53 protein-coding genes, 1 tRNA gene and 1 pseudogene (2 of these 55 running past the window's edge) are annotated in these 57,671 nt (G+C 59.8%); 26 read left to right on the top strand and 29 right to left on the bottom strand.

The window, feature by feature from the left end; all coding sequences use genetic code 11:
- Positions 1-234: the 3' end of a 2-C-methyl-D-erythritol 4-phosphate cytidylyltransferase gene (ispD, locus tag EXQ56_00755; protein ID MSO18989.1), read on the top strand. Its footprint begins 501 nt before the window's first position; 234 of the gene's 735 nt are visible here — the last part of the coding sequence; its start codon lies beyond the left edge, outside the window; it ends in the stop codon at positions 232-234.
- A complete protein-coding gene (gene ispF, locus EXQ56_00750) occupies positions 231-725 on the top strand; it encodes a 2-C-methyl-D-erythritol 2,4-cyclodiphosphate synthase (GenBank protein MSO18988.1) in 495 nt (164 codons plus the stop codon). Before ispD ends, ispF begins: the two co-directional genes overlap by 4 nt.
- A 142-nt stretch (positions 726-867) precedes the next feature.
- Here the strand turns inward: ispF and EXQ56_00745 are convergent, their stop codons facing one another.
- The 5 genes from EXQ56_00745 to EXQ56_00725 form a co-directional block, all read right to left on the bottom strand.
- Positions 868-1,716: a hypothetical protein gene (locus EXQ56_00745; GenBank protein ID MSO18987.1), complete on the bottom strand. Its 849-nt coding sequence runs from the start codon at positions 1,714-1,716 to the stop codon at positions 868-870.
- Positions 1,717-3,048 carry a hypothetical protein gene (locus EXQ56_00740; GenBank protein MSO18986.1) on the bottom strand — a complete coding sequence of 444 codons (1,332 nt, stop codon included), beginning with the start codon at positions 3,046-3,048 and terminating at the stop codon, positions 1,717-1,719.
- Between the two features lie 296 nt (positions 3,049-3,344).
- On the bottom strand, positions 3,345-5,330 hold the full coding sequence (locus tag EXQ56_00735) for a hypothetical protein (GenBank protein ID MSO18985.1): 1,986 nt from the start codon (positions 5,328-5,330) through the stop codon (positions 3,345-3,347).
- A gap of 257 nt (positions 5,331-5,587) precedes the next feature.
- A complete protein-coding gene (locus EXQ56_00730; protein ID MSO18984.1) occupies positions 5,588-7,504 on the bottom strand; it encodes a thiamine pyrophosphate-binding protein in 1,917 nt (638 codons plus the stop codon).
- A gap of 29 nt (positions 7,505-7,533) precedes the next feature.
- Entirely contained in the window at positions 7,534-8,049 is a 516-nt protein-coding gene (locus tag EXQ56_00725) for a helix-hairpin-helix domain-containing protein (protein ID MSO18983.1), read from the bottom strand.
- Positions 8,050-8,735: 686 nt separating this feature from the next.
- On the opposite strand from EXQ56_00725, the gene EXQ56_00720 reads away from it, so the two are divergent.
- A complete protein-coding gene (locus EXQ56_00720; protein MSO18982.1) occupies positions 8,736-9,932 on the top strand; it encodes a hypothetical protein in 1,197 nt (398 codons plus the stop codon).
- Positions 9,933-9,935: 3 nt separating this feature from the next.
- Positions 9,936-10,685, top strand: coding sequence for a hypothetical protein (locus EXQ56_00715; GenBank protein ID MSO18981.1), 750 nt, complete (start codon positions 9,936-9,938; stop codon positions 10,683-10,685).
- A 583-nt stretch (positions 10,686-11,268) separates the two neighbouring features.
- Here the strand turns inward: EXQ56_00715 and EXQ56_00710 are convergent.
- Both EXQ56_00710 and EXQ56_00705 read right to left on the bottom strand, forming a co-directional pair.
- The gene (locus tag EXQ56_00710) at positions 11,269-14,469 is read right to left on the bottom strand and encodes a TonB-dependent receptor (protein ID MSO18980.1); all 3,201 of its coding nucleotides are present in this window, start codon (positions 14,467-14,469) and stop codon (positions 11,269-11,271) included.
- Between the two features lie 236 nt (positions 14,470-14,705).
- Positions 14,706-15,512, bottom strand: a complete 807-nt coding sequence (locus EXQ56_00705; protein MSO18979.1) for a dienelactone hydrolase family protein — start codon at positions 15,510-15,512, stop codon at positions 14,706-14,708.
- A gap of 408 nt (positions 15,513-15,920) precedes the next feature.
- Between EXQ56_00705 and EXQ56_00700 the strand changes: the two genes are divergently transcribed.
- The 8 genes from EXQ56_00700 to EXQ56_00665 all read left to right on the top strand — a co-directional run bounded on the left by EXQ56_00700 (position 15,921) and on the right by EXQ56_00665 (position 23,589).
- A complete protein-coding gene (locus tag EXQ56_00700) occupies positions 15,921-16,178 on the top strand; it encodes a hypothetical protein (GenBank protein ID MSO18978.1) in 258 nt (85 codons plus the stop codon).
- 308 nt (positions 16,179-16,486) lie between these two features.
- Positions 16,487-17,848 (top strand): 3-deoxy-D-manno-octulosonic acid transferase, encoded by a 1,362-nt coding sequence (locus EXQ56_00695; protein MSO18977.1) that lies wholly within the window; start codon positions 16,487-16,489, stop codon positions 17,846-17,848.
- Positions 17,845-18,951 carry a tetraacyldisaccharide 4'-kinase gene (gene lpxK, locus EXQ56_00690; protein MSO18976.1) on the top strand — a complete coding sequence of 369 codons (1,107 nt, stop codon included), beginning with the start codon at positions 17,845-17,847 and terminating at the stop codon, positions 18,949-18,951. Before EXQ56_00695 ends, lpxK begins: the two co-directional genes overlap by 4 nt.
- A gap of 4 nt (positions 18,952-18,955) precedes the next feature.
- Positions 18,956-20,050 carry a lipopolysaccharide heptosyltransferase II gene (gene waaF / locus EXQ56_00685; protein MSO18975.1) on the top strand — a complete coding sequence of 365 codons (1,095 nt, stop codon included), beginning with the start codon at positions 18,956-18,958 and terminating at the stop codon, positions 20,048-20,050.
- Positions 20,051-20,121: 71 nt separating this feature from the next.
- Positions 20,122-20,736: an HAD family hydrolase gene (locus EXQ56_00680; protein MSO18974.1), complete on the top strand. Its 615-nt coding sequence runs from the start codon at positions 20,122-20,124 to the stop codon at positions 20,734-20,736.
- Complete coding sequence (locus tag EXQ56_00675) at positions 20,715-21,983, top strand: glycosyltransferase family 9 protein (protein MSO18973.1); 1,269 nt, start codon at positions 20,715-20,717, stop codon at positions 21,981-21,983. The genes EXQ56_00680 and EXQ56_00675 overlap by 22 nt, the downstream gene beginning before the upstream one ends.
- The gene (locus tag EXQ56_00670) at positions 21,959-22,735 is read left to right on the top strand and encodes an isoprenylcysteine carboxylmethyltransferase family protein (GenBank protein MSO18972.1); all 777 of its coding nucleotides are present in this window, start codon (positions 21,959-21,961) and stop codon (positions 22,733-22,735) included. Before EXQ56_00675 ends, EXQ56_00670 begins: the two co-directional genes overlap by 25 nt.
- 11 nt (positions 22,736-22,746) lie before the next feature.
- Positions 22,747-23,589, top strand: coding sequence for a DUF3108 domain-containing protein (locus tag EXQ56_00665; protein ID MSO18971.1), 843 nt, complete (start codon positions 22,747-22,749; stop codon positions 23,587-23,589).
- Positions 23,590-23,608: 19 nt separating this feature from the next.
- Here EXQ56_00665 and EXQ56_00660 read toward each other — a convergent pair whose 3' ends face one another.
- From EXQ56_00660 to EXQ56_00650, 3 genes are read right to left on the bottom strand one after another with little or no spacing between them, the layout of a single operon-like run.
- Positions 23,609-24,481, bottom strand: coding sequence for an ABC transporter permease (locus EXQ56_00660; protein MSO18970.1), 873 nt, complete (start codon positions 24,479-24,481; stop codon positions 23,609-23,611).
- Positions 24,482-24,520: 39 nt separating this feature from the next.
- Positions 24,521-25,438: an ABC transporter permease subunit gene (locus tag EXQ56_00655; protein MSO18969.1), complete on the bottom strand. Its 918-nt coding sequence runs from the start codon at positions 25,436-25,438 to the stop codon at positions 24,521-24,523.
- Entirely contained in the window at positions 25,435-27,138 is a 1,704-nt protein-coding gene (locus EXQ56_00650; protein ID MSO18968.1) for a peptide ABC transporter substrate-binding protein, read from the bottom strand. Before EXQ56_00650 ends, EXQ56_00655 begins: the two co-directional genes overlap by 4 nt.
- Before the next feature lie 212 nt (positions 27,139-27,350).
- On the opposite strand from EXQ56_00650, the gene smpB reads away from it, so the two are divergent.
- Both smpB and EXQ56_00640 read left to right on the top strand, forming a co-directional pair.
- On the top strand, positions 27,351-27,875 hold the full coding sequence (gene smpB, locus EXQ56_00645; GenBank protein ID MSO18967.1) for an SsrA-binding protein SmpB: 525 nt from the start codon (positions 27,351-27,353) through the stop codon (positions 27,873-27,875).
- A 61-nt stretch (positions 27,876-27,936) separates the two neighbouring features.
- A complete protein-coding gene (locus EXQ56_00640) occupies positions 27,937-29,082 on the top strand; it encodes a hypothetical protein (protein MSO18966.1) in 1,146 nt (381 codons plus the stop codon).
- A gap of 38 nt (positions 29,083-29,120) precedes the next feature.
- Here the strand turns inward: EXQ56_00640 and EXQ56_00635 are convergent, their stop codons facing one another.
- The 11 genes from EXQ56_00635 to EXQ56_00585 form a co-directional block, all read right to left on the bottom strand.
- On the bottom strand, positions 29,121-30,464 hold the full coding sequence (locus EXQ56_00635) for a hypothetical protein (GenBank protein ID MSO18965.1): 1,344 nt from the start codon (positions 30,462-30,464) through the stop codon (positions 29,121-29,123).
- Between the two features lie 142 nt (positions 30,465-30,606).
- Positions 30,607-30,918, bottom strand: coding sequence for a tetratricopeptide repeat protein (locus tag EXQ56_00630; GenBank protein ID MSO18964.1), 312 nt, complete (start codon positions 30,916-30,918; stop codon positions 30,607-30,609).
- Positions 30,919-31,061: 143 nt separating this feature from the next.
- Entirely contained in the window at positions 31,062-31,457 is a 396-nt protein-coding gene (locus EXQ56_00625; GenBank protein ID MSO18963.1) for a DUF488 family protein, read from the bottom strand.
- A gap of 194 nt (positions 31,458-31,651) precedes the next feature.
- Entirely contained in the window at positions 31,652-32,737 is a 1,086-nt protein-coding gene (locus EXQ56_00620; protein ID MSO18962.1) for a MoxR family ATPase, read from the bottom strand.
- 108 nt (positions 32,738-32,845) lie between these two features.
- Positions 32,846-32,921 (bottom strand) — tRNA-Val (locus EXQ56_00615).
- A 529-nt stretch (positions 32,922-33,450) separates the two neighbouring features.
- Positions 33,451-33,900: a 50S ribosomal protein L9 gene (locus EXQ56_00610; protein ID MSO18961.1), complete on the bottom strand. Its 450-nt coding sequence runs from the start codon at positions 33,898-33,900 to the stop codon at positions 33,451-33,453.
- Between the two features lie 241 nt (positions 33,901-34,141).
- A complete protein-coding gene (gene rpsR / locus EXQ56_00605) occupies positions 34,142-34,498 on the bottom strand; it encodes a 30S ribosomal protein S18 (GenBank protein ID MSO18960.1) in 357 nt (118 codons plus the stop codon).
- A 110-nt stretch (positions 34,499-34,608) separates the two neighbouring features.
- Positions 34,609-35,067: a 30S ribosomal protein S6 gene (gene rpsF / locus EXQ56_00600; protein ID MSO18959.1), complete on the bottom strand. Its 459-nt coding sequence runs from the start codon at positions 35,065-35,067 to the stop codon at positions 34,609-34,611.
- An 84-nt stretch (positions 35,068-35,151) separates the two neighbouring features.
- A complete protein-coding gene (locus EXQ56_00595) occupies positions 35,152-35,739 on the bottom strand; it encodes an aminoacyl-tRNA hydrolase (GenBank protein MSO18958.1) in 588 nt (195 codons plus the stop codon).
- Between the two features lie 108 nt (positions 35,740-35,847).
- Positions 35,848-36,576: a 50S ribosomal protein L25 gene (locus tag EXQ56_00590; GenBank protein MSO18957.1), complete on the bottom strand. Its 729-nt coding sequence runs from the start codon at positions 36,574-36,576 to the stop codon at positions 35,848-35,850.
- Positions 36,577-36,628: 52 nt separating this feature from the next.
- Complete coding sequence (locus EXQ56_00585) at positions 36,629-37,591, bottom strand: ribose-phosphate pyrophosphokinase (protein ID MSO18956.1); 963 nt, start codon at positions 37,589-37,591, stop codon at positions 36,629-36,631.
- 708 nt (positions 37,592-38,299) lie between these two features.
- On the opposite strand from EXQ56_00585, the pseudogene EXQ56_00580 reads away from it, so the two are divergent.
- The 6 genes and pseudogenes from EXQ56_00580 to EXQ56_00555 all read left to right on the top strand — a co-directional run bounded on the left by EXQ56_00580 (position 38,300) and on the right by EXQ56_00555 (position 42,413).
- Positions 38,300-38,587: pseudogene (locus EXQ56_00580) on the top strand (BrnT family toxin).
- Positions 38,532-38,900: a hypothetical protein gene (locus EXQ56_00575; protein ID MSO18955.1), complete on the top strand. Its 369-nt coding sequence runs from the start codon at positions 38,532-38,534 to the stop codon at positions 38,898-38,900. The pseudogene EXQ56_00580 and the gene EXQ56_00575 overlap by 56 nt, the downstream one beginning before the upstream one ends.
- A 163-nt stretch (positions 38,901-39,063) precedes the next feature.
- Positions 39,064-39,945: a tetratricopeptide repeat protein gene (locus EXQ56_00570; protein ID MSO18954.1), complete on the top strand. Its 882-nt coding sequence runs from the start codon at positions 39,064-39,066 to the stop codon at positions 39,943-39,945.
- A 14-nt stretch (positions 39,946-39,959) separates the two neighbouring features.
- Positions 39,960-40,511, top strand: a complete 552-nt coding sequence (locus EXQ56_00565; GenBank protein MSO18953.1) for a hypothetical protein — start codon at positions 39,960-39,962, stop codon at positions 40,509-40,511.
- A 779-nt stretch (positions 40,512-41,290) separates the two neighbouring features.
- Positions 41,291-41,665 carry a hypothetical protein gene (locus EXQ56_00560; GenBank protein MSO18952.1) on the top strand — a complete coding sequence of 125 codons (375 nt, stop codon included), beginning with the start codon at positions 41,291-41,293 and terminating at the stop codon, positions 41,663-41,665.
- Positions 41,666-41,717: 52 nt separating this feature from the next.
- The gene (locus EXQ56_00555; GenBank protein ID MSO18951.1) at positions 41,718-42,413 is read left to right on the top strand and encodes a hypothetical protein; all 696 of its coding nucleotides are present in this window, start codon (positions 41,718-41,720) and stop codon (positions 42,411-42,413) included.
- Positions 42,414-42,443: 30 nt separating this feature from the next.
- Here the strand turns inward: EXQ56_00555 and polA are convergent, their stop codons facing one another.
- On the bottom strand, positions 42,444-45,206 hold the full coding sequence (polA, locus tag EXQ56_00550) for a DNA polymerase I (GenBank protein ID MSO18950.1): 2,763 nt from the start codon (positions 45,204-45,206) through the stop codon (positions 42,444-42,446).
- A 150-nt stretch (positions 45,207-45,356) separates the two neighbouring features.
- Here polA and EXQ56_00545 point away from each other — a divergent pair, with 150 nt between their 5' ends.
- Positions 45,357-47,246: a hypothetical protein gene (locus EXQ56_00545; protein ID MSO18949.1), complete on the top strand. Its 1,890-nt coding sequence runs from the start codon at positions 45,357-45,359 to the stop codon at positions 47,244-47,246.
- An 87-nt stretch (positions 47,247-47,333) separates the two neighbouring features.
- Entirely contained in the window at positions 47,334-48,671 is a 1,338-nt protein-coding gene (locus EXQ56_00540) for an MFS transporter (GenBank protein MSO18948.1), read from the top strand.
- A gap of 100 nt (positions 48,672-48,771) precedes the next feature.
- Here the strand turns inward: EXQ56_00540 and EXQ56_00535 are convergent, their stop codons facing one another.
- Positions 48,772-49,989 (bottom strand): CoA transferase, encoded by a 1,218-nt coding sequence (locus EXQ56_00535; GenBank protein MSO18947.1) that lies wholly within the window; start codon positions 49,987-49,989, stop codon positions 48,772-48,774.
- 2 nt (positions 49,990-49,991) lie between these two features.
- A complete protein-coding gene (locus EXQ56_00530) occupies positions 49,992-50,492 on the bottom strand; it encodes a MaoC family dehydratase (GenBank protein MSO18946.1) in 501 nt (166 codons plus the stop codon).
- Positions 50,493-50,635: 143 nt separating this feature from the next.
- Between EXQ56_00530 and EXQ56_00525 the strand changes: the two genes are divergently transcribed.
- From EXQ56_00525 to EXQ56_00510, 4 genes are all read left to right on the top strand, one after another.
- The gene (locus tag EXQ56_00525; GenBank protein MSO18945.1) at positions 50,636-51,796 is read left to right on the top strand and encodes an acyl-CoA dehydrogenase; all 1,161 of its coding nucleotides are present in this window, start codon (positions 50,636-50,638) and stop codon (positions 51,794-51,796) included.
- A complete protein-coding gene (locus EXQ56_00520) occupies positions 51,681-52,760 on the top strand; it encodes a CoA ester lyase (GenBank protein MSO18944.1) in 1,080 nt (359 codons plus the stop codon). Before EXQ56_00525 ends, EXQ56_00520 begins: the two co-directional genes overlap by 116 nt.
- Positions 52,761-52,824: 64 nt before the next feature.
- Entirely contained in the window at positions 52,825-53,031 is a 207-nt protein-coding gene (locus EXQ56_00515; protein MSO18943.1) for a type II toxin-antitoxin system VapB family antitoxin, read from the top strand.
- Positions 53,028-53,447 carry a PIN domain nuclease gene (locus tag EXQ56_00510; GenBank protein MSO18942.1) on the top strand — a complete coding sequence of 140 codons (420 nt, stop codon included), beginning with the start codon at positions 53,028-53,030 and terminating at the stop codon, positions 53,445-53,447. The genes EXQ56_00515 and EXQ56_00510 overlap by 4 nt, the downstream gene beginning before the upstream one ends.
- Here the strand turns inward: EXQ56_00510 and EXQ56_00505 are convergent.
- The 5 genes from EXQ56_00505 to EXQ56_00485 form a co-directional block, all read right to left on the bottom strand.
- On the bottom strand, positions 53,444-54,529 hold the full coding sequence (locus tag EXQ56_00505; protein MSO18941.1) for a hypothetical protein: 1,086 nt from the start codon (positions 54,527-54,529) through the stop codon (positions 53,444-53,446). The genes EXQ56_00510 and EXQ56_00505 overlap by 4 nt on opposite strands.
- A gap of 48 nt (positions 54,530-54,577) precedes the next feature.
- Positions 54,578-55,585 carry an LLM class flavin-dependent oxidoreductase gene (locus EXQ56_00500; GenBank protein MSO18940.1) on the bottom strand — a complete coding sequence of 336 codons (1,008 nt, stop codon included), beginning with the start codon at positions 55,583-55,585 and terminating at the stop codon, positions 54,578-54,580.
- Between the two features lie 62 nt (positions 55,586-55,647).
- Positions 55,648-56,421 carry a hypothetical protein gene (locus EXQ56_00495; GenBank protein ID MSO18939.1) on the bottom strand — a complete coding sequence of 258 codons (774 nt, stop codon included), beginning with the start codon at positions 56,419-56,421 and terminating at the stop codon, positions 55,648-55,650.
- Positions 56,422-56,457: 36 nt separating this feature from the next.
- Positions 56,458-57,375, bottom strand: coding sequence for a CoA transferase subunit A (locus tag EXQ56_00490; GenBank protein ID MSO18938.1), 918 nt, complete (start codon positions 57,373-57,375; stop codon positions 56,458-56,460).
- A gap of 88 nt (positions 57,376-57,463) precedes the next feature.
- Positions 57,464-57,671 carry the 3' end of a (d)CMP kinase gene (locus EXQ56_00485; GenBank protein MSO18937.1) on the bottom strand. It continues 473 nt past the right edge of the window, so the window shows 208 of its 681 coding nt (coding positions 474-681); the start codon falls outside the window, past its right edge; it ends in the stop codon at positions 57,464-57,466.

The raw sequence follows: 57,671 nt of genomic DNA, 5'->3' as shown, positions 1-57,671 counted from the left end.
TTCCACTACCGACTGTTAATGGAAGCCTTCGATAGCGCCCGCTCGGACCAGTACACAGGTACCGATGAGGCCAGCCTGGTGGAGCGACTGGGGGCCGAAGTCACCGTGGTAGTCGGCTCGCCACGCAACATCAAGATCACCGCGCCGCCTGATCTGGAACTGGCGCGCTTCTACCTCGATCAAGAGAGAGCGGCGGCGAAAGAAAGCGACGAAAAGGGCGCCTGGAAATCATGAACAACCCAACTACTCACACGCGTTGCGGGATCGGATATGACACTCATCGGCTAGCCGAGGGCTTGCCGCTGGTTCTGGCCGGTTGCGCGCTGCCTGCGCCGCGTGGGCCCATCGCACACTCCGATGGCGATGTGCTCTGCCATGCCATCGTCGATGCACTGCTGGGTGCCGTCGCGCTCGGGGATATTGGCCGACACTTTCCAGACAACGATCCGCAATGGAAGAACACGCCGGGCCTGACATTTCTGGAACACACGCGGCGACTGATCACCAACGCCGGCTGGAGTATTGGCAATATCGACTCAGTGGTGGTGCTGGACGAACCAAAGCTCGCGCCGCACATGGAAGAAATCATCCGGCGGATCGCTTTCGCGCTGGGCATTGATCCCGCCCGGGTCAGTGTGAAGGCCAAGACCAGTGAGGGCGTAACACCGAATCTTGCTTCCGCGCACGCCGTCGCGCTGGTGGAGCGAGCCAGCGATCTGCGATGATCTGATCGAGCCGCGACGGGAAGGGAGAGGTCGCGCGAACATCACGAGCTACCGGGGCCATCGCTCCCCTCCGGTCGCGGCTCTGATAAAACACAAAGGCCCGCGGAATCATCCGCGGGCCTTTAATGTTTATCGAATCAGGTTAGAAAAGTTCAGGAACCGAGTAGGTGAGGATGGCGTTCAAGCGCATGTCCGCCACCAGCAGCTCTTTATGTTTGACGTTGATGGCCACGCCGCGAGGCTTTAACATTACGCCCTTGGCTGTGCCGCCGATCTTGAAGCGGGGAGCGACATCGCCTTTGTCCTTGATGTGCCAGACGCCGATGAATACGCCTTCCGGCTTCTGAACATCAATGAATCCAGGCTGCGCTGCAATAATCCAGCCCTTCGGCGGATGCATCTGCAACTGATTGATGCGGATGATCTCCGTTTTTGGACCGGCGATTTCACCGAGCGGCTTGGTGTTGCCCGCCGCCATACGGGCAAAGGTGAGGATGTGGGCCATCTTCGTGGCGCCGGCCAGGACCGTATCCTGCGCGACGGCAAAGATGTTGTTGATTGGATCAATGGCCAATGTGCCTTCATCGTCCAGCAGCGTATCAGGGCCTTCGAGCACGCGGATGGGCGCGACGTTGCCGGTCGCCCGGCGATCATAAACCAATACGCGCGAGCCGTCAGGAACGTAGATTTCGTTGTGAACAGGATTAACCTCGACGCGATCGGGACCGCCGGCGTAACGCTTGGGATCGCCGAGCATGGTGTTGGAGCCCTGAATGATGCGCACGGGAGCTTCCTCGCCATCGGCTCCGCCGCGGAAAACCAGAATCGCGCGGGCAAACGGATTGGTAACCAGCATCTCGTCATTGACGGGATCGTAGCGTACGTCATGCATGGTGCGGCTCAGATAAGTCTTCTGGCCTGCCAGCAAACGGGTGGTTGGGGAGTTTTCTTTCGCCAGCCTGGCGAAAACCGCAATTTGCGGGTGAGCCACTCAGTTGGGCACGAGAATTTCTTCGCGCTTGCTGTCATAACCCACGGCGCCGGGATTGCCGATGGCTTGCGCGATCTTCTCGGTCGGGGCGCTGCGGATCACGCGCTTGGGCTCGGCATCGCCGTTGGCCGTGCGCGCGTAAACCGTGGCGCGGTGGTTGCCCATGTTGGAGACCCACAGCTCATCGTTCTTCAAATCGACGAAGACGCCCATGGGATTGCGGATCTGCGTCTTGGGTCCGCGAATCATGCGGCGCGGTGCCACGTCGCCATCATCGTCCATGCCGAACACCAGGATGGAATGATCGGCGTCGTTGGCCACGTAAAACTCCTCGCGCGCCTCATCAATCCAGATGTGCGCGGGCCAGTTCAAGCGCGTCTTGGGACCGGCAATGGTCCTGACCGGCGCGATGTTGCCGACGCCGTCCATCGGATAGAACGTGATGGAGGGCGGGAGGAATTTTCCGTAGGTGGGCGCGGTTCCCTCGAGCGTGTTGCCGTGGTTGGTAACCAGCATCAAGTTCTTTTTGGTGTGCAGCGAAATGCCGTGCGGATCGGCCAGCTTGGTGTTCAGGCCGCGAATTTCGCGCAGGAACTTGTCGGTTCCCTTGGCGGCTTTGGGATAGGCGACGATCGAGTTGGTGTGCTCCACCGTCATGTACATCTCGCCCTTTTCCTCATCGACGGCGATGCCGTAGGTGCCGTGCGGTGTCTTCAACTCGCGGTTGGGCTTGACATCGCCCTCGGCCTTGGCCTCGAAGATCACCAGCAAATCCGTGGTGTCGTTGTTCACCGAATAGATGTCGCCGGTCTTGGGGTCAATGTACAGACCACAATTGAACTCCAGCTTGGTGTTGTGTCCGCCCAAATAACGCTTGGGCTCGGAGAACGCGGCGTTGGGAGGTGTGTTGGTATTGCGGTCGAACACACGGATGCCGAACAGATTTTCGTCCTGCATGAAGATGTCGCCGGTGCGGGCGTCCTGCGCGATGGCGCTGTAAGTTGGGTAGGTGTCCTTCAATTCGCGAACCGGCGCGCGGTCCAGATGAACGGAAGCGGCGCCGCCAGCCGCCGGAGCGGACTGCAGCATCGCTGCCGACATGGAAGCGCTGGCGCTGGCCGGCATCCATTCACACATTTCTCCACCCGTCGTCTGCATGGGTGTAACGCCCACCAACTGCGTTGAGCCACCGCGGCGCGCGACTTCGGAGTTCTTGGCTAATTCTGAATTTTGTACGGACCCGCCACGAATCACCCAGAACGTAGCGAAAGCCAGTGTGGCGAGAATCGCCGCCGTTACAGCAAGTGGGGCCGTGTGCAATCTAGCTGACATCGTAAGATGCCTCCTTGGATAATATGAACTTTGATTTCATCGCGCTGCCTGCGCAACACGTTAAGACAGCTCGCTGATATCCGTCGCCTTGGGACAGCATCCAGCACCTCACGCCCACGGCGTGAGTAGACCAATTACCCCGTCTTAAACAATATTAACACCAAATGAAATGAACAAAATAACAGAAAGAAAGGGGCTGGCAAGGCGTCTCTATCAGGGAAACGCCACCAGCCCCAGATTGGTGATTACGACAAATCGAGGGTTAACGAATCAGCGTCAAGCTGATATCGAGCCAACTATTCGCCGCTGCCCCCGGGGTTCAGCAAATCGACCGCCTCGGGTTTGTCGTCTATAAAGTCCCACTTGGCCTGAGGGCCAACCGCGGGCTGACCCAGAACCCTGGCGAACTCTTCGCGCAGAACCATGGTCTTGTTGCCCACCACGGTCATCAGCGGATAGATCGTCTGGAACTCGTCGATCGGCACGGTGAGGTAGTCCTTGTTCCAGACCACATAGTCGGCGAACTTGCCCGGCTCGAGCGATCCCAGTTCCTTCTCGCGCAGAACGTATAAGGCGGCCCAGATGGTGCTCATCTTGAGCAGCGTTTCACGATCCACTGCGTCCACCTTGGAGATGGTGTCGCCCCAGCGGTTGATGCGGGTGATGAAAGGTTTGGCGTCGAGATGCATCGGCTCGACGGTGTTTTCGGGCCTGGACATGTCCACACCCAGCTCGGCTTCAAACGTCGCGTAAACGCCGGCCTTGATGGTACTGGCGATGGGTGCCAGGCGGTTCTCGTACTTCATGCCGTAGATTTGCAGGTACGGAGCGCTACGCGTGAGCGCGTTGGTGGTGCAACTGACCATCCATCCGAACTTCGCCATGCGGGGAAGCTGGCTGGGGGTGGGATAGAATCCACAGTGGTCGCTAGTGAAGCGGCGGGACTTGAAGAACTCATTGCTGAAGCTCTCCGGGTTGTCCTTGATCAACTCGTCCATGATGTCGAGAACGTAATCGACACCCTTGTCGCCCCAGGAGTGGTTGACCACATAGCGGTAGCGCGAGCGGATCGCCGCGTAGACGGCCTTCCAATATTCATTGCCAGGCTGAATGATGCACTCTTCCTTGGCCTTGAACTCGGCTGGGGCTTCCATCGTCGTGCAGACAGCCGGCGGGCCGTTATCGATGCCGCCCAGCGTGATGCCAACGTTCCAGAAGTAATTGGTGCGATCACCCAGACCAGCGTAATCACCGGCGCGCAGGAAGCAGCCAGGGATGTCCACTTCGATCTGCTGGCAATAGCGGTTGGAGAATGCGAAGCGCACCGGCATGCGGCCTTCCTGCACCAGTTGGGTATAGGCGGGCATCTTGCGCAGGCCGACGATGTGCGAGCTGAACGTGGTCATGCCCACGACAGTCTGATATTCCAGATAGTCGCGGATGACGTTGGCAAGCTCGCCCATGTGCTTATCGAAGTAGAAGTCCGCCACCAGCGAGCGGCCCATGGTGGTGTCGATGGTGATGGCTTTCTTCTCATTGGCGTCGGTCGGTTCGACCTCATACCAGTCGAGGAACGCATTGCGCGCAGCGGTGTTCCACAAAAACGCCGGGTGCGCGCCGACAAAAACGGGGAGCTTGGGAGCCAGCTTATCCAACTGATCGCGGCTCATCGTCTTCTTCATCAGATAGTCGATGCCAAGACCCGACCCGGACTGCCCAGTCGGCAGATCGATCCAGGCCCATTGGCCGGGGATCGGTCGCGCCATCTGTTCCTTGATGACCAACTCGATGCCCTTGGTGATGTCATCGAAGGTTTTGCCGGTAACGGTGAAATTCTTGCGGATGGCCTCCGTCTTCTCCGGATGGTTGCGCGCCCAGGTGTTGACGGCGGCATCGTGAAGATGGGTGTGGGTGTTGATGATCCCAGGCGAAACGAAGTGGCCCTTGACGTCAATCTTCTTCGTCTGGGGACCAGAGAGACTCATCATCTCAGCGTCGGAGCCGATGGCCAGGACGCGGTCGCCCTTGATAGCCATGGCCTGCACCGTGCGGCCCAGTGAATTTGAGAGCGACATGTCGCTCATGATGACGATCTTGCCATTGTGGATAATTGTGTCCGGATAGGAAACCAACTGAGCAGGCACCCCGTTCAACGTCTGCTGCGCCATCGCGCCGATCCCACCCGAAAGAACTAACACCAGCCCTAGCAACCATCGACCCATTCCATGCTTCATGTGGAGACTACTCCTTTCAAGCAATCGATCTAGTGTAAAAAAACTCATAAGTTTGCAGCGCAGCAAGCAGGACCACCAGCCTTGTCGACAAAGCCAACTGACCCATTGTTTTGGACGATTCAGATCTCAATAGGGCCCTGATTCCGCAAACCGCGATTCTGCACGATGCACGTATGCTACAAAACCCCAGATTGAATTGCAACACGTATTCCAAGCCTAAAAACAGGAACACCGGGTGGGTCTGAACGATTCCCTTGCGGGAGTCGTCCAACCTGCCCGGTGTTCGCTGCCAGCGTCAATTTTAGCTATACGTTTCTGGTGCGCGTGGCGGCCAGGGAGTAATGCGGCGACCACGGGTTTTCCGCTCCCACGCCGAAGGTCTTCAGGTGTACGTCCAGCATATACGGACGTCCGTCCTTCAACGTTTTCAGTGCGCGGGCGATCGCAGGTTTGAGGTCCTCGGAGTTCTCGACCAGTTCGCCCTTGATGCCATAGGCCTCGGCCAGTTTGGTATAGGCCACGACGGGACGAGTTAACTGCGAGATGTAGTCGCGGTTGTTCTTGCCGGCTGGGCCCATGTGGCCCATGATCTGCCAGCGTGTTTCCTCGTAGGTGCGGTTGTCCAGAATCACCGTGAGCACGGGGATGTCGTATTTCGACATCGTCCACAGCGAGTCGGTCTGGCCAAACAAGAATCCACCGTCGCCCTGGAAGGAGACCACCTGACGATCAGGCATCGCCAGCTTCACGCCGACTGAAGCACCCACGCCCCAGCCCAGCGCGCGGCCCTCGGTACGGCCGATCTTGTGCATCCCGCCCTTTTCGGCGTAGTTGAAGTAAGTGAGAACCTTCGCTTCCGTGCCCACTTCGTCCACGATGACCGCATCCTTTTCCAACTGGTCCGCAAACTCAATCATCATGCGCTGCCAGGGAACCGGACTGCCGTTAGCGCGTCGGGCCGCCGCGGCTTGCGAGGCGTGCAGTTTGCCGGTGTAGGCCGTGCAATCCGCGCGACGCTGCGCCGTGCGCTTCTCCAAGTCCTGCTTGGTGGCCATGCTCTTCACCGCCGCGACGAGGTCCTCGGCCACCTTCTTCAGATCGCCCACCAGCGCTCCGCGCAACGGCGTCTGCCGCCCGATGGCCCCTGGATCAACGCTGGCCTGGATCAACGCTGCGCGCCGCGAGAACGCGCCGCCAAAGGGTGAGCGCGCGCCGAAGTTGAACAGCAGGTCAATCTCCTTGGGAAAGCGCATTCGGTTGTTTAATTCGCCGAGGTGCAGCGGGTGGAAGTTCGGAAAATCAGCGTGGAAGCTGCGCGCCTGCGTTACAGGCATCGCCAGCATTTCAGCCAGCTCGATCAGCGGCTGCTCGGCCTTGCACTGCGTGGCCTCCGGGCCCACCAGCAGCATGGGCGAGGTGGACTCGATCAGCATTCTGGCGACGCGCTCCACCTCCGCAGTATCGGGCCGCAGGTTCATGGGGATATTGAAAGCCTTGCCGGAATAGATGGTGCTGGTTACATTTTCCTTATACAGCAGGTCGCGCGGGATGCGCAGAGAGGTGGGACCGCAGGGCATCACCGTAGCCATCTTGTAGGCGTTGCGAATCCACTCCGGGATGCGATCCGGTTGCTCGACGACCCAGCGCAGCTTGGTGTATTGCGCCACAGCCTCGATCCAACTGTCCACATCTTCATGGCTGTCGGTGCCTTCGCGCGCCGTATCGGCGTGGTCGGACAGGATGATCAGCGGGGTGCGATCCTTGTGCGCGTTGTACATGTTGGAAGTGGAGTGCGGCAGACCCACGCGGCTGTGCATGCAGTAGCCCACTTTGCCCGACGCCATCGCATAGCCCGCCGCCTGCGCCACCACTTGGCCTTCGTGCGTAGCCTGGATCGACTGCAACTGCGGGCGGGAGACAAACGCGTCGCACAGCGGCCCGAGGCCCGAGCCGTTGCTGACGAAGATATACTTGGCGCCGGTCTCGACAATCTGATCGGCCATCAGCTCGCCGCCCGTGCCTTTCACCGTGCGCGTAAACTCCTCCGCCGCCTTGGCGCCTGCCTGCAGTGGCGCGATGGACTGCGCCGCGGATTGCGCTGCCGAAGCAGAGTAGCCCGCCGCCAGCATCCCGGCGACAAACCCGCGCCGCGAGATTTTCTCGGTCAACAGTTCTCCAACTAGCCGTCGCATCATATGTTCAAGCCTCCTTGAGCGATCCATCCCCAGCCGAGATTCCCCCGCTCACAAACCTAAAATTCGATTCGATCCCTGGCCGTCTCCACCTTCTTCGCGTCGACTCCGGCTACCTTCTGCACATCCGCCAAGACGGTGAACTTGCCGTTCTTCTCGCGGTGGTTGACAATCGCCTCGGCTTCGAGCGGCGTGAAGGACAGGTTCTTTTGCAGGTCAATCGCCTTGGCCGTGTTGATGTTTATCTTGCCGACGGCCTTGCCGAAGTTGGCCGCGAGGTAATCGATCACCGGCTGAATCTCGTCCTCCATCAGCGGCGCGCCGCGTCCGATCATGTCCGTGACGATATACTCCCAATCGGCCTTGCTCAACCGCGACTCGGTTACAAAGGCCAGGCTATGGCACTGCGTGCAGATGCCGGCTACCGTTTCCTTTCCGGCGCCATCAGGCAGGCCCTGAGCCTGCGCAGGCAACGCCGCAGCGAACATGATCGCCGCGCTCAACATGATAGCCGGGCGCAACTTTATAGCCGTACTCAACCGCGGCTGGCTTACCCACCTCATCAGAGTGCGCATGGAAAACAATTCCTCCTCGGAACGAATGAATCAGGAACCCTGGAACGGCAAAAGAAATTTCCACCGAATGGTGTGAGAATGACCGATTGGAATCCGCGTGTCAAGTCTTGTTTGCGGTCTTGTTTGCGGACAGAGAATTTAGCGTGGGGGACTTCCGCGGTTGCCCGGAGGGCACCACCGTGAGTAGCCGTCCCGGCACGCCGGGACGGTCGGCGCGCCAGGAATCATACCCTCCGCGCTCAAGTCCGCCACCGCATCGGAATCATCGGATAGTGAGTCAGTTTGAATCGCGAGCCATGGGTTCTCCAAACCCTAGCCAACTAAGAAGGATCCATTTTCCAGAACGCCGTTTCGGGATAGTTTCGTATGATGCACTACTCGGGAATTGAAACGGCAGATAGGTAAACGCTGCGCCGTCATTCGCGGGTAATCTTTGAACGCACAACTTTGGTTCACCCTGTGCCGAAACTCCGGTGGAAAACTTTGGCAGGAATCTCTTCCATTTCAATTCGGGCGGAGCCGAGCCTACCCGTGTCAAAACCACATGGTTTCCGAATCATCTTTTCTAACCTTTGCAGGACTGAACCCTGTTTCCCCTGGAAGTGAAAAGGTGGACCCACGCCGCAGTATTTGGTATCTTCGAGACAGCGAAAAGTGCATGTAGACTTGCCATTCAGGAGAACATCATGGAGGCAGGCATCTTTCCCGCAAGATACTTAAAGAAGATTTTTCTGGCAGGTCTGGCTGGAAGCTTGTTGGGCCTTGTTTTGGCCACGCCGGCCAGTGCTCAGACAGCAGGCCCGCTGCAACGGATCGGCACCAGCAGTTTCGATGAGATATTTGAAGTCGCGGCCGACGCCACGGGCGTTTACGTCGCGGGACGCACGAGTGGCCTGCTCGGTCAGACCAGTTCCGGAGGAATTGATGCGTTCGTCCAAAAGTATGGGCCCGGCGGCAGCGGCGCTCCGCTTTGGACGGACCAGTTGGGCGCTGGTTTTGCGTACGGGGTGGCCACGGACGGTACGTCTGTTTACGTCACGGGCGCCGCGGATGCCATCTTTCCTGGTGGTGTTGGCGTGGGAGGCCGCGACATTTTCCTTCGGAAGTATGACCTAAACCTAGTACCGATATGGACCCGCCAATTCGGCACTACAATGGCCGATTACTCCACAGCCGTGGCGCTGGACGGCGCCGGCTGGATCTACATAGCCGGCACCACACAGGGAACCCTGCCAGGTCAAACCGCCGCCGGAGGCGGTGATGCTTTCGTAAGCAAGTTTGACGCCAACGGCGACCTGCTTTGGACCCGCCAATTCGGCTCCCCAGGCATGGATCAGCCGGTATGCGTTGCCGCCAACTCTACGTTTGTCCATGTTTGCGGATCCGTTCGCGGCACCTTGCCGGGGCAGCCGCAAGCCTTCCTTGGAGTGGACGATGCATTCGTTCGTCAGTACGCCGCCAATGGGGATGCCGGCTGGACGAAACAGACTGGCACCGCGGGCGGCGATATCGCCGCAGCCGTTGCCGTCGATGGGACCGACGTATATGTCGTGGGAAACGAAAACATCGGCTTGGTTCGCAAATATGACAGCGGCGGCAACCAACTCTGGACGCAGTCGTTCACGATTTCCGAGACCCTGTCGGCGGCGGTCGCGGATGCAGCGGGCGTCTACGTGGCAGGATCGACATTCGCCACGCTGCCAGGCCAGACACGGGCGGGGCTAAGCGACCCGTTTGTACGCAGGTATTCCGGCAGCGGCAGCGTGATTTGGACGCTGCAATTCGGCTCCACCAACGACGACTTGACGGCCGGTATGGCGTCAAACTCCACGGGGCTGTACGTAGCTGGGCGCAGCGGTTCGCCGACGGGAGATTTCGACTGATTTCTGTCCCAGTTGACGGTGCCGCCGACAGCAGCTCCCGCCGTCTTTCCCGGCGGAGTGGTCAACAACGGCAGCTTTGCTCCCAGTCCCGCGCCGGTTGCGCCGGGATCCATTGCCGCCGTGTTCGGTACGAATCTGAACGACGGGTCCACGGTGCTTTCCTCAAGCTTCGGCCCGAACGGCAGACTGGTAACGACGCTGGGAGGAGCGAGCGTTACTCTCAACGGAATTGCCGCGCCGATGTTCTACTCGACGCCGGGCCAGTTGGGCATCCAGATTCCTTTTGAGATGGCGGGGCAGACGTCCGCGTCTATCGTGGTCGCGGCGGGAGGGCAAAGCAGCGCGCAGCAAGCAGTCCCTATAGATGCATTTGCGCCAGGCGTCTTCACGCTGAATCAGCAGGGCACTGGAACTGCAGCGGTCCTGCACCAGAATTTCATTCCAGTCTCGCCGGGGAACCCTGCTCGCCCCGATGAAGTTCTGGTCTTTTTCGCAACCGGACTGGGCGTGGTAACGCCCCCGCTGGCCACCGGCGCGCCGTCCACCGGAAACCAGACCGCTACGGTCGCAACCGCTACCGTGGATGGCATCCCAGCCGCCGTCACTTTTTCCGGCACCGCACCGGGATTCGTGGGACTGAATCAGATCAACGTGCGGGTTCCTCCCGGCACGCGTACCGCTCCCAACATCGTCGTGGTGTTCAGCATCGGCGGAAAACAGAGCAGTCCGGTCACCATTCCGGTCGCTCCGTAAACCAAAACCGTTGTGAGTGTTCTATCTCTCAGATAATTTCTAACAGCAGTTGCGCCGGAAAGATTTCCTTTCGGTTCAAATGCCCATGTCTGTCGATTGGGATTGTAAGACAAGAGTCTGGCAGGATCAAAAGCGACAAATAACCATTCCGGCACATGCACTCCGAAGCAGTCCTTTGGAGAAATAGATCCTGCCTAGTCGGCTAGTGTAGAGTCATCGCAAGAGAAGCAAAAACTCCCAAGAAGTCCCCTTCTGGGAAGCTGAACGGGATTACCCGTGAGTGACGGGGTAGTGTCTACCAGCCGTGCAGGTAACAATTCGACCTGCGATTCCAACTGACCAACTGCCGGACTTTCCCGCGCCAGCACAAAAAGGCCCGCGTCAGCACAAAAAAGGGACCAAGCCAGCATCGGCTTGGTCCCCGTTCGCATCCCAGACCATTTTAACAATTAGACCATTTTGACTTATGGCGTATCAGAGCCCCGACCGCCAGGGAGGGGGCACATTCAACGGGCTGTTGTATCCGGCAAGCGTGCCCCCTCCCTGGCGGTCGAGGCTCTGATACAGCAACTGTAACAATGCGCTAGAAGATCAGCTTCAGCGCGAGTTGGAAGTTGCGCCCGGACTGATTGATGGTCCGGTCAATACGGCCCGCGGTATCCAGCGGAACTGCGCTGGCAGCCAAGGCATCCGTGGGAGCCGTGGGAGTGGCCGTATAGAGCGAGCGCCCGCCGACGGGGATATTGAAGTTGGAGTGGTTGAGCATGTTGAACATCTCGGCGCGGAACTCCATCTTTCCGGTCTCTCCCAGCCAGCCCATGGCTGCTTCCTTGGTGAGCGACATATCCACGTTCACCTGGTTGGGCCCCTGAAGCTGGTTGCGGCCCGATGAGCCCAGGAATCCAATGGCCGGAATGGTAAACGCCAGAGGATCGAAGTAGCGGTCGGGACCACCCAGAATGATGTCATCCTTGCTCCGGCCTAACACCGCATCCGGGTGATCGGCGTTGTTATTGTTGGCGCGTGAGCGCGAGCGGTTGCCGCTGATAGTCGGCGTGAACGGCAGGCCGTTCTTGGCCGTGAAGATGGTGCTGACACGCCAGCCGTTGACCAGCTTGCCCGCCACGCCTTCGCTATCGATGAGCGACGGGATTTGATACAGCGCATTCACTGTCCAGGATTGCCGCGTATCGAAATCAGACGGTCCTTTATCCTGGCTGGGATTGTGCGGCGCAACTCCGGAGTTGGAGGCTCCGCCGGACTCGCCGCCATGCTGACCCTGGGTGGTATCGAGCGACTTGCTCCAGGTGTAGGCGCTCTTGAATTGAATGCCGCGGCTTAGCCGCTTTTCCAGGCTGAACTGGAATGAGTTGTACCAGGAATTCATTCCGGCGGTGATGAACTCCATGTCATTCCAGAATTGATTCACGCGCGGCGCGTTGACCGCCCAGAAATCCTGGCCGTTAATCACCGCGGTGGGAGGAGCAGGATTGCCTTCCTTGGTCCCGTACAAATTCAGTCCGCGAGAACCGGCATAGGCGGTGGAGATCACCATGTTGCCGGGGAGTTTGCGCTCCACCGTCAGGTTGTATTGCAGCATATGCGGCTGCTGCAGATGGTAGTCGATCATGCGCAGCGACGAGCCCTGGAAGTCGATGGCGTTCACGCGCGCCGGAATCGGATGAATGGGGAAAACCAGTCCGGTGGTGATGGTGTTGCTCGAGGAGAACGGCGGCGTCGCGGTGGCATTGATCTGAGCCGCGCCGGTGATGTTGGATACATCGTAGAGCAGCCCGAAGCCGCCGCGAACCGAAGTCGAGGCATCGCCACGCACATCCCAGGCGAAGCCGAAGCGGGGCGAGAGGTTCTTGCGCGATGGATTGTCAAACAGCTCCGACTGCAACACGAAGGCCGTGTCCTTGACCACATCCAGCAGCGCCGAGCCGCGGCCACTGGTCTCATTCACGCTGGAAGTGAACTCGTAGCGCAGTCCAATATTCAGGGTCAGCGTCGGTCGCACACGCCAGTCATCCTGCGCGTAGAAACCATAGGTATCCCAGCGGTAGGTGCGGTCGGTTATCGAGCCGGGAGTCAGCATGGTGAGCTGCTGCGGGATGCCGGCGAGAAAATTGGCGACGGTGGCGAATTGCCACGAGCCGCGCTTGTTGGTGCCCACGTTGGTATAAACGTGGAACCGGTTGATCAGGGTTCCAAATTTCAGATTGTGGTTGCCGCGAGTCAACAGCACGTCATCGCCGAGCGAATACTGGTTCTGATTCAGCACCAGCAAGCGGGAGCCGACCGGCCCCAGCGAGGTGATGCCGCCCTGAATCGCGATTGATCCCATCTGAGTTCCCGGCTGAAATCCAAGTGAAACCTCGGACGGTGAATCGTAGGTCTGGAACGAGCGCAGGAGCGAGAGCCGGAACATATTCAGAACCGACTGGGAGAAGGTGTGGTTCTCGGAGAACGTGGCATATTGTCCGCGGCTGGTGGCGATATCCTGGAATTGCGGGTAGCCGGCGGTGTTGGTCCGTTCGCTGTCCACGAGGGTGTAGCGGAAAAACGTCATATCCGACTCCGAAATATTGTAGTCCCAACGCCCCTGGACAAAGTCTTCGCGCGTGGGACGCTTGAAGATGTAGGAGTAGATGCCAGACGTTGCGCTGATCGATCCGTCTTGATTGAAGATGTTCTCCGTCTGCAACGGGAACTGCTCCAGGTAAGGCCGGATGGCGGGGTTAATGGTTCCCTGCCGGGCCACTGTGCCGGGCACCGTAAGCCTTTGCGTAAGGCCCTTGGACTCGCGCACGCCTTCATAGGAAGCGTGGAAGAACTGCTTGTCGGTAACGATGGGGCCGCCGACCGATCCACCGAAGTTGTTGCGGCGGAAATCGGGCAGGCGCGGCGAAGCAGGCGTTGTCTGGCGGTCGAAGAAGTCGCGCGCGTCCATGCTGCTGTTGCGCATAAACTCGAAAGCGGAACCGTGTATCGTATTGGTGCCGCTCTTGGTGACCACGGTCGTCTGGCTGCCCATGGTCATGCCGTATTCGGCGGGGAACGAGTTGGTGATGACGCGGAATTCGCGGATGGCTTCAATGCCCAGCATCGAGCCGCTCACGCTGACGCCATTGATGCCGCCGCCGGCGACGATGTTCGCGCCGTCCATCATAATGCTGTTCGAGCGAATCGGCGCGCCGTTGCTGCTGTATGCCAGGCCGGTGGCCGTGGTGCTGGTCAGCGAGGTCGGCTTATGCACCGTGATGCCGGTCTGCAATAGCACGAGGTCGTTGAAGTTGCGTCCGTTGAGCGGCAAGTCAGAGACCTGCTGCGCGCCAACCAGTCCGCCGAGCGCACCGCTCGTCGTTTCGACCAGTGGCGCTTCGGCCATGATTGTTACAGTCTCCGTAACCGAGCCGACCTGCAGCGCGAAATTCAAAACCGCTTCCTGCCCAACCGTGAGTGTCAAATTTTGTTGAACCTCAGGGCGAAACGCCGCCGCTTCGGCCCTGATGTCATAGATGCCCACCATCATGGCAGGCAGAATGAAGCGGCCGTCCTGGCCGCTCTGAGTGCTGCGCACAGCGCCGGTTTCGCGGTTCGTGGAGGTAACCATCGCGCCGGGAATCGCCGCCGCGCTCGAGTCCTTCACTTGTCCCGAGATAGTTGCCGTGGGCAACTGCGCCTGCAATGGCGCATCGTTTATCATGACGATTCCGGCGATCATTGCGATTACTAGCCCAAGCACCGATTGACGCGTCCTATAGACACGGGTATTCTTCATTATTTCCTCCTCAAAAACGATCACTTTTGAACGATACCGACCGCCGTTGACTCGACTATCGACCCTACTATTCACGTCTCAGCCCAATGTACTCACATCGGCCAAGCATTAATTTGAAATTAGCACAGCCACAGTCAATCGTCAATTCGAGGGGGTTCCCTACGATGGCACAAAAAAGGACAGAGCCAGAATCGGCTCTGTCCCAGGTAATATTGTCAATTAGTTAAGTCGGAAGACTACTGGTGTTTCTTCAGCAATGTCCTCCAGCGCGCCCAGGCATCCAGGCGAGCTTTCTTGTTGGGATCGGTGCCGGCCGGGTCTTCGCCGCCTTGCATGAAGCCGTGCCCTGCGCCGTCATAGGTCATCGGCTCGTAGACCTTGCCAGCCTCTTTCATATTCTCAATCGTCGACGGGATGGTGGCGTTCACGCGCGCATCCGCGCCACCATAAAACGCGTAAATGGGAGCCTTGATGCGGGCGATTGCTTCCTTGTCGGGCTGCGTCCCGTAGAACACAAACGCGGCCTGCAGATCGGGGCGATTCGTGGCGAAGCGGAACGTCTCATTGCCGCCCGAGCAGAAGCCCGTCACCATCAGTTTGCCGTTCGAGGCGGGCAGCTTCAGTCCGTAGTCGGCCACGGCGTTCAGGTCCGCGGTTACCTGGTCCTTCGACAACTTGCCCATGCCCTCGCGCGCGCCGCCCTCCGGGTACGTGTTGCTGCGCCCGCCAGTGGGACTCATCTGAGAAAGCAGGTCGGGAGCCACCACGATGTAGCCTTCCGCCGCGAGCTGGTCCGCTGCGCTCTCGATCCAGTCGATGAATCCCGCGATAGTGTGAATCATCACGATTACTGGCGCCTTGTCCTTGCGCTCCGGATAGACGACAAAAGTGTCCACCGTGCGATTGCCGTATTTCACCTGCACCCACTCGCGGTGCCGCGGCGATTTCTCCACGCTGTCCCGCGCCCACTGTTGCGCCCCGGCAACGGGGACAAACACCCACGTGGCCAGCAGCAATACCATTCCTGCGACAAATGATTTCATGCAATCCTCCCTAATTGATCCGCGGCTGCTCATCTCCGCCGCGCTGCAATTTTTCTGCTCCTTCTGCGAAGGGTACTCCAATTATACACATCGCAGGGACGGCGCTGCCACGGCGCACTCCAGGCGCACTCACAGCGACATTTTCAAGCACAACTCCCCTGGGCTCCCGATGGGTCCACCAAATGAACCCGGTCTTTTCTCCGAAACTTTCCCTGCTACGGACGGGTTCAATCCGGCGTATCTTATTCACGATCACCCGGCTGAGGGCGGCCAGTATCTCCGCCCGGTCCGGGAATAACCACGGCCCGGTTTGCGGAATTAACGCCGCTGCCCGCTGGCCGAGGAAAATGGAGGACGAGGAACATGAAGCGAATCACATTTTGCATGGCTGCCGCTCTGCTGGCCGTCATGCCCGCGGTTACACCCATCACGGCACAGGCGCAGACCAAGACGCCAGTGGCCCGGGAACGACAGGAGAACCAGAAAGACCGCATCAAAGAGGGAATCAAGGATGACGACCTCACTCGCCGCGAGGCCGACAAGCTCAAGGCCAAGGCCGATGGCAAGGTTACCGCGGCGGAGCGCGCCAAGATTCAGCGCGAACAGAACCAGGCCAGCCACAATATCGCCAAACAGAAGAACGACAAGCAGGAACGCAAGCGCTAGTCGATTTCTTTTTTTCTTAACCGAGCCGCGACCGGAAGGGAGTGGTCATCTCCGACGATTGTAAATTGCCGTCGGAGGCGACCCTCCCTTCCGGTCGCGGTTCGATTCGCATCGCTGAGGACATCTTCCGTACAACGACCCCAACTTTCCCTCCCCCTTCCCCCAAGAAAGAAATTGCCTGCAATAGCGTTGATGTGATGAAGTACCAATCTGTAGACATTGAGGGGAAAATTAAGGGAGATCGTTCCACGCCGCGATCCGCCGCGATCCTTTGTTGGACGGCTGACTGATTCCGGCGCAGACAAGGCATGTACTTCATCTATCAATTGATCCTGCTGCTGGCGAGTCCGTTGTTCGCTGTGTGGATGCTCGTTCGCGTACTCGCCGGTCGCATGCCGGGGATCGGCCAGCGGCTGGGATTCTTCCCGAAACCGCCCCGCCCCAAAACCGGTCCGCGCCTCTGGCTCCATGCAGTATCGTTGGGTGAGGTGAAGGTGGCCACCGGGCTGGCGGCCGAATTGCGCGAGCGCGTGGCAGACCTGCCTAACCTGTCTAACCTGGAAGTCATCTTCACCACATCCACCAAGACCGGCCAACAGGAAGCGTTGCGCGCCGCTGGCCCACGTGATGTGGTGTTGTTTCCTCCGCTCGACTTTGCCTGGGTCTGCCGGCGCTTCCTGAAGTACATCCAAGCAGACGCGCTGCTCATCGTGGAAACGGAGTTGTGGCCAAACCTTTTCAGGCAGGCACGCCGCGCCTGCCTGCCGCTGCGGATCGTCAATGGCCGCATCTCGGACCGCTCCTGGCCGCGCTACCGCTCGACGCTCTGGTTCTGGCGCAACGTGCTCGACAATGTGGATCACGTATACGCATCCGGTCAGGCCGATGCCGAGCGATTTCTGGCATTAGTGGTTTCCCTGGAGAAGCTGACAACGGCCGAAAACCTAAAGTTCCGTATTCATCGCGGACGGACCCAGTCAGGAGAGTTTGTACGGAAAGCAGCAGCACAGTTGTTGGGTTCGCCTGAAACGAAAGTCCTGGTTGCGGGTAGCACGATGCCCGGTGAGGAACTACTGCTCATCGATGCCTATCGCGTTTTGCGTCAGGAGTTCCCTGATTTGTGGCTGATACTTGCGCCACGCCATCCTGAACGATTCGGCGAAGTGGCCGCCCTGCTGGCGAACGCGAGGATACCCGTTACTCGCCGAAGTGCGTGGCAGGCCGATCAGTCTATCCAGATGACCGGCGCACTATTGCTCGATACCATCGGCGAGCTGGCGTCCGTCTATCAGCTTGCCACGGTCGCCTTTGTTGGCGGGACGTTAGTAAACGCCGGCGGCCACAACATTCTTGAGCCGGCCATGTTTGGCAAGCCCATCGTCATTGGACCGTCGATGGAAAACTTCAGCGAGATCGCGGATCGCTTTCTCCGTGACGCGACCCAACTTCAAATTCCGCTGGCAACGGAGGTTGCCGTCGGCGGCATCATCCAGATACGCGATGCCGGATCACTAGCCCCTGTAATCCGCTACTTGCTGGCCTCACCCATTGCAGCGGAGCTAATCGGCAACCTCGCACGACAGGTGCTTGAACGGAGCCAGGAAAGTTATTCTAGTGTGCTGGAAGATATTGTTTCGCTATTGGGGAAAACCCACTCGAAGGCCAAATGACTGACGCTGCAACACAAAACGAGAGTGTTTTCTGGCGCATGGTCAGTGCCCTATGGTTTTTGGCGGCATCGGTTCGCGCCTGGGCCTACCGTAGCGGACTGCGGCGGCAGCAGCGCCTGCGCGCGCCGGTGATCAGCGTCGGGAACATTACCTTCGGCGGCACAGGCAAAACGCCGTTCACCATCTGGCTGGCGGAAAAACTGCATGAGCGCGGCTACCGTGTCGCCATTCTTACACGCGGGTATCGTCGCCAATCCAAGGGTGTACGCACCTATCCGCCGGGCAGCCAGCGCGCAAGCTCTGTTACGAGTCCTTCCAGTTCGCACGATGGAGATGAAGTTCAGTTATACCTCCGCCATCTGCCTCACGCGGCGGTTGGAATCGCGGTGCAGCGCTATGCGGCAGGCAGCTTGCTGGAGAAGCAGTCACGCGTCGATGTCCACTTGCTTGATGACGGCTTCCAGCATCTCCCGCTGGCGCGCGTCTGCGACCTCGTCCTGATCGACGCAACCAATCCGTGGGGCGCGCGCGACGGCCTGCCACGCGCCCTTCGCGAGCCTGTGTCCGCGCTCCGCCGCGCACACATTCTGCTGCTGACGCGCTGTGAACAGGTGGGAGACACGACGCTTGACTCCCTGGAATTCCAGCTACGCGCGCTCCGCGGCGATGCCGCCATTTTTCGCTCGGAAACCCGCCTGGCCGGATTTCGCAACAGCCTGGAAACGCCGCTCACGCCGGTTGATTCATTCGCCGGCAGGCAGGCCGTAGCGGTGTGCGGCGTGGGCAACCCGGAGAGTTTCTTCGCTCTCCTGCGCGCCGCGGGCATAACTCTCGCGGCCACCCGCGTATTCCCCGATCATCATCACTACAACGATCAGGACGTGGACCAGATCAATGACCTGCTGCGCTCGCACTCGGCCGACTACCTGATTACCACGGAGAAGGATGTAGTGAATCTGCCGCACCCGGCACGCTTTGCCGATAACTTTATTGTCCCGGCCTATTGGGCGGAGATTGCGCTAGCCATCCCTGAAGAAGAGATGTTGGTGAACCTGCTGGCGCAAAATATTGGCCCGCTAGCCGGCGGTTCCGGGCGACACTAACTGCATGGCACTCGGAAAGACACTGCGGCCCGGCGACCTCGCGCGAAGCAGCATCATGGTGCGCGTGCCGAACTGGGTCGGTGACGCGGTGATGTCCCTTCCCGCACTGCGCGCCTTGCGCGCAGCCCTGCCCGAAGCTCGCATCACTTTGCTCGCCCGGCCCTGGGTGCGGGATGTATATCCGCTGGACGAGTTGCGCTTCCGGTTAATCGACTACGACACGCAATCCACCCATCGCGGCGTTCGCGGGCGTCTGGCCATCGCAAAGCTGTTGCGTCGAGAACAGTTTGACCTGGCTCTGCTGTTCCAAAATGCCTTTGACGCGACGCTGGTCGCTTGGCTGGGACGCATCCCCCTGCGGGCAGGATACGCCCGCGACGCGCGTCGCTTGCTGCTCACTCACCCGGTCGAGCCGCCCACTCGCGGTGAGACGCCGGCGCATGAAGCTCACTACTACCTCGAACTGCTGAAGCGGCTTCAGCTCATTGCCGAATACGCCGAAGCGAAGGAGATCGCCTTGCGTCCCGCTTCATTCGTCGCGTCGGGCCGCGCGCGGTTGCTGGGAAAACTGGGCGAGCTGGGCGTGAATCCTTCCACCCTTTCGTCGGATGTCCCGCTGATCGGTATCAGCCCCGGCGCGTCGTTCGGCACCGCCAAACGCTGGCCCGCCGAGCGCTTCGCCACGCTGGCGCGATCGCTGCACGAGGATCTTGGCGCGCAATGCGTTCTATTTGGATCATCCCAGGAAGCGCCGCTCGCCGATGAAGTCGTATCGTCATCAATGGCTCCGGTGATCTCGCTGGCAGGCAAAACATCGCTGACCGAATTCATGGAACTGGTCTCCGGCTGCGACGCGTACCTCACCAACGACACCGGAACCATGCACGTCGCCGCCGCGCTGGGCGTGCCCACCATCGCCATCTTTGGGCCCACCAATGAGCAGGAGACCGCGCCGCTTGGGCCCCGCGTCGAGATGGTCGTCGGCGTCGCGCATTGCCGCCCCTGCAAACTCCGCCACTGCCCCATCGACCATCGCTGCATGACCTCCATCACGCCTGACGCGGTGCTGGAGCGGATTCGCGGCGTATTGCAACGATAGACTGGTGGCACAATTGAGTTTGAGGACGGGACTTTCCGTAAGGATTTGGCCCTAAGGATTTGACAGCCGCGATGAGCAGCAGCAACGACAATCCAAAGACGACTGCCGCCACCAGCACGCGCGTGCGGCGCGCCGTGTTCTTTGACCGCGACGGCACGCTGAACGTCGAGGTCGGACATATGATTCGCCTCAACCATTTCGAAATGTATCCATTCGCCAGCCGCGCCGTGAAGCAGGTGAACGATGCGGGGCTCCTAGCCATCGTCATCACCAACCAGTCCGGCGTGGCGCGCGGCTTCTTCCCCGAGCAGCACGTCCACACCGCCAACGCACAGCTCGTCCGGCATATTGAGGATGCTGGCGCGCGCATCGACCGCATCTATTACTGCCCGCATCATCCGGAAGGCCCGGTCGAAAAATTCATGATGACGTGCCATTGCCGCAAGCCCGCGCCGGGGATGCTGGAGCAAGCCGCAGCGGAGTTTGGCATTCAACTCAATCAATCGTTCGTGGTGGGCGACCGCTTCGTGGATATCGAAGCAGCGCATCGCGTGGGCGCTTCCAGCGTGCTGGTGCTGACCGGCGCGGGCGGAGAGGAATTGGCCGCCTATCCAAATGTCCGCCAACCGCATCACGTGGCGGGCAACGCCGAGGAGGCCGTCGCGTGGATTCTCGCACACTTATAAACGACGCCTCTATAAACGAAACCTCCGCGCATGTGAGTAAGCTGCCACTGCGAATTCTGCTGGTGCGCTTCGGCGCGATGGGAGACATCATCCACGCGCTGCCCGCCGCAGCAGCGTTGCGCCTGGCGTATCCGCACGCGCGCCTCGACTGGCTCGTCGAGACGCGCTGGCGCGCGCTGCTCGAATCGGGCCGCGATGGAACATCCCGGCCTGCCGTGGACGGGGAGGGAGCGGTTTCCACACGAGCACCGCAGCCTGAATCAAACGACCGCTCCCTCCCGGTCGCGGCTCCCTTGGACCACGTCATCTCGCTCGACACCTTCGCCCTGCGCAGGAATTTTTCTTCCATGGATTCCTGGAGCACACTCTGCGCGCTCGTCAAACAATTGCGAAACGCGCGCTACGACATGGCCGTGGATCTGCAAGGCGCGATCAAGTCCGCGCTGGCCTGCAAACTAAGCGGCGCGGCGCGTGTCTTTGGCTTCGCCCGCAACGGGGGCTTCGCGCAGCCGTGGTTGCGCGAGCAGGCCGCGAGCTTCTTCTACACACGCGATGTGGAGAGCGGTGCCCGCCACATCGTGGACGCCAATCTCGATCTGGCCGAAGCCGTCATCGCTTCCAGCCATCGCACTCAAGCGGTTCAGCCCGGACGACCAGAAAGCAACGCCTTCGACGCGCCGCCGCGCCGCGTGGTATTCCCGTTGCCGCTCGGGGACACGGACCTCCTGCCGCCGGAGATTTCCACCTCCGGATTCGCGGTGATGAATCCCGGAGCGGGCTGGCGCAGCAAGCAGTGGTCCGCCGCATCGTTTGCCGCGGTGTGCGATGCGCTCATTTCTCAACGGGACATCCCCACCGTGCTGAACTGCGGGCCGGGCGAGCGAGAGTTATCCGAACAAGTGCAGGCTGCCTGCGCAACTGCGCGGCCCATTATTTTTCGCGGTGAGATTCCCGCGCTGATCGCGCTGCTGCGCCGCGCCCGGCTGATGATCGGCCCCGATACCGGGCCGCTGCATCTGGCCGCCGCGCTCGGAGTACCCACGGTGGGACTTTATGGCCCTACTGATCCGGCGCGCAACGGCCCTTACGGCATGAGCGTGCACTGCCTGCGCGTGGCGGAGGCGCGCACTTCGTATAAGCACGGCGAGCCGCCCGATGGGTCCATGGACGCGATCACTCCGGCGATGGTGCTGGCGGCAATTCAGGAGTTGGACGATGCCAGTTGCACCGTGCAACCTCGTCCGTGATATTCCCGTCCTACCTGATGACTTTGGCCCGCTGCCGATTTCAGTTGGAGATTGTCCGCTGGATTATGCAGAATCGTGGAGTACGTGATTTCCAGCCAGTCCAGGTCAGTCCAGTGCAGGCCAGTCCAGTGCACCATCCATGTTCAGCCGAGCGAGAGATTCAACTGGAGATTCATGTTCAGAGTTGCAACGCCGTGAACTATTCGCAGTGGGTATCCCGAATTCGCGTGCCGGCAGGCTTTGTAATTGCGGCGCTATATCTGTTTGCCGCCGAGCCGCAGCCGCTGACTCTGCTGCTGGGATGCGCAGTGGCGCTTCTGGGACTGGCGTTGCGCGCCGCCGCGGCGGGAGTGATTGAAAAGAACGCGCGGCTGGCCGTCAGCGGGCCTTACGCGCATACGCGCAATCCGTTGTATCTGGGTTCGGCCACCGCCGCGCTGGGATTTTCGCTGGCCGCGGGCAAGTGGTGGCTGCTGGTGCTTCTGGTGGGATTCTTCGCCGCCGTTTACGTGCCGGTGATGCGCAAGGAAGCGGGCCGCATGCGAGAGTTGTTCGGAAAGGAATACGCGGAGTATTCAGAAAAAGTCCCGCTGCTGATTCCGCGCCTGACACCCTGGCGGCCAGCGGGTACGGCCTCCGTTTCGTTTGATTGGCAGCGCTACCGGAACAATCACGAGTACCGCGCCGCAACAGCGTTCGTCCTGATTATCCTGTTTCTGATCGCCAAATTGTTCTGGCTGGAACACCGTTAGAGAAATTTCCAATGACAGAAAAAATACTTCCATCAAAATATTTCCGGCGGTCGGGTCGCCCTCGCCTGGCGCTGCCGATTACTCTGCTGACACTTGCAGTCATGCTGGCTGGGCGCTCGGTGATCGCGCAGGACCAGCGCCTGCCGTTCACCGCCGGCGAGAAGCTACGCTACAACGTGAGCTGGCGGCTGCTGCCGGCCGGACACGCCGAGATCGTGCTATCGCAGGATCGTTCCGGACAAGGTTCTCCCGGTCGCTGGCGCGTGGTGGGCAAGGCGCAGAGCGTTGGTTATGTCTCCAACATCTACAAGGTCGACGATGAGTATCAGTCCAGCTTCCGCAATCCACCGCTGTGCTCCAACGGGATGCATAAGGTGATTCATGAAGGCGGACGGCACCGCGACGTAAAGCTCGACTTTGACGCGCAGCGTCGCGTCGCGCGCGTTGAGGAGAAAAACTTGCAGAGTGGCTCCAACGGCGCAGTCGTGCGCAGCGAGCAGTTCCCCACTCCGGCCTGCGTCCATGACATTCTTTCCGCGCTGTACTTCGTCCGCACGCGTCCGCTGACCGTGGGGCAGTTCATTGACGTGCCCATCAATGACGGGTCGAAGACCATCAACTTGCGCGTGGAAGTTCAGGCGGAGGAAGACATCAAGACCGAGCTGGGCGTGATGCGCGCGGTGCGTGTGGAGCCTGCGGTGTTCGACGGAAAACTCTTCACCGGCAAAGGGCGCATGCATGTTTGGTTCAGCAAGGACGCCCAGCGCGTGCCCATCCAGTTGCGCGCCCAGATCGGCGTGGGCACCATCACCGCCACCATCGCCGCCATCGAGCGCGAGGACGCCGCGCGGTAATCGCGACAGAGCCGCGCAGTCACGAGCGTGGATCAAGCGCTTCGCGCAGACCGTCTCCCAGGAAATTCAGTGAGAACAGCACCGCCGCCAGGATCGCCGCTGGAAAAAAGGCCAGCCACGGAAACAGCGACATCACTCCCGCGCCGTCGCTGATCAGAGTACCCCAACTGGCGCGCGGCGGCTGCACGCCCAGCCCCAGAAAACTCAGAAAGGCCTCCTGCAATATCACCGTGGGCACAGTCAGCGTGCCGTAGACCACAATCGGGCCGGCCATGTTCGGCAGCAGATGACGAAAGATGATTCCCGGCGTGCGCGTGCCGAACAGGCGCGCGGCCTGCACGAACTCCGCGTTGCGCAGCGATAGAACCTGGCCGCGCACGATGCGGGCCATGGTCAGCCACTGCACCAGCCCCAGTGCGACAAATAACATCAGGATGCTGTTTGAGAAAAACACCAGCAGAATGATCACCAGAAACAGATAGGGCAGCGAGTAGAGCAGGTCAACGACCCTCATCATCAGCTCATCCACACGGCCGCCCTTGTAGCCCGCGATGGCCCCGTAGAGCACGCCCACAATCAAACTGACCAGCGTGCCGACGATGCCCACGGCCAGCGAGATGCGTCCGCCGTGCAGCGTGCGGCTGTACAGATCGCGGCCCAGCACATCGGTTCCAAACCAGTGCGCGGCGCTGGGCGCGGTAGCGGCCAGCTTCAGATCGATGGCGTCGTAGGGATAGGGCGCGATCCACGGCGCCAGCAGCGACGCCGCGCTGACGAGTAAGATCACTGCCGCGCAAGACGCCATTAACGGGCGGCGAATCACGCGCCGCAGCGAGGTGCTGAGGGTCGGCGCGGGAAGTGAGTCAACGGGCGTGGTGGCTAGTGTCGCCATTGCTGATTCACTCTTTCTCACTCTAATCGCTGTCACGCCTTACGAATACTCGATGCGCGGGTCCAAAAACTTATAGGCCACGTCCACCACCAGATTGGCGGCAATCAAGAGGCCAGCGTAAAACACCACCGTGCCCAGCACCGTAGTGTAATCGCGGCTGAAGGCGCTCTCGACGAAATAGCGGCCCAGGCCGGGGATGGCGAAAACTTTCTCGACCACAATCGAACCCGTTACCAAGTCAGCCAGCGCGGGGCCGAGGAACGAAACGACCGGCATCAGCGTGGAATTGCGCGCGTGTTTCCACAGGATGCGAAATTCGCTGACGCCTTTGGCTCGCGCCGTGCGAATGTAGTCCTGCTTGAGCACGTCGATCAACTCACTGCGCGTGAGCCGCGCGATATAAACCGAATACGGCAGGCCCAGGGTTACGCCGGGCAGGATCATCTGATCCCACGAACCCCACAGCGCCGGCGGCAGCCAGTAAAGCGTCAACGAAAACACGAAGACAAGCAGCGGCCCCATGACGAAGGTGGGCACGGAGACGCCGAAAAGAATGAGCCCCATCGTCAGATGATCCGCCGCGCGGCCCTGCTTGACGGCAGCGAGCACGCCGGCGGGCAAGCCCAGCAGCAGCGCGAAGCACAGCGCGGCGAGGCCTAATTGGAGGCTAACGGGAAACGCGGTGGCGATGATCTCATTCACGGTGCGGTCAGGATATTTGTACGACGGCCCCAGATCGAAGTGCGCTAGATTATAGAGATATTTCCCGTACTGAACCAGCAGCGGCTGGTTCAGTCCGTACTTGGCCTGGAGGCTGGCCTGAATCGCCGGCGGGATAGCGCGCTCGGAGACGAACGGCCCGCCCGGCGCGAAACGCATGATGAAGAACGTGGTGGAAGCCACCAGAAACATTACCGGAATGGAGATCAGGCAGCGGCGCAGGATGAATTTAATCACCGGCGGCCTCGACGGGCTTCGGCAGGAGTTTCGTTGCGGGACTGCTCAATAGGCCCGCTCGGCGAGTTGGCGCGCCAATTGTGGTCAATCCAATATTCGTCGATGGTCAACTCTTCCGTCGGGCTATGGCGAAAGCCGCGCACGTAGGGCTTCACCAGATTGTTGCTGACGTCGCTGAAGATGGGCAGCACCGGCATCTCCCGCAGCAGCAAGGCTTCGCTCTGTTGCAGGATATTGAAGCGCCGCAGCGGGTTCAGCTCGATGCGTGCCGCCGCCATCATTTGGTCATAGTCTTTGTTGACCCAGCCGGTGTTGTTGTTGCCGTTGGTGCTTTCGAGCAGATCGTTGAAATTGCTGGGGTCGGGATAATCGGTGATCCAGCCGCGGCGGGCCACATCGAAATTCAGCTCATTCGCGGACTTCAGATACGAGGCCCATTCCTCATTGCGCAGCGCTACCTGGATGTTGAGATTCTGCATCCACATCTGCTGAATGGCCTCGGCGACTTTGCGATGGCGATCGTTGGAGTTGAACAGAATGGTGATCTCGCGGAAGCCCTGGCCGCCGGGGAAACCCGCTTCGGCCAGCAGGCGGCGAGCCTGCTCGGGATCAAATTCCGGGCCGGGCGGTGATTGATAACCGGGAAAACCGATGGGAACAAAGTTGGCGCCGGGTGTTTCGCCGCCGCGCAGCAGTTCATCGGTGATGGCCTTGCGATTGATCGCCATGGACAGCGCGCGCCGCACACGCGGGTCATTGAGCGGCGGGCGCGTAACATTCACCAAATAAAAATAGTTCGCCAGGAATGGAGTGGACTGAATGTCGCGGAAGCGCCCGCGCATCTCCGGCACAAACTCGCTGGGAAAATAGCGCGAAGGAACAAAGTCCAGCACGCCGGCCTTGTACAGGTTGGCCGTGGTGTAGTTGTCGTCAATCGAGTAGGCGGTAACGCGCTCCAGTTTCACGTTGGCGGCATTCCAATAGCGGGGGTTCTTCACAAACTCAAACTTGGCCTGCGCCCGGTGCTCCACCAGCCAGAATGGGCCATTGCCTGCGACGTTAGGCGGCTCGCTCCACTTGGACCCGTGCTTCTCCACCAGGTGCTGTGGAATGGGGAGCAGCGTATAGAAGGCGGTTAGTTGCAGGAAGAACGGCACGGGATTCGCAAGGCGCACCTCGAGCGTGTAATCATCGAGCGCCCGCACTCCCACCTGCGCCGCGTCGCCGATCTTTCCCTCGTTGTAAGCCTGCCCATTTACCAGATGGTACAGATGGCTGGCATAGCGCGAGGCAGTTTCTGGATTCAGGATGCGCGTCCAGGAAAACACAAAATCATGCGCCGTAACCGGCTCGCCATCAGCCCACTGCGCGGCGCGGCGGAGGTGAAAAGTGTAGAGGAGTTGATCGGGCGAAATCTCCCAGCTCTCCGCGGCGGCGGGCTTCACGCGCAGCGACGGCTGCTCCAGATTGGTAAGCCCCTCAAACGTCAGACGAGCCACGCGGCCGTCGGGCTGGCCGGTCATCAGATTGGGATCAAGATACTCGGGCTCGGCTCCGTTGCTGAAACGGAAGACATTGCCCACGGGCGGCTCGACGGTCCCGAAATATTCAGTCTCCTGCTTCTGGCAACCCGCCAGAGAAATGGCCAGCAGCAAGCCGAAAGGGAAAACTATGCCGAGCCCTCGTGTCGCACGAACCATGCTACCTCCCCGGGCTTTTCCGCGGCTCACGCCGCATGCTCACGACGACCGCGACCCGGAATCGCTGAGAACACTCTACAACCTTCCGCCCGGCAATCCAAGCGGATCAGCAGTGCGCCGCGGCCGTCAGCCAACAGACGATGTGTTATCATCGCTGAGACAGTCGGCAATTCCTGCTAGGCCACCCGATTAGCACCCCGATTGGCATTGCAATGTCTCCTAAGATTCCACAGCCTACGGCGCACGACCGCTCGAAACCGAAGCCACAACCGAAGGCGGAGGTCCAGCAAATTCTGGCGCAGAACCGCGTCGCCGAGCATCTCTATTTTTTGCTGGAGCGCTTCGAGGCCGGCATGGAATTAACCGGTACCGAGGTGAAGGCCATCCGCACCGGCAAGGCCAATCTGAAGGACGGATTCGGGCAGGTGAAGGCGGGCGAGGTCTGGCTGATGAACGTCCATGTCAGCCCCTATGAGTATGGCAACCGCGATAATCACGAGGCCACCCGCAAGCGCAAACTGCTGCTGCACAAGCAGGAGATACGCAAGCTCATCGGCAAGACCGTCGAGAAGGGCCTCACCCTGATTCCGACCAAGATGTATCTGAAAGGCGGGCGCATCAAGTGCGAGATCGCCATCGCCAAGGGCAAGAAACTCTGGGACCGCCGCGAGACCATTAAGCGCAAGGAAGCCGATCGCGAAGCGCGCCAGGAAATGAAGCAACGCAATCGGAGATGAAGCGAGATCGCGCGCAGCGGATTACAATGGAAATAAGAACCAATGAGAAGGGATCCCGGAGATGAAGATCATCGTGGTAGGTTACGGGCGTGTGGGCACGCAGGTGGTCAAGCTATTCGCCAGTCAGGGGCACTCGGTGGTGGTGATTGACAAAAGCCGCGCCGCGCTGGAGCGCGCGCAGTACGGCAACAATGTTACATTCCTGACCGGCGATTCCGTCGATCCAGATATCCTCGGCCGTGCGGGCGCGGAAAATGCCGACGCGGTGGTCGCGCTCACGCGCGACGAGAACACCAATCTGATGGTCACGCAGATCGCCAAGATGAACTTCAAGGTGCCGAAGGTCGTCGCCATGGTCTATGACCCGTCGCGCGACCACAGCTTCAAGGCCGCCGGTATCACCACGCTGAAGATCGCCGAGGAGGGCGCCGAGTTGCTGGCCTCGCAGATGGGCGTCTTCGCGCCGCCCGCCGTGGTCCAGGCCTGGGGCGATTCGCTGGAAGAGCTGCCGCCCTCCAAGCCGCTGCGCCAGTTGCGCGCCAAGGGTCCTTACTACGCGATCATCATGGGCGGCGGGCGCGTCGGCTATTTCCTGGGGCGCACGCTGCTCGAAGAAGGTCACGAGATCTGCATGCTCGAAAATAATCCCGAGACGTTCACGCTGGTCTCCACCCAGCTCGAATGTCCCATTCTGCAAGGCGACGGATCGAGCTATCACATACTGGAAAAAGCCGGCGCCGCTCGTGCCGATCTGTTCATCGCGGTTACCAACCACGACCAGGACAACTTGATCGGCTGCGAGGTGGCCAAACGCGAGTTCGGCGTCCCCAAGACCATCTCGCGCGTGAAGAACCCCAAGAACGAGTGGATCATGCAGCAGCTCGGCGTCGACGTAACCGTCAGCTCAACCGCCATCATCAGCAACCTGATCGAGAGCGAGCTGCCCATCCACAAAATTCGCACGCTTTTGAACCTACGCGTGGGCGGCCTCGAGATCATGGAGTACGCGCTGGACGCCACATCGCCCGCCGTCGGCCATCAATTGAAAGAACTGACCATGCCGCCCAACTGCAGCATCGTCACCATCCTGCGCGGCAACACCGCCGTAGTCCCGCGCGGCGACACGGCGTTTGAGTCCGGCGACATGGTCCTGACCCTGACCGACATGGCCGACGAACCCGCCCTGCGCAAGCTGTTATTGGGCTAGAGGCGACTTCAGATTCAGATAAACAACGGCGCGAGCTGCTAACGCCACTCAATAGGGAAGAGCTTGCCCGCCTCTTCCGCACTCATCTCCACTCCCGCCAGCGACGCCGCGCGCGCCAGCACGGGATCGTGACTCTTGGCCAAATCTTCGGCGCCCGGCAACAGGAGTTCGTCGGGAGCCACGCCGCGCTTCTCCAAACTTTCCCCATCGCCCATGATGACGTCCGCGTTGGTAATGCTGGCGCCGTAAAAAAATACGGTGTCCGTGCCTAACTGGAACGGGTGGTATCTGGACTGCATCACCGCGCCCGCCGATTGATCCCCCAACACCGTCCCGCGGTTCTGCAATTGCGTGAATCGTGAAAACACTTCCGAGGCCGATCCCGATGCGCTGTCAACCAGCATGATCAACTTTCCTTTGAATATATCGTCGCCCCGCGTCTTGGTCTCCTGAGGATCCATTTTCTTCCGGCCCTTCAGATCAGCAATCTTTGTATCTTGCTCCACAAAGAAACCGGCGAGCCGCTCCAGTGTACTGACTGCGCCACCGCCATTGCTGCGCATGTCAATGATCAGAGCCTTGAACTTGCGCGCCCGATCCATGTACCGGTCCACTTCCTGCGCGTTCAGATCAAACTGCGGCATCTTCCAGATCAGCAATTCTTCCTTCACCTCGTGAAAGCGATGCCGATGGATGCGCGACTTACTTTCCGAGTCGCGGATCAGCTTCCAGATATCATCTGAACGAAGGTCGAACACGCGCTTGCCCTGAGTCGTCTTCGCCGCTACATCCAATTCGCGCTGTTGCCCATCCGGGCTTTGTAATTCCAGGTGAACCACAGGCACGGGGCGCACCGAGTAATATGCGTAATGTATCTGCCACATCAACTCACGAGTAGGAGCAAATCCATCAAGAGTTACAACCTGATCGCCAACTTTCATCCCCTTTAATTCGGCATCACTGCCTGGCTTTACCGCGATGATGAAACACTGATCCCCGATCGCCTGCATCTGCCATCCGTATTCAATTTCGTTGGCTCGCTCGGGCGGAACAAAGAATGTGTGGGAGTCATCCATTTCAATCAGCGCCTGTGCGATGATGCCGAAAACCTGCCCCGTGGATGCGGCGGCGTCAATCTTCGCTTCTGCCTTCTTAAAATGCTCATCCAGCGCGGCCCCGCGAATCGACGGATCGTAATAGTTCTTCTCCAGCTCACCCTGCAGCACCTTCAAAACGACTTTGCCGTGCCCCTTGGAAAAATTGGCAAATCCCTGCGCATAGGAAGAAACCGGGTGCACGGCGAACAAATAGAACACGGCCAGAATTGCTCCTGCAACCATTTTTCTATTGCGACGGCAAGTGACTCCCCTGGTCATCGGCATTCTGCCTCCTTCACTGGACACACAGTTAGGGTTATCTCAAGTGACTCATTTGTGACTCCACCTGACACGATACATACCACGCTATGCGCAGACTTATATAAGCGGAATTCACATAACTATATTCGGCCTCATAGTACTCCAATCAATTTAACTCCGCCAGCAATGCTTCGATCTCGCCGCGCGCGTGGCTATCGCCGGCGCGGATGCTGGCTTCGATGCCCTGCTCGAGCACGGTGCGCGCCTGCGCCGTCTCATTCATCTTCTGCAACACGCGCCCGGCCTGATAGTACGCGGCAACGTAGTTGGGACTGGCCGCCATCAGCGTGCGGAAATTCTCGATCGCCTCGGCGTGCGCGCCCTGCGTCGCATACTCCATCGCCAGGCCGTAGCGCGCCAGCACGTTCCCCGGACTCTGCGCCACAATCCCCGCCAACTGTTCCAGCCTGCTCGCCATGTTTCTCCATTCCTCCAAACCCAATTCCTCTTAGTGATGGTCATTCCGAGCGCAGCAGTTTGTCCTGAGCGAAGCCGAAGGGCGAGGAATCTGCTTTGGCGCTTTCCTACATGAGAGCATCAGAATCCACGATCCGGCAATGATTACTTGCGCGCCACCTTAGCCCGCGCCTTGGTCTTTGCCAGATATTCGGCCAGCGCCACAGCGTTGTTGCACTCCGTCTCGGAAGCCCCAAACAACAAAGTAACACGCCCACGCTTGGCCGCTCCGCGCAGGTCGATCAATGCCTCGCAAACTTCTTCGGAATCACTTCCGGCTTCATTCAACTCCGCGAAGTAACGCCGCTTGAACTCAGCCCACTTCCCGCGATCATGCGCGAACCACTTGCGAAGCTCATCCGACGGCGCCAGCGCCGACACCCACTCATCCAGCGCCGCCTTCTCCTTGGCCACCCCGCGCGGCCACAGCCGATCCACCAACACCCGGTGGCCATCATCGCGCCCCGGCGCTTCGTAAATTCGCTTGACTAGAATCGGCAATTCACACCTCTATACAATCCACACAATCGCTTCGTGTTTCCGTAATGACGATTCCGCATCCACGCGGAGCCGCGGCAGCGGCGACAAGAAAGTAGCCCACGGCGCGAGCCGTGGGTTCACGGGACATTTAGAACAATCCTTCCTTATTGACCAGCCCCGGCAGGGGCGACAGAACGCTCGGTCAACGCAAAAAATTACAGTGGGACTTCGGTCGAGTCCAGGATTTCGCGGACCAATGACTCGGCCTGGTCGGATTTTTTCTGTGCTGACACGTAGCGCGGGCTGATCACGATGCGGTGCGAGAAGACCGGGATGGCCAGGCGCTTGAAGTCGTCCGGGATGCAGTAGGCGCGGCCTTCCAGCAGTGCCAGCGACTGCGCGGCGCGAAACAGCGCTTGCGAGCCGCGCGGCGAGACGCCCAGCGCGATGTGCTCGTGCTCGCGGGTACGTGCCACCATCTTCAGCGCGTAGTCGAGCAGAGTGTCTTCCACGGCAACTTGGCGCGCGGCATTCTGCCATTCGTGAATCTGCGCGGCGTCCGCGATCGGCCCCTTCAGGCCGGAGAGCATGGTGCCGCCTGCGCCACCTGCGCCATTTGACCCGCCCGCGCCGCCCGGCGAACCATTCGCCCCGTTGCGCGAATCATTCCGCACTTGGGTGGCGCGCAGAATCTCGCGCTCGCCCTGCGCCGTGGGATAGCCCATGCGGATACGCATCACGAAGCGGTCGAGCTGCGACTCCGGCAGCGGATACGTGCCGTGATGCTCGACGGGATTCTGCGTGGCGATCACCATGAACGGATCAGGCAGCGGATAGGTCTGATTATCCACCGTAACCTGGCGCTCGTTCATGGCCTCCAGCAGCGCGCTCTGCGTCTTTGGCGTGGTGCGGTTGATCTCATCGGCCAGCAGGATGTTGGTGAAGACCGGGCCGGGCTTGAACTCGAACGACGCCTTCGCCTGGTTGTAGATGGAGACGCCCACAACGTCGCTGGGCAGCAGGTCGGAAGTGAACTGCACGCGATGGAATTGGCAGGCGATGGAATTGGCCAGCGCGTGCGCCATGGTGGTCTTGCCCACGCCGGGCACGTCTTCAATCAGCAGGTGGCCCTCGGAGAGCAGCGCCACCAGGGCCATGTGTACAGCTTCGCCATTGCCGCGGATCACCACGCCCAGTGCCCGCTCCAGCTCCAGCAAATGTTGGTGGATCGACGTCGCGGCGCCGCCCGATATAGGGGAAGAAGTGTGAACGATGGATGGACCGGCGGCGGCTCTGGTCATGATCCTGTGCGGCTCCCTGCCCGGCGATCAACTACCAATCAACTGCCGATCAACTACCTGGTTTCGATATCCCCATGTTGCCGTCGCCTCCAGCCCGCGCGACGATCATGGTGGGCGATACAGGACTCGAACCTGTGACTTCCACCGTGTGAAGGTGGCACTCTACCAACTGAGTTAATCGCCCGAAAAATCAGCCATCAAATCATTTTAGCGAAGCGCGCGGCGAATGCCAAGGTCGCGTGCAAAAAAGCGCGGTAGAGGAGTGCGCAAGCAGGCACACCCGGTTGTGCGGCTTTAGTTGCACGGCTTTAGTCGCGCTACGGTGTTGCGCGTCACAGAGCCGCGCGCGTCAGCGAGCGGACACGGTTGTCGGTCCAGCACGGTCCTGGAACTCACACGCGTGTGCCATATTTGTTGCTCGTGAAACCGACCATCGTGCCTGCGCCAGTGGGTCCGCTTGCTGCCGCGCGCGGCTCGGTGCCGGCTCCTGCCCATACACGGGAAGGTTTACGCTGGCGACGCCGCTGAGCAAGGGCAGCATCACTATTCACCAGTAGATTTGCAGAAGTGGATTAGCAGACACGGCACGATTTTCCGCCGTGGCATAACCGAGTCGCAATAAAAAATCCTGCGCCGCATCGTAAGACGTGGCGCAGGATTTAATTTGCGACTGAATTCGTTAAACGGCGGAGCCGATGGATCAACGGCAGGGCCTAGGCGGCTTCTCCAGCCACGATCACGGCAATCTGCACGGTTACTTCCTTGTGCAGTTTCACCGGGACCTGGAAATCGCCGAGCTGCTTGATCGGCTCTTCCAGATGGATCTTGCGGCGATCCAGCTTGTACCCCTTCTGGTTCAGGGCCTCGGCGATGTCGATGGAAGTTACCGAGCCAAACAGCACGCCGGCCTCGCCTGCCTTGCGCGTGAACGACAGCGAGACCTGGCCCAGAATGGCGGCCAGCGCCTCCATCTCGGCCTTGTCCTTGGCGTCGCGCTTCAGTCCGGCGATCTTCTGTTGCGCCACTACTTTCTTGTTGCCTTCGGTAAGCGGCACCGCCATCTTGCGCGGCAGCAGAAAATTGCGGCCGTAGCCGGCCTTCACGCTAACGATGTCGCCGCGCCCGCCGAGATGGGCCACTTCCTCGCGCAAAATCAATTCCATAATCTTCGCCATAGCAAACCTCAAAACCAGGGATTAGGTGTTAGGGAATAGGGGTTGGTTAAACCGCTTACTCCCTTAGTTTGTTTTCCAATGCGAGCCTTGCAGTTTTTCCGGCATCGCCACTCGAACTTTTTCATTATCCATGCGCAGAATCCGCGCCCTCACACTACTGAAGCGAACGAAGGGAGAATGCTCCATCCGGAATTCGGCATTCGGAATCGCGGTTCCCCACTCCCTGCCTTTAGGCCTCAGTGGTGAACGGCAGCAGCGCGATGTTGCGGGCCTGCTTGATTGCGCGCATCAGGCGGCGCTGGTGCGGCGCGCAGACGCCCGAGGTGCGCATGGGCAGAATCTTGCCGCGCTCGGGGACAAACTGTCCGAGCATGCGCGCGTCCTTGTAATCAATATAGTCGATGCGCTCGACGCAGAACTTGCAGACTTTGCGGCGGCGCGAGAATCCGCGGCCACCACCGGGCCGGCCGCCGGGGCGCGGTCCGCCGCTCCCCCCGCCTGGACGAGGTCCGCTGCCACCGGGGCGTGGTCCACCGTAACCCCCGCCGGGTCCTGACGGTCGTGGTGATGTTGGTTGCGATCCCATAGCTAACTCCAGTTCCTATTGGCAATACCAATCAGTTAAATTTCAAATCTCTGGTCGAGGCGCTTTCATCTGCCTCAAAACTTCTTCTGCATCCTTACTTCATGCCCAACTTACGCGCCGGCGACCGGAGCAGCGGGCGCAGGCGGAGCGGCTGGAGGCGGCGGGGCCTGTGGCGCGGATGGCGCAGCAGCAGCCGGAGCAGCATGCGGCGCGGCGGCGCGCGAACGGCGCGAGGGCGGACGCTTGGCGCGAATTGCGGCCAGCTTGGCCGCGCGCTTCATCTCTTCATCCGTGCGCACCGACTGATACTTGATCACCGGCTCGGTCACTTTCAACCGGCGCTCCAGTTCCATAATGGTCGCGGCGTCGCACTCGATGTCCAGCAGCACATAGATGCCTTCGCGGAACCGGCCCACCATGTAAGCCAGACGACGGCGGCCCATGCGATCCGTCTTGCGCACCTTGCCCCCGCCATTCGTCACCACGGCTTCCATCAGCGCGACCAGCTTGTCCGCATCCTCCTCGACCATATCCGGGCGGATGATGAAGATCACTTCATAAGTTCTCATGTTCAGGTTCCTTCTCAACTCTCGTTGCTCGATCAAATTTCCCGCTCGGCAGCTAGCGATGGAATCCTCTGCCTCGTTTGCTTCCTATGCTTCCTCTGCCTCGGTTCGGCGGTTCACGCGATTCATGGCCGTGGCCACGCCCTCGCGAATCATCTCTTCCACGGCCTCGGCAGCCCGGTCGGCGATCACTTCCACTTCCTTGCGCCGCGCCAGCGATACCGGTTTCAGCAGGTACTCTACAGGGTCGCCAAGCCGATAGTCGCTGCCCACTCCCACTCGCAACCTGACAAACTCTTTCGTGCCGATGGAGTCGATAATCGACTCGATTCCATTGTGTCCCGCCGAGCCGCCCTGCAGCCGAATCTGCAAACGGCCCCAAGGCAGGTCCAACTCGTCGTGAATGACGATCAAATCCCCCGGCCCGCACTCTTCAATCTCAAACCACTGACGTACGGACTTGCCGCTCAGGTTCATGAAAGTATGCGGCTCGATCAGCCAAACTTTTATTTCGCCGATCGACGCCGAGCCACACATCGCGTGAGCACGGTGGCGACTCAACTCGACGCCCAGCCGACGGGCCATCTGCTCGACTACCGCGAAGCCCATGTTATGCGGCGAGTGCCGGTACTCCGCACCGGGATTGCCCAGCCCAACCACAAGTTTCACGGCCAGTTTCCCCTAACGCCGCACCGGACTTCAGAACTCCTGAATTTCGCCAGCACGGGGCGCCTCAATAAAAATCGGGGAACAATATTCAGCAGCACCCAGAGCCTTACGGCACTATTTCTTCTTCGTATCCTTCTTGGCGTCTCCAGCCTTGGCGTCTCCGCCCTTAGCCTTGGCGTCGCCACCTTCCGCACCCTCCGCCTCACCCTTGCCCTTCTTGAGGACTTCCGGCTCGACAGCGCCCTCCACGGGAGCCACCACCGCGGCAACCTCTTCAGCGCGCGGCGAAACAATGTGGAAGACCACGGCGTGCGCGTCGTGCAGCAGCTTTACTTTATCGCCCACCAGTTTCTGAATATCGGCGATGCGCAGAGCCTGATTCAGGCCGAGCGAGGTAACGTCCACTGTCAGCTCATCGGGCAGATCGGCGGGCAGGCACTCGATGTTGACCTCGTGCATGACCACTTCAAACACGCCGCCCTGCAACTTCACGCCTTCCGGCAGCCCGGTGTGCAACACGGAGAGCGGAACGTGGATTTTCTGATCCATGCTCACGCGCTTGAAATCAATGTGGGTCAGCGTGGACTTCAGCGGATGCCACTGCTCCTCCACCACCATGGCCAGCGTGCTTTCGCCGCCCTTCACGGTCAATTGGAATAATCGGTTGTGCTTGCGCTGAACTCCCAGCACCGGCACCAGCGAGCGCGACACCACTTGTACCGCTACGCTGCCGCCCTTGCCGCCATAAAGGACTCCGGCAACTTTGCCCGCCTTGCGCACTTTGCGCACATCGTCATAGGTGCCTGTAGTTCTGATCTCTGCTTCAATCGTTACGCGTTCCATGAACCACCTTCTCGTTCTGTCTCAAAATTCTCGCGGCGTTTACTGGGCACCGCTAACTTCCATTATTCACTTGCAGGAACAGGTCGCTCACCGAGGTCTCCTCGTGAATCGACTGCACCGCGCGCGCCAGCAACGGCCCCACGCTCAACATCACAATCCGTCCGCAGGCCTCGGCCTCTTCGCTCAGCGGGATGGTGTTGGTAACCACCACCTGCGTCAATTGCGATCCCACAATGCGCTCCACCGCCGGTCCGCTCAGCACCGCATGCGTGCAGCACGCATAGACCGCCTTGGCCCCGTGGTCCAGAATCGCCTGGGAAGTCTTCACCAGCGTTCCGGCCGTGTCGATCATGTCGTCCACCACCAGCGCGGTGCGGCCTTCCACATCGCCGATCACGTTCATCACTTCGCTGACGTTGGCGTCCGGGCGCCGCTTATCGACAATGGCCAGCGCTGCGCGCATGTTCTTGGCCAAAAACCGCGCCCGCTCCACGCCACCCGCGTCGGGCGAAACCACGGTCAGGTCGGGCAGGTTCAGCTTGCGAAAATACTCGACCAGCACCGGCACTGCCAGCAGATTATCCACCGGCAAATTAAAATAGCCCTGAATCTGCGGCGCGTGCAAGTCCATGGTCAGCACGCGATGCGCGCCGGCGGCCTCCAGCAAATCGGCCACCAGCTTCGCCGAGATGGGCACGCGCGGACGGTCCTTGCGATCCTGCCGCGAGTAACCGTAATAGGGCACCACCGCCGTGATGCGCCGCGCCGACGCGCGCTTCAGCGCATCAATCATCAACAGCAGCTCCATCAAGCTGCGATTCACCGGCTGGCAGGTGGGCTGCACCACGAAGACATCCATGCCGCGCACGTTCTCGTCAATCTGGACGCGCACCTCGCCGTCGGAGAAGCGCGAAATCTTGCACTGCCCCTCGGGCAGTTGCAGCACATGACAAATCTCCCGCGCCAGCGCCGGGTTGGAGTTGCCGAAGAATATCTTGATGCGCTCTCGGTCCATATTTAACAGAACGCCGTCAACCTGCCTTACACCGTCGTCATCCCACTTTTTACGGTGGTCATCCCACCTTATACGGTCGTCATCCCGAGCGCAGCGAGGGACCTGCTTTCCCACAGTCCAGCGCTATCGCCGCCGCGCGGCCCGCGAAAACCCGCGCAGATAGCAATTCCGACAGGCCCGCCACAGGCCGCAAAATCCCTGCCGAATCTGCCTCGTATCTTCCAAGTATCAGTCAGAAGAGGAATCGCCAACGGCGCCTGCCCCGCCCGCGCTAGTCCAACATCGCGGGCCGGTCTGCACAGACCAGTCAGCCAACGGGAGCGGACAACTCCGAATTGTATATTCTATGGGTGATAGCGGAGAAAAGCAAGCGCGAACGGGGGAAACGGAGTGGGCAATAGGGAGTAGGCGGTTCGATCCGAGCCGCGACAGTTATGGAGCGCCCACCGATTAGATGGACACCCTGATGCGAGGATGTCCGAAAATCTCAGTTCTTAAGCGTTTGTTTACGTCAAGCGCGGTGGTGTTTACGAAGATGGTGGCCACTCCATAACTGTCGCGGCTCGGATCGAACCCCACTCCCTTTTACCTACTCCCCATTCCCCGCACTTCCCGCCCCCTTTGTTTTTTCGGCTAGCCTTGACAATCTGCGCAATTAGATGTACAAATTGTACATACCTGCTGAGAACATGCTGTCAAGGGACGTGGATGCTTTTCGAGTGGGACGAAAACAAAAGGAAGGCAAACCTCGCAAAGCATCAGATTGATTTTCGGGATGTCAGGCGGATTTTCCGGGGGGCCGGTATTCGAGAAAGTTGACAGCCGTCGCGGTGAAGACCGCATACTCGCTGTCGGTCTCATGGCGGCATTGAAATCGTGGTCGTCTATGTGATGCGCGGTGAACGGCGACGAATTATTTCGGCAAGGAGAGCGAATCGCGATGAAAGACAGGATTATCAAGACCACCTCGAAGCCACTGGCAAAAGGTCAGAGTGACTTCAAACGCCTGCGCAATATGCGCGATGGAGACATAGACTATTCCGATATTCCCAAACTGGACAAATCGTTCTGGAAGACCGCCAAGCTGGTGATGCCGGAGCCGAAAGACCGCCTGACCATCCGCCTGGACCATGATGTGGTGAAATGGCTAAAAAAGAACGGCAAGGGCTACCAGACGCGCATCAACGCCATTTTGCGCTCTTACATGCAGGCCCAAACCCAGCACCCGCCGGTAGGGACGGTCTCAGGGGTTACGTCCCGTCCCCGGTTTTCTAATGTGAGAAAAGTGACAAGGACGGCCAGTGAATAGAAAACGACAGACGGGGTCACGTAAGAAGGTGCGACGCACCTCCCCGGGAAAACGCCTCATTGCCGACATAGACGAAGTCGTCCCTCACGTGGAAGGGAAGGCTAGTCGCAGCCTCATAAATAACCTAACGCCCGCGCGCGTTCCTAAGACTGGGACTTGGCTATTGACATTAATGCGTCGAAAGGAGGTAGCGAACTGGGCCGCTGTTAGCGGGCTCATAGTTGGAATAACTCTTGGTGCCATCTCGTTGTGGGACTTACGCGCGGCGCGGCAACGGGAAAAAAAACAGGTACTTATTACAGTGTCGGATTTACTTCACGATGCCTGGGATAAGCTGGAGGGAAAGAGAGGTGCCGAATTGGGGACTCTCTCGCTTGCCAACGACGAGGTAGAACGTAGCAGTGTAATTGAGGCTGGCCGAGCAATCGACCAAGTGCTGCGGCTAGACCCAACGAATATCACGGCATTGGGCTATAGAGGTATCTACCTTACAAAACTCGGACAATACGATGCCGCAGAAGATGTATTCAGGCGTGCAATCGTGCTAGACCCCAGAAACGCTTGGCTGTATGAAATTCGAGGGGGTTCGCGTAGAGTGGCTGGTAAACGGAATCTCGCCATGACGGACCTTAAAACCAGCATCGAGCTAAATCCTACTACTGCTGTGTATGAACGGCTGAGCTTGGGGTACTTACTCGAAAGCCAGGGGAAATTGGATGAAGCCATCGCATTGTATCGAAAGGCATCTGAAATCTCGCCAATTTCCGCTCTAGCCCACATGAGGATCGCCGGTGTGCTCCAAAAGCGCGGCGAGTTTGACAATGCAATTAGCGAATACAGAAAGGCTGCCACCGGTCAGCCACCATCGAGTGAATCCTACACTGCTCTAGCATTCGCGGAAGCTTTGACCGGCAATGCGGAACTCGGCGGTGTTTATATCGAGACAGCTCTCCAGCTGGCGCCGCGAGACACACAAGTCCTAGAAGACGTGGGGGGGGCTTCTACCTTGCGGTTGGCAGACCGAAGGAAGCAAGTCTGCATTTAGCCGAAGCAGTAAAATTGAGCCCGAATAACGCGGCGGCCCGCTCCATCCTCGGGTTGTCTTTACTCAGCGAGAATCCGGACGAAGGATGCAAGCAACTCAGCACCAGTTTAATGCTGGACCCAGAAGCTTCGATAGGATTGCTCGGTGATGGGCTTTGTAAGTGGGCTTCCGGCGAGGACTATGCAAACAGTGCTGCGTCGATGAGGAAGTTCGTTGCATTCATCCGTAGAGAGGGAATCTCTGGTACGGTCTATGCGCGGAGCGTAGGTGCGTTGTTTGGCAGATCCAATCCCTTGGTTCGTGACAACATCCCGGATTTAAAATCCGTCCAAGCTGCTCTCCTCAGCGCTCCTAGAGACCTCGAAAACAATGTCTCGCTTGCATTTGCATATGTGGCAGAAGGGAAGAGCAAGCTGGCGCTGGAAACTATTCACAACGTGGAACTCGATGGCGGTGCGTCGGAAGGTGAAGGCCAAATAGCAATTGGATTGTTATATCTTTTACTGGGTCAGTTTGATGAGGCGGACCGTCTCTTTGCGATGGCCGAAGCAATTTCGAAAAAGTAAGGGAGGGGGACAGCCTTTGGAGTGAAAATCGGGGGGACGGACGGGACGTTCACGGCCAATTGTAGGATGTGGCCGGAACCTGAATTACTTTCGCGCCCAATTGATCTCGAACTCGCGCTGGAGGACTTCGCTCAACAGTTCCGCAAGGCCCATGCCATTTTGCTCGGCCTTCCCGGAGAAGTATTCCCAGACTCCGCGCTCGTCGCACTCGCCATCAGCATACACCGAGTGGCACCCGGCGGGCGCTGCCGGATACGACCTCCACGCGAAGGGCGAGTGTCTCAGTTCGCTTGGATGGACGATGGGGCTATAAGTGGGGCAGGCATTCCTGCCTGCTCTCCGGAGGACAGGTCTGGAGACCTGTCCCTACCTGGAGCGCCAACCGGAAACACAACTCAAAAATCGCGGTGCTCGCGGCGCGGGCGGTCTTGGTCGGAGTTGTGGAACTGACGGGCCGGGTTGCGGCAGCGGCGGAGTCTCAACGCAATTATTCAGGAACTTATCCACTAATTTCTTTGGGAAATTCCGAACCTGCCGACGATTCCGCAACGTTGGCGAATCAGACGCAAGTCGCGGAAGAAATTTTCTGCGGAGAGCGGCGGGCGGACAGCGCCGTCAATGGGCGACCGCGAATTTGGTCAGAGTGGTCAGAACCGTGAACGTGTGCACTTTGGGAAAGTTGGATTCTTTGGATAATCTGTCAGGGCGTTAGCAGGGAGGGGGCGGGGCGGCGGCAGGCATCGGTGAGCTACAAAAGTGCATCTTATTGGCGTACACTCATGAGTATGTTTCGCAAGTTAGGGCTGGCCATTTACCGAGTAGTCTTCTGGACCTACGAGCGCGCGACCTGGCAGTACGACGTCATGGTGGCGCTGATCCTAGCCTTCATCTTCCTCTCTCCGCGCGCGTGGTTCAACGACCAGCCCGTCGAGGCGGCGAGCGGCGAGGTGGTGATGGTCCCGAGCGCGCAGGGCGAGATCACCTATCAACTGAGCGCCGCGGTGATCGAGGCCGAGGCCTCATCGAAAGTGGAGCAAGTGGCGCGCCGCGTGCTCGCCAAGCATACCGGCAAGCCGATCCGCATCATGCGCATCGTCCCCAATAAAGACGCCTTCGGGCAGGTTACAAGCTATGCGGTTTCCGTGCATGAGTAGCGACACAAGTGGAATGGGGTTCCCGGCATCCGCTCTTCGCGCGGCGTGCGGGATGCTCTCAACAGCCCTGTTCATAGCGCTTTCGTGGGGTTCAGTCGGACATGCGCAGAGTGACGACCTGGCCTCAACACTGGCGGGCATGGATCAGGCCTCCGCGCAGTTCGCCTCCGTTACCGGCGACATCGAGTACACCAAGGTAACTGTGATCGTGAACGATTTCTCCACCGAGCGTGGCAAGATATTCTTCGAGAAGTCCAAGGGCAAGCTGCGCGTGATGCTGAACTTCACCCACCCGGCTGAGAAGTTCGTGCTGTTCTCCGACGGCAAGGTCCAGCTCTATCAGCCGAAGATAGCGGAGGTGCAAGAGTTCTCGCTCGGCAAGAATCAAAACATGCTGGAGCAGTTTCTGCTGCTTGGCTTCGGGACGTCAGGCTCGGAGTTGCAGAAATCCTATCAAGTGAGTTTCAAGGGCCGCGAGGCCGTGGACGGCCCAGCGGGTAAGCCAGCCGACAAGGAAGAGGCGATTCGTCTGGACCTCACGCCCAAGTCGCAGGGCGTCGCAAACAAGCTCACGCGCATTGAGCTGTGGCTCTCTCCTCAGACCTGGCAACCCATTCAGCAGAAGTTCTACGAGCCCAGCAAAGACTACCTGATCGCGCGCTACCGCGGCGTGAAGCTGAACGCGAAGATTCCCGCCAAGAGCCTGCAGCTTCCGCTGCGCGGCAAAGTGAAAACCACCAAGCATTAATCGCCCGAATCGAGACTTACATCAACGAGGTCATACATCGTCCATGTCGCGCCAGTTACGGCCGGCGAAGACGCTGGTGAGCAGTGGCACGCGGAGCGCGTAAGCCTTCTCCATGCACTCGCGTAGCAGCGCAGCGGTTGCCTGCACGTCTTTCTCAGGAACCTCCAGCACCAACTCGTCGTGGACTTGCAGCAGCATCCGCGCACCGGAGCCGCGCTCGTGCAACTCATGGTCCACGCCAATCATGGCCAGCTTGATCAGGTCGGAGGCACTGCCCTGCAGCGGCGTATTCACCGCCGTGCGTTCGGCGAAGTGTCGCGCGGTGGAGTCCTTGGCGTTGATGTCTGGAATGCGCCGCATCCTTCCGCTCAACGTGCGTACGACGCCCGACTTGCGAACTTCTTCCAGCGTCGCATCGCGGAAGCGGCTCACGCCTTCGTAACGACGGAAGTATTCATCGATGTACTGCTGCGCTTCCCCTTGCGATACTCCCGTCTGCTGCGCCAGCCCAAACGCGCTGATGCCATACACGACGCCGTAGTTGATGGCCTTGGCGCGGCGGCGATGCTCGTCGGTCTGGTCCGAAGCGGACACGCCGAACACGGCGGACGCCGTCAGCGAGTGAATGTCATCACCACGTTGGAATGCCTCCAGCAGCAGCGGGTCTTCACTGAAGTGCGCCAGCAACCGCAGCTCAATCTGCGAATAGTCCGCCGCCAGCAGGACATGGCCCGGCTCGGCGATAAATGCCGCGCGGATCTCCCTGCCCAGCTCGGTGCGGATGGGAATGTTCTGCAAATTGGGGTTGTGCGACGACAGCCGGCCAGTGGCCGCGCCCGCTTGATTGAAGCTGGTGTGCAAACGTCCGGTAACCGGATTGCGCAACGCAGGCAACACGTCCACATAAGTAGACTTGAGCTTCGATAGTTGCCGATACTCCAGCACCCGCCGCGGCGCATCATGCGTCTGCGCCAGTTCTTCGAGCACATCCACCGCCGTCGAGACCGACTTGCTCTTGCCGCGTTTGCGCGGCGCGGGCAGGCCCATTTTTTCAAAGAGCACTTCGCCAAGCTGCTTCGGCGAATTGATATTGAACTCCGCGCCAGTGAGCCGGAAGATTTCCTTGCGCAGTGTTTCGATCTCACCTTCAAAGCGCTTCGACAATCGCTTGAGCTGCTCCGCGTCGATCAATATTCCCGCCGATTCCATCCTCGCAAGGATGGCTGCGACCGGCAGCTCCACTTCGGAATAGACTTTCTCCAGCTTCCACTCACGAATCTCCGGGATCAGCAGCGCGACAAGCTGAGCGGTCAGGTCAGCAGCCTCGGCAGCGGCCTCCGGCGCGTCTTTATCAGGTCTCACGCCCAGCCGCCGGTCGGCGATGGTGGCCAGATCATGCCGACTGTCGGATGCGTCGAGCAAAGCGGAATAGAGAAACGTGTCATGCTCAACACCACGCAGCTCCACGCCGGATCGCGCCAGCACCAGCCGCGCCGTCTTGGAATCATGCACTGCCTTGCGCGCGTCCGCATCAGATAACCAATTGCGGATGGCGGCGAAGGCCTCCGGCGCAATTGCGCGCGCGCGATCCGCGTCGGTTGCGAGTCCAATTCGTGGAGAGGTATCAGCGGTTTCAATAACCAGCCCGAGCGGATTCGCGTGTAGATCCAGCAGCGGGGCGGCATCTCCCGAGTCGTCATCGGGCAGTCCGCCCTGCGCGGCATCAATCACCGCCAGCGAGACGGGCGCGCCTTGCGGCAGCGCTGCCAAAAATTCGCGGACGCTCGCCGCGGTCGACAGCGTGGCGTAGTCCTTCGGCGCCTCGTGCTCCGTGGAGGGAAGTTCCTTCAGGAACGTTGTAAAGTTCATGTCGCGGAACAGCTCGCGCAGCAGGCTGGGATCCTGTTCGGCACGCACCAGATGGTCGAGATGGAGCGGGACCGGCGCGGAGCAGTCGATCGTCGCCAACCGCTTGCTTAAGAGTATCTGCTCGCGGTTATTTTCCAGAGATTCACGGTACGTTTTTTTAGTCACCTCGGAGGCGTGCTCCAGGCAACCTTCCACGCTTCCATATTTCTGAATCAGCTCGCGCGCTCCCTTGTCGCCGATGCCCGGCGCACCGGGGATATTGTCGACCGCATCGCCCAGCAACGCCAGCAGATCAGGCACCTGCGCGGGCAAAACGCCCATCTGCTCAAACACCTGCGCGGACTCGTAAACGCGGTTGTCCTTCATCGGATTGATCACGCGCACCGTGCCACCCACCAGTTGCAGCATGTCCTTGTCGCTGGTGATGATGAGCACTTCTGTGCCGAGCTGCGCCGCCTGCCGCGCCAGCGCGCCGATGACGTCATCGGCCTCGTAACCCTTCTCCGCCAGAATCGGAATACGCAGCGCCGCAAGCAAGCGGCGGATGTGCGGCAACTGCTCGGCCAGATCCGCTGGCATCTCCTCGCGATTGGCCTTGTAGTCGGTGAACTCCTCGTGGCGAAAGGTGGGGCCTTCCAGGTCATAGACGGCGGTGATGTACTCCGGCTGATAATCTTCGAGCAGCTTGCGCAGCATGGTGTACATACCGTAAACGGCCTGCGTGGGATGCCCCTCGCGATTAGTCAGCCGCGGCAACGCATGATAGGCGCGGAAGATATAACCCATCGTATCGATCAGGAACAATCGTGGGTGCGATGAGGAGCGCGCCCCGGTCGCCTTTACGGGTGCCGCGCCGGCCTGCTCATTTGAAGATATGTCGCTCACTGGATGACCCCCACGATATTCTGCGTGCCCAATCTTCATGCCCCGTATTTCATAGCCGGAATTTGGTGCCCCGAATTTGGTGCCTTAGTTGTGGCAGCGCCTATCTTAACAAGGCCCGGTGATTCTGGCCACGCCGCGAGCGTGGCATACTATGTGGTAAAGTCTCCGTGCGTCTGGATGAGGTGCAGCATGAGGATGAAATACTTCTTTGACCGTTTCGCTGCGCGGCCAAGACGGCTGCTGCTGATTCCGCTGTGCGTCACCATTCTTATCGCAGGCATCAGCACACAGGCAGCGATTCAGTTGCGGACTGTCGCCACGGGCCTGAGCGCGCCCATCTACGCAACCGGAGCGGGTGATAGCAGCGGGCGCTTGTTCATCGTCGAGCAGGCCGGACGCATTCGCATTCTCGTCGGCAGCACGCTTGTGGCGACGCCGTTCCTCGACATCCGCAGCCGCGTGCGATTCGGCGGCGAGATGGGTTTACTCGGCCTGGCCTTCCATCCCCGCTACGGTGAAAACGGCCGGTTTTTCGTCAATTACACACGCACCGGCGCGGCCGGCCTTGAAACGGTCATCGCCGAATACGCCGTTTCCGCCGGTAACGCCAACATGGCCGCGACTGATTCAGAACGCATCCTGCTTACCTACTCGCAGCCCTTTGAAAATCACAACGGAGGCATGGTGGCGTTTGGTCCCGACGGATTTCTCTACATCGCCAGCGGCGACGGAGGCGCTGGCGGCGACCCGCAGGGCAACGGACAAAATCTCTCATCGCTGCTCGGCAAGACTCTGCGCATCGACATCGACTCCGCGACACCCTACGGCATTCCGCCGGATAATCCCTTCGCCGCGTCGCCGGGCCGCGATGAAATTTTTGCCTACGGCTTGCGCAATCCCTGGCGATTCTCCTTTGACCGCGCAGGAGGCGACCGTGCGGGCGGACGGTTGTTCGCAGGCGATGTGGGGCAGGACGCGCTGGAGGAGATCGACATCATCGTCAAAGGCGGCAACTACGGTTGGAATCGGATGGAGGGCAGACGCTGCTACAGCCCCTCCACGAACTGCAATCGCGACGGCTTGGCGCTACCAATTCATGAATACGGTCGCAGCGACGGCGCATCCGTCACCGGCGGCTATGTTTACCGTGGCGCTTCCGTGCCTTCCCTTTTCGGCAAGTATGTCTTTGCTGATTTCGTGACGGGTCGCATCTGGGCGCTGAGCGAACTCTCGACCGGCGCTTGGCGTAACGAAGAGCTGCTTCGCAGCGGCCTGAACATCAGCTCATTCGGCGAGGACGACCAGGGTGAGCTTTATCTCAACGATTACAGCGGCACAGTCCGCCAAATCATCAGCGATGGACGCGAGCCGCGCATGAACGCGGTGGGACCGGTGAACGCGGCGAGTTTCCTCCTCGGCGACATCGCTCCGGGCGAGATCCTTACCCTGTTTGGCTCTGGGCTGGGCCCCGCGCAAGGGCTGGGCGCGCAACTGGACGGACAAGGGCGCATCAGCAGAGTGGTCGCCGAGTCGCGCATCTGGTTCGATGAATTCGCCGCGCCGCTCTACTACACGCAGTCGGATCAGGTGAATGCACAAGTACCCTACGGCATCTCTGGCCGCGTGCGCGTAATGGTCCAGACCGAATATCAGAATGCGCTTTCCAATCCCTTCACCGCCAAAGTGGCAGCCGCCGCGCCCGGTTTGTTTACGCTCACCGAGGGACGCGGTCCCGGCGCGATTCTAAACTCCGACTTGTCCGTAAACTCCGCGGCGCGTCCGGCGGCGCGCGGCTCGGAGATTGTCCTCTACGCCACCGGCGAGGGGCAGACACAGCCCGCAAGTGTGGAGGGAGTGCTGGCGCAGTCCCCCTTCCCCGCCCCAGTGCTTCCCGTCGCCGTGCGCATTGGCGGCGCTCCGGCCACGGTTCGCTTCGCTGGAGCCGCGCCCGGATTTGCCGGCCTCTTGCAAATTAATGTAGTCGTGCCCGCGAATATTACCATAGGCAGTTCGGTACCCGTTGAACTACAGATCGGCGGTTTTGCCAGCCAGCCCGGTGTAACCGTGGCCATCAACTAACCCTTCAGGATTCGCTGTTCATATATACTGTTGGCGGCGTCAGAGATTCTTATTGAACGTCTCATGGAACCTGAGGAGAATTAAGCGATGGCGGGACCAATGGCTGCGGGGTCGGGCAGTAAGGTATCGATTGGCCAAATGCTGGGCACCAAGCGCTGGTTGCTGGTGGCCACCAGCATGTTGCTGTGGTGGACCATCGGCCAGTTCGACAAGATCAACATCTCTCTGGTCATCGCCGACAAAGGATTCCTCGACGAACTACAGATGGATGGCCGCTTCGGCGAACTCGGTGGGCTGATGTCGCTTTTCTTCGTCGGCTATGGCGTCTCCATTTTTTTCTGGGGCCTGCTGGTGGATCGTTTCGGCGCGCGCGCCTGCCTGATTGCCGGAACGCTGGGTTGGGCCGCGGTAATGGTTCTGATGTCGCGGGCCACCAGCTTGCAGGAACTGTACGTGGCCCGTTTTCTGCTGGGCGTGGCCGAAGGAAACATGTGGCCGGTGAGCAACTCGCTCACCAACCGCTGGTTCCCCTCGCGCGAGCATTCCCGCGCACAGACGTTTTGGCTCACCGGACCGAGCCTCGGCACCGCGCTGGGCGTGCCTCTCATCAGCGCGCTAATCGTCAGCAGCAATTGGCGCGGCATGATCCTCGCGCTGGCGGGCATCTCGCTCATCCCTCTCATCAATTTTTTCTTCATCTCCAGCACGCCGCAGGATCAGAAGGGCCTCGACTCGCGCGAGCTGGCCGACATTGAGGCGGATCGCAAGCAGGAACGCGCGGTGGTCAAGATGACCTTTGGCGACTTGCTGCGCAGCGGCTCATTCTGGATCATCACGCTGTGCACCATCATCTCCGTGACCACCATCTTTACGATGATTCAGTGGACGCCCAGCTTCGTCCTCTCGCAGCGCGGACTTACGCGCGGGGAGATGAGCACGTGGCTCACCATCGGCTACCTGCTCGCCGTACCGCTGACGGTGCTGGTGGGCATTATCGCCGACCGCACCATGAAGCGCGCCCTGACCGCGATGGCCACCTGCCTGGTCTTTGTGATCGTAGTTCTGCCCGCGGCGCACTGGGGGCCTGCCGCCTTGAGCGCCGTGCTGCTGGCCGCGCTGACCGCCGTGCCCTGCAGCATCGCCGCACTGAATGGTGCGCTGCTGCATACACTGGTCCGTCCCGAGGCCATCGCTCGAGGAACAGGAATCTATATGTGCGTGGGCAGTCTCGTGTCCGCAATCGGCCCGTGGGCCTTCGGCAAGCTGATCGGTGCGCTTGGTGGAGCGTACTGGGGCGGTTTCCTGTTCTTGTTGATGATGAATGTCCTCGGTGCCATCTGCTACTTCACGCTGCACCGCGTCGCCATGCGCGACCGCGAGTCCGCACTGGTGGCCGTGCAGATGTCAGCAAGCGGGGCGGATTAATCTCTAAACAGAGCCGCGACCGGGAGAGAGCGGTCATGCGATGCCGCCTGGCGGCTCCACTGAGAAACCGCTCCCGCCCGGTCGCGGCTCTGTCGCACAATCAGGAAATGGTTTGATCGGCCTTCATTGCGGCAATCTCTTCGCTTGAGAAACCTAGTTCATTGAGGATGGCTTCAGTGTCCGCTCCGAGGTCCGGCACGGGATCGAGGCGCGGCGGGCTGTCCGACATGCGTAGCGCGCTGGCGATCACCGGCACTTCGCCGACTGGCGAGGCGACCTGCTGGATCATATGGCGTGCAAGTGTTTGCGGATGCGACAGCACTTGCGCGATGCCTCTGACGATGCCGTGCGGCAGCCGCGCGGTCTCCAGCCGCTGTAGCCACTCCGCCGCTGGCCGTGTCAGAAATATCTTTTCAATCAATTTCTCCAGCACCACGCGGTTGGCGCGGCGCAACTCGGATGTGGCGAACTTCGCGTCATCGAGCAGATCGGGACGTTCAATGACCTGCTGGCAAAAAACCGTCCAGTCAAGCGCAGTGGCTACCGCAAGATTTACATATACGCCATCGCTCGCCAAATACGGCCCGTAAGGCGTAACGAAGTGGTGGCGCATGCCGACACGCTCCGGTTCCTCGCCGCGATGCCAGAAGTGGTGCGGGAAATAGCCCAGCCAGGAAAGCAACGACTCAAACATCGAGACGTCCAGCACCTGCCCGCGCCCGGTTCGCTCACGCTCGTAGAGCGCGGCGAGAATGCCCGATGTCGCGTACATCGAGACGGCCAAGTCGGCGATGGGAACGCTCACCTTCGCAGGATGTTCGGGTGTTCCGGTGCTGGCGATGACACCAGCCTCGCCCTGTATCAGCAGGTCGTAGGCTTTCACATCGCGATACGGTCCATCCTGCCCGTAGCCCGAAACTGAGCAGTAGATAAGTCGAGGATTCATCGCGCGCAACTTCGCCGCGCCAAAGCCCAGCCGCTCCGCCACACCGGGCGCGAAGTTCTCAAGGAACACATCCACCTGCGCGGCCAGCTTCTCGACGGCGGCGCGCCCGGCAGGCTTCTTCACATCAATGGCGAAGCTGCGCTTGTTGTAGTTCAGCCAAACATAGCCCGACGCCAGCCCACGCACGGCCGAGTCCCAGCCGCGCAGGATATCGCCTTCGCTGGGCTTCTCGATCTTGATGACCTCGGCGCCCAGATCGGCCAACAGTCGGCTGCAATGCGGCGCCGAGACGGAAGCCTCCAGCGCCAGCACACGCACACCATCGAGAGCGCGGCGCGGCGCGGTGATTGACTTTAAGGGAGTGTTCGCCATTCTTACTTCTTCACTTCGGGAAACAGGTTTTGCAGCGGCGCGTGCGCGCGCTTATAGACCATCACCGAGCGCACGTAGTCGATGACCACCTTACCCTCCTGCTGGATGCCGCGCGTTCGCACCTTGATGATGCCCCATTGCGGCTTCGATTTTGACTCGCGTATCTCCAACACCTCAGACTCGGAATAAATCGTATCGCCGGCAAAGAGCGGGCCGGGCAGTTTGATCTCATCCCAGCCCAGAGCGAAGCCGTTCTCACTGACGTCGGCCACGCCCATGCCTGCAACAATCGCCAGGGTCAGCGCGCTGTTGATGAGGCATTTGCCGAACTCGGTGCGCTTGCCGTAGTCATTATTGAAGTGAATCTGATTGGTGTTGTTGGTCAGCAGCGTGAACCAGATGTTGTCGTTCTCCGTTACGGTCCGACCCAGGCGGCACCGATAAATATCGCCCACCACGAAGTCCTCAAAAAATCTTCCTTCCCAACCCGGCTTTACCGCCATGATGAATCCTCCTGATAAAACCCTGACCTGCTGGACTTTTTGGAATGAAGCAAGTCATCTTATATACTACGTCCTCAGCGCCTGGAACAAGCTGCGAGCTCATGGCCTCGAGAACTTAACTTCATTGATAGCGAGCTGACCCAATGCCCACAACTCTTACCGAAGACCAATTGGCCATCCGTGGCGCCGTGCGCGAGCTATGCCGTGATTATCCCGACGCCTATTGGCGCGAAGTAGACAAGGCCGAGCGCTACCCAAAGGAGTTCATCGACGCGCTCACCAAATCCGGCTACCTCGCCGCGCTGATCCCGGAAGAGTACGGCGGCGCGGGCCTGGGTCTCACTGACGCCAGCATTATTCTTGAAGAGATGAACCGCTCAGGCTGCAACTCCGGCGCCTGCCACGCGCAGATGTACATCATGGGCACGCTGCTGCGCCACGGCAACGACCGTCAGAAGAAACAGTACCTGCCGGGGATCGCCAGCGGCGAGATTCGCATGCAGGCGTTTGCCGTTACCGAGCCGAACGCCGGTTCGGAGACCACGCGCATCGAGACGAAAGCAATCCGCCAGGGCGATAAGTACATCGTCAACGGGCAGAAAATTTTCATCTCGCGCGTCAAGCAATCCGACCTGATGCTACTGCTGGCGCGCACCACGCCATACGACGAGCTGAAGGACAAGACACGCGGCCTCTCCGTCTTCATCGTGGATATGCGCAACGTGAAGGGCAAGCTCGACGTGCAGCCGCTCGACATCATGATCAATCATCACACCAACACGGTCTTCTTCGAGGACGTGGAGATTCCAGCCGAAAATCTGGTCGGCGAGGAGGGCATGGGCTTCCGCTACATCATCGACGGCTGGAACGCCGAGCGCATTCTGATTGCCGCCGAGGCCATCGGCGATGGCCGCTGGTTTGTGGATCGTGCCTCGAAGTACGCCACTGAGCGAGTCGTCTTTGGCCGCCCCATCGGCGCGAATCAGGGCGTGCAGTTCCCCATCGCGCAGGCATACGCGCATGTGGAGGCCGCCGACCTGATGCGCTTCCACGCCGCCGCGAAATTTGAGCGCGGCGAGAAGTGCGGCGCGGAAGCCAACATGGCAAAAATGCTCGCCGCCGACGCCGCGTGGGAAGCCGCCAACGTTTGCCTGAACACCTACGGCGGCTATGGCTTTGCCCGCGACTATGACGTCGAACGCAAATTCCGCGAGACGCGCCTGTTCACCGTGGCCCCAGTCAACAACAACATGGTGCTGGCGTTCCTCGGCCAGAACGTGCTGGGAATGCCGCGCTCGTATTAAATTTTATCCGAGCCGCGACAGTAATGGAGCGGCCACTATCTTTGAAGGCGAGAATTATCTAATGTCCAACCAAACTGCACGACTGCTGCGCTCTTGGATGTTCGTACCCGGCCATCGACAAAAGATGATTGAGAAATCATTCGGGCTGACGAAGCTCGACGCGGTCATGCTCGACATTGAAGATGGCGTCGCGCCCGCCGAAAAGCAAGCGGCGCGCGAGCAGATCGCGCTGGCACTCGACAAGGTCGCGGCGTCAGACGCACTCACGCCCGCGCTCTACGTGCGCATCAACGCCGTGGGCCACGCGCGCATGTTTGACGACATGGCAGCAGTGATTCGTCCCGGGTTGGAAGGGTTGGTGCTGCCGAAAGTGAACTCGCCGGAAGAGATTGAGACGGTGGAAGAATATCTGGATCGCATGGAGCCGGAGAAGGGCATAGCGCGCAATAGCACACGCCTTTTGGTGGCGATTGAAAGCCCGCGCGGCTTGCTCCGCGCGCAGGAGATTGCCGCGGCCTCGCCGCGCGTCATCGGACTGATTTTCGGTGCCGAGGATTTTGGCCGTGAGCTGGGCCTTCCCCTGCAGCGCGAAGGCGAAGCGCGCGACCTGCTCTACGCGCGCTCGGCGTTTGTCTGCGGAGCCGCCGCCGCCAATGTGCAAGCTATCGACGGCGTCTGGCCCGACTTGAACGACGTGGACGGCTGTGTGAGATTCGCGCAGCAGGCACGCCGAATCGGCTTCACCGGCATGTCACTGATTCATCCCTCGCAGATTGACGCGGTCAACGCCGCGTTCACGCCCACCGCCGCCGAACTGGATTACTGCCGCAAAGTCATTCAAGCCTTCGATGAGGCCCAGGCACGCGGCGACGGCGCGGTTGCCTTCGGCGGCCAGTTGCTCGACCTGCCCATCATCGAGCGTGCCCGCCGCACCCTAGCGCTCGCCGAATCGCTCCATGCCTAAGCTATCCATCACACTTGAAGCTACACACTCTGTTGTGTAGACTTAATTGTAGGAGGTGCTTCGGATGGCGACTAATCTTGCAATAGAGGACAAGCTGATTGAAGAGGCACGGCGAATCGGAAAACACAAGACCAAGAAGGATGCGGTCACTGTCGCGCTGCAGGAGTATATCAAGCGGATCAAGCAGCGTCGGATCATCTCATTATTCGGCACGCTGCATTGGGATCCCGACTACGACTATAAAGTTGAGCGCCGGAGAAAGCGCTTGTGAAAGTTCTCGTTGACACGTCTGTATGGTCTGTTGCCCTGCGAGCAACCAAAAAGCGACTGAACCCGGAGCAGATGCGCTTTAAGGAAGTGCTTACAGAGTTGATCCTGGAAGGCAGGGTGGAAATTATCGGAGCGATCCGTCAGGAGATGCTCTCGGGCATACGCGAACAGAGCGAGTTTCTGGGGTTGCGTGAGGAACTGAGGCTTTTCGATGACGCTGAAATGACTCGAGAGGACTACGAGCAAGCTGCCCGCATGTTCAATGACTGTCGTATGGCAGGCATAACCGGTTCCCCGGTGGACTTACTTATCTGTGCTGTGGCTCTGAATCGCAAATGGCAGATTCTAACCGCAGACAAAGATTTTCAGCATTTTGCCAGCCATGTGCATGTCTCCCTGTTCCAAATCATGAACTAATGTGCCACTACCGGCGGAGCCTCCTTGTAAATCTTGGCAAAGTCGGTGGATGGTGAATCCAGCCACATCAGTTTTGCGGGATTGTCTTGCAGCATCACCTTCACTTCTTTTTCGCTGATGCCGAAGCCGAGCAGCGCGCGGATGAAGACGCGCATGCCGTCGATCGAGTCCATGTGCAGCACCTGGCCGAAGTCGCTGCCGATGATGCAGCGGTCGGCTCCGATGGCTTTGATGGTCTTCACCGTTTCCATCGGATCGGCAACGGGCTGGTAGAGGCTGGGGATCATCGGCTGGCAGTACGTCCCGACGTATACGCCGAGGTCGGCCAGTTCCTTCATCTCATCGAGCAATAGCTTGTTTAACTCCAGCAGCGGGTGATCGAGCGTGGCGCGCACACCGAGCTTTTTGGCGAGCTTCGCCAGCGGCAGCAGTTCCTTGAAGTCTGTGTGGCCGAATCCCATGCCGACCTTCTTAGCCACGGCCATCTCCATGATCTCCTGCACCTCGGGCAACACTTCGCCGTTGTCGCCCACCAGGCGCACGTCGGTGCGCTGCAACTTGCCGTCGGGGCGTTTTCCTGTGCCGCGCCAGAAGCCGAACGAAGTGAATGTCGGAAACCAGATCATCTTGCAGTTGGGATATTGCAACGCAACGCGCACTGCGTCCGGGTTCGCGCCGAAGCAGGTGCCCGTGCCGCCATAGACCTCCACGGGATGCGTCAACTCGCCGCGCTCGATAAGCGAGTCGATGTGGCGCTGCACCAGATAGGCCGAGCTGGCGCTGACGTTCCAGTGATCCTTAAACGCCAGCGCGCGCATGCCGGCGCGCGAGGCGTCCACCGCGATCTGAAACATGTCCTGTGAGCGATGCACAAAATCCGGATAGCCGTGGATGTGGCAATCAATCGCGCCGCGCAGCAACTCATTCTCGATGCCGGGATGAATCTTGGTGATCTCCGGATTGTCCTTGAGCATCTGGTAAAAATAATCTTTGGCGTTCAACTCGCGCACGCGCTCCACAGTGAGCACTCGGCCCACCAGCAACTGACGAGCGGCCTCTGAATCGGCGGCAAAATCGCACATAATGACTTTCCTCCACAGGATTGATTGACTGATTTATTATCCAAGAAATTATTTTGCGGTCCTTCTCCAGCCTTCAATAAAGCGGGCAGCGTCCTCTGCGTTTGGCTCCTGCGCTGGAACGTACGGCACGGACAAGCGCGTAACTCCGGACTCAACGAACGGCGCGAGCCGGTCGCGCACTTCCTCGACAGACGTCGCGGGAATCACCGGCAGCTTGTCCATATACTCATCGGTCAGCGCGGCCTGCGCGGCCTTGAATCCGTTGGCCTTGAACGCGGCGGCGATGGCGTCCACTTCCTTCTCGAAGCCGCACTCGCGCAGCATCTTGCTGTAGTGGTCGGCGATGTTGTAAAACGTCAGCACCTGGCGCAGCTTCTGCCGTGCCACCGCGCGGTCAGGATGCACGCAGACGCGCACCTTAGCCATGATCTCCACCTTTTTGGGATCGCGGCCCGCGTCAATAGCGCCCTGCTGCACGCGCCCGGCGATCTCGCGCACCTTCGCGGGGATGCCCATATTGATGACCACGCCTTCGCTGATCTCTCCGACCAGATGCGTCATCTTCGGCCCCAGTCCCGCAAGGTAGATGGGAATCTGCGGATAGCGCGGCTTCCAGGAGAGTTGAAAGCGCTTGCCGGTGCTGTAGATTTCGCCAGTGTATTCCACGCGCTCACCGGCAGCGGCTTTGCGAACAATCTCCGTGTATTCGCGGATGCGGCGCAGCGGGCGGTCGAACACGCCGCCATGCCACTCGGCGATGGTCTTGTTCGCCACACCGAGACCGAGTATCAACCGGCCGTGCGACAGGTCTTGCAGCGTGGCCACTTGAATGCCCATGGTGATTGGGCTGCGACCGTAGATGTGATAAATTGCCGTGCCCACCTTCAGCGTCTTGGTGCGCGCGGCAATGCCGGTGAGCGCAACGATGGGATCAGTGGAGTTCGACTCGCCCTTCCAAAAACAGTCGAAGCCTGCGTCCTCGACACGAGGAGCCAGTTCCATTAATTCATCCGCGGGGTAATGGGCCACGGAGTTTAGTTCAATGTCGAATACCACGGCGTAACTCTCCTTGCGTGAATTGTTACTGGACCACGTGTGATCAGGCGCAGTCTGTGACTCTAACCCAAATAGACTCGTTTGGGGTCAATCTCTTCGCGCAGTATGCGCAGGTCTTCCGGGGTGGGCAACGGTGTTTCAGGAACATTCTCCAGGACGAGCAATGGAAACCCGGTGTTCTCGCGCACCTGCTCCACTCGTATGCCGGGATGCACGGAGACGATCATCGCCTCGCGCGTCTCGGCATGAAATCCAAGCACGGCCATGTCAGTGATGATGCGGTGAGGTCCCCCGCCGCGCAGGTTCAGCTCGGCGCGGCTTTTTCCGCCGACGTAGCCCGGTGAGGTGATGTGCGAAACCACGGCGGGCAACTTGCGTTTCTCATGCCGCATGATCACGATCACACGCTTGGCCAATGAGGCGACATCGTTGCCTCCCGCGCTCCCGTTAAAATATTTGACCTTGGACTGGCCAGGGGTTGTTTCGTCCTTCAACAACGTGGTGTTGATGTTACCATGTCGGTCGATCTCAAGCGATCCGAGGAACCCCACGTCCACCACACCTCGATGCAAGTTCATTCCCAAAATGTCGAGGAACCCGCTCCAGCAGGTGGCTCCGTGAAATATACGCGAGTCGGCCAATCCCACCGGCGTGTCGATGGGATTGGTGTTCACCACGCCGATCTCCAACAGCGAAGTCAGCCCCGGCGCGTGAGTGCGCCGCGCCAACATGCAGGCCACCTGTGGTAGGCCAAGCCCGACGACAACGGTCTCGCCATCGCGCAGCTCGCGTGCGCCCGCCACCGCCATGATCTCGTTCGTGCGTACCGCGTTCATCTCGCTCCTGTCGCCTGCCTATTTTAACTGGGGTAACTAATATCCCAGCACGGGATCGGCCTTCAGCTTTTCCTGCATCGCCGCGCCGCCGACCTTCTCCAAATACTCGGCGTGATCCCGCGTGCCGTAAATGAATTCGTCAATATATTGTTTCACGCCCTCGCGTGTGCGCGCGCGCTCCACATATAGCTTCAAATGTTCTGAGTCGTAGTCGTAACAACCGTATACCGAGGTCGGATGCGCCCCGAACGGCTGATGAATCACGGCCTCGACGCGGTGCGCTGGGATGATCGTGCGTGCGGGATGCTGCTGAAATAAACTCGTTGGCGCGATTTCTTCGGCAATGAGGATGATGCGATGAGCAGCCTTGGCTTGCTCTTCGTTCTCCCAACGCGGCCCGTGTATCTGGCAATTGCCCTGCTCATCGGCCACCTGCACATGCACCAGCGACACGTCCGGCTGAATCGCCTTCAACAACACATAAGGTTCGCCGGTAAACGGGCAGTCCATCCGACGGATGTAATCCGCGCCACCACCACGTTCCAGCCGCTCCAGCACCTCGGAGGCGATCATTGATTTAATGGGGATGAAGGAGATGCCAAGCGCGCCGGCGAGATAGGAAAAGCATATTGAAAGGCTGGTGTAATCCAGCGACTCCACCTCGCCCGTCTCGCGCGCGCGATTCACGCATTGCACCAGACCGAAGCGATCGAGCGATCCGCCGCCCACCATCAACCGCTTCACGCATCCGGCTCCGACCAGCAGGTCCGTGTCCAGGCCCATCACGCATTGCGATAAAGTCAGTTCTCGGCGATTCTGCCGGATCAGCTCATGCGCGACGGTGATGACGTTGCGCGCGATGGCGAATCCACCGAGCGCAATGTGCGCGCCGTCGGGGATGGTCTTCACGACCGCGGCGACCGACTTGAGTTTATTTGTCACCTGTAATTGCAGCCTTTGTGAATCAAATGTCCGTAGGTAAACTTACTCACGCACCGCAGTATTTTAGCAAGATATGAAGCTTGTTGGGGACAATCGCAACTCAGTTTTTCCGTGCCGCCACAGCCTCCACCATGGACCAGACGCGCTCCAGCACCTCCGCCGCCGTGAGTTGCGAAGAATCTACGTGGACCGCATCATCAGATGGAATCAGCGGGGAGGCCTGCCGGGTCCGGTCACGGCGGTCGCGTTCCTCGATCTGCTCTTGCACTTCGCTCTTGGTGATCTGTCCCACCGATTCCCCGTCGTTG

The sequence above is a fragment of the Acidobacteriota bacterium genome, from assembly GCA_009691245.1.
Classification (GTDB): domain Bacteria; phylum Acidobacteriota; class Terriglobia; order 2-12-FULL-54-10; family 2-12-FULL-54-10; genus SHUM01.
This window is presented reverse-complemented; position numbering and strand designations above follow the sequence as displayed.

Excerpts from the sequence above, each read along its gene's own strand:
- EXQ56_00700 (MSO18978.1), top strand. The coding sequence starts at position 15,921 with ATGCCCGCGGTTACACCCATCACGGCACAGGCGCAGACCAAGACGCCA.
- EXQ56_00610 (MSO18961.1), bottom strand. The coding sequence starts at position 33,900 with ATGGAATTGATTTTGCGCGAGGAAGTGGCCCATCTCGGCGGGCGCGGC.
- EXQ56_00520 (MSO18944.1), top strand. The coding sequence starts at position 51,681 with ATGACGTCGAACGCAAATTCCGCGAGACGCGCCTGTTCACCGTGGCCC.
- EXQ56_00665 (MSO18971.1), top strand. The coding sequence starts at position 22,747 with ATGACAGAAAAAATACTTCCATCAAAATATTTCCGGCGGTCGGGTCGC.
- EXQ56_00575 (MSO18955.1), top strand. The coding sequence starts at position 38,532 with ATGAAAGACAGGATTATCAAGACCACCTCGAAGCCACTGGCAAAAGGT.
- EXQ56_00620 (MSO18962.1), bottom strand. The coding sequence starts at position 32,737 with ATGACCAGAGCCGCCGCCGGTCCATCCATCGTTCACACTTCTTCCCCT.
- smpB (MSO18967.1), top strand. The coding sequence starts at position 27,351 with ATGTCTCCTAAGATTCCACAGCCTACGGCGCACGACCGCTCGAAACCG.
- EXQ56_00740 (MSO18986.1), bottom strand. The coding sequence starts at position 3,048 with ATGTCAGCTAGATTGCACACGGCCCCACTTGCTGTAACGGCGGCGATT.
- polA (MSO18950.1), bottom strand. The coding sequence starts at position 45,206 with ATGAAGATTGGGCACGCAGAATATCGTGGGGGTCATCCAGTGAGCGAC.
- EXQ56_00705 (MSO18979.1), bottom strand. The coding sequence starts at position 15,512 with ATGAAATCATTTGTCGCAGGAATGGTATTGCTGCTGGCCACGTGGGTG.
- EXQ56_00735 (MSO18985.1), bottom strand. The coding sequence starts at position 5,330 with ATGAGTTTTTTTACACTAGATCGATTGCTTGAAAGGAGTAGTCTCCAC.
- EXQ56_00720 (MSO18982.1), top strand. The coding sequence starts at position 8,736 with ATGGAGGCAGGCATCTTTCCCGCAAGATACTTAAAGAAGATTTTTCTG.
- rpsF (MSO18959.1), bottom strand. The coding sequence starts at position 35,067 with ATGAGAACTTATGAAGTGATCTTCATCATCCGCCCGGATATGGTCGAG.
- lpxK (MSO18976.1), top strand. The coding sequence starts at position 17,845 with ATGACTGACGCTGCAACACAAAACGAGAGTGTTTTCTGGCGCATGGTC.
- EXQ56_00725 (MSO18983.1), bottom strand. The coding sequence starts at position 8,049 with ATGCGCACTCTGATGAGGTGGGTAAGCCAGCCGCGGTTGAGTACGGCT.
- EXQ56_00495 (MSO18939.1), bottom strand. The coding sequence starts at position 56,421 with ATGAACGCGGTACGCACGAACGAGATCATGGCGGTGGCGGGCGCACGC.
- EXQ56_00660 (MSO18970.1), bottom strand. The coding sequence starts at position 24,481 with ATGGCGACACTAGCCACCACGCCCGTTGACTCACTTCCCGCGCCGACC.
- EXQ56_00680 (MSO18974.1), top strand. The coding sequence starts at position 20,122 with ATGAGCAGCAGCAACGACAATCCAAAGACGACTGCCGCCACCAGCACG.
- EXQ56_00530 (MSO18946.1), bottom strand. The coding sequence starts at position 50,492 with ATGGCGGTAAAGCCGGGTTGGGAAGGAAGATTTTTTGAGGACTTCGTG.
- EXQ56_00505 (MSO18941.1), bottom strand. The coding sequence starts at position 54,529 with ATGTGCGATTTTGCCGCCGATTCAGAGGCCGCTCGTCAGTTGCTGGTG.
- EXQ56_00555 (MSO18951.1), top strand. The coding sequence starts at position 41,718 with ATGCTCTCAACAGCCCTGTTCATAGCGCTTTCGTGGGGTTCAGTCGGA.
- EXQ56_00635 (MSO18965.1), bottom strand. The coding sequence starts at position 30,464 with ATGCCGATGACCAGGGGAGTCACTTGCCGTCGCAATAGAAAAATGGTT.
- EXQ56_00590 (MSO18957.1), bottom strand. The coding sequence starts at position 36,576 with ATGGAACGCGTAACGATTGAAGCAGAGATCAGAACTACAGGCACCTAT.
- rpsR (MSO18960.1), bottom strand. The coding sequence starts at position 34,498 with ATGGGATCGCAACCAACATCACCACGACCGTCAGGACCCGGCGGGGGT.
- EXQ56_00525 (MSO18945.1), top strand. The coding sequence starts at position 50,636 with ATGCCCACAACTCTTACCGAAGACCAATTGGCCATCCGTGGCGCCGTG.
- EXQ56_00560 (MSO18952.1), top strand. The coding sequence starts at position 41,291 with ATGAGTATGTTTCGCAAGTTAGGGCTGGCCATTTACCGAGTAGTCTTC.
- EXQ56_00535 (MSO18947.1), bottom strand. The coding sequence starts at position 49,989 with ATGGCGAACACTCCCTTAAAGTCAATCACCGCGCCGCGCCGCGCTCTC.
- ispF (MSO18988.1), top strand. The coding sequence starts at position 231 with ATGAACAACCCAACTACTCACACGCGTTGCGGGATCGGATATGACACT.
- EXQ56_00695 (MSO18977.1), top strand. The coding sequence starts at position 16,487 with ATGTACTTCATCTATCAATTGATCCTGCTGCTGGCGAGTCCGTTGTTC.
- EXQ56_00585 (MSO18956.1), bottom strand. The coding sequence starts at position 37,591 with ATGGACCGAGAGCGCATCAAGATATTCTTCGGCAACTCCAACCCGGCG.
- EXQ56_00730 (MSO18984.1), bottom strand. The coding sequence starts at position 7,504 with ATGGATCGCTCAAGGAGGCTTGAACATATGATGCGACGGCTAGTTGGA.
- EXQ56_00650 (MSO18968.1), bottom strand. The coding sequence starts at position 27,138 with ATGGTTCGTGCGACACGAGGGCTCGGCATAGTTTTCCCTTTCGGCTTG.
- EXQ56_00545 (MSO18949.1), top strand. The coding sequence starts at position 45,357 with ATGAGGATGAAATACTTCTTTGACCGTTTCGCTGCGCGGCCAAGACGG.
- EXQ56_00515 (MSO18943.1), top strand. The coding sequence starts at position 52,825 with ATGGCGACTAATCTTGCAATAGAGGACAAGCTGATTGAAGAGGCACGG.
- EXQ56_00630 (MSO18964.1), bottom strand. The coding sequence starts at position 30,918 with ATGGCGAGCAGGCTGGAACAGTTGGCGGGGATTGTGGCGCAGAGTCCG.
- EXQ56_00540 (MSO18948.1), top strand. The coding sequence starts at position 47,334 with ATGGCGGGACCAATGGCTGCGGGGTCGGGCAGTAAGGTATCGATTGGC.
- EXQ56_00640 (MSO18966.1), top strand. The coding sequence starts at position 27,937 with ATGAAGATCATCGTGGTAGGTTACGGGCGTGTGGGCACGCAGGTGGTC.
- waaF (MSO18975.1), top strand. The coding sequence starts at position 18,956 with ATGGCACTCGGAAAGACACTGCGGCCCGGCGACCTCGCGCGAAGCAGC.
- EXQ56_00710 (MSO18980.1), bottom strand. The coding sequence starts at position 14,469 with ATGAAGAATACCCGTGTCTATAGGACGCGTCAATCGGTGCTTGGGCTA.